The following is a 57,223-nucleotide window of genomic DNA, read 5'->3' on the forward strand; positions in this document are numbered from 1 at the left end:
TTGCGAAGAAGGCAGTTGCGAAGAAGGCAGTTGCGAAGAAGGCAGTTGCGAAGAAGGCAGTTGCGAAGAAAGCTTCGCATCGAACATTTTTGTCCCTGTCGAGTTCGACTGGCGCTCCAACAACAAAAAAGAAGAAGAGAACGTTGCTTCCGCCTCTGCGCAAAACTGTGAGGTCGCGATGACAAGTGAGCGCAAGAACTTCCTTTATCAGCTAGTGGCTGAAAGAGCAGCTCAGAGTGAGGCTGTAACTTCTCAGGTCCGATCAATATCACTTGGGGTCTTGGCGTTAGTTTGGCTCTTTTTGTCTGAAGCTCAACAGGCCTTGTCTTCAAAGTTCTCTGTTTATACAGAGGAGTTGTTGTTTATCGCGGCGCTTTGCGTCTGTGCACTCATTTTTGATTTTAGCCAGAGTTTGGCGGCTCTCGGAGAGATCGCCCTCACTGCCTCGGAGGCCGAAAAAGCGGCTGACGGCGACGATTATGGCTATGTGAAAGGTGGCTGGCTGCGTAGGGTGTCAACCTGTTTCTTCTTAGCGAAAGCGGTATTTGCTCTAGGTGCCGGCATCTGGATTGTTGTGTTGCTTGCGATGGGTTTGGTGTAGAGCGTCCCGTCAGTTGTGATCTTCATGGGGCTGGTTCGTGCGGCCGCAACTGCCTGCCCGAATTTGTGAGCAGGCTAACTTTAGAAGTTCCAACTCCCAAGAGTGTTGCAGGTGGTAGTTGGAGTCAGGTGAAATCGATGAAAAGACGCTCACCAAGTTCCCGCGAAGTTTTCATATGGAGTTGTGCGTGGCCCGTGTCCGTCTCCAGCAACAGCGTGGACGACCGCACCGGCGCGCCGCAGTAGTCAAAGATGCCGGTCTCGATCTGGGTCTTCATCGCACCGGTATAGCCGCGCTTCTGCCAGGTGCGGTCGTCAGCGCCGCCGAGCCCGACCAGGTGGACGGGCAGGTGGCCGAGCTTCTTGAGCACGCCCTGGCCGCTGCTGTCGTCATAGGCCCAGCCATTGGAGAAGACCCGATCGATCCAGCCCTTCAGCAGGGCAGGCATGCCCCACCAGTAGACCGGGAACACCAGCACTACGGCATCGGCGCGGTCCAGCCGGGCCTGTTCGGCCAGGACATCGGCAGGGAAGGGGGCGTTGCGGTGGTGGCCCTGCAGGTCCGCCCGGTTGAAACGGGGGTCGAAGCCCTCTGCGTCGAGGTCGGCGAGCTCGGCGGTACTGCCGTCATTGGCGCTAATGCCTGCTGCGATCTGGGTCGCGACGGCGTGGGTCAGGGAGTCGGGATCAGGGTGGGAGACGACGATGAGCGCGTGCATGGGATTCCTGGGGCGGGGAAGGGCTTGTATACTTTCGGTAAGTTACGGAACGTAAGTTACGATTGGTATATAACCATGTCAAGTCCGCCCGATGCGCCTGCCCCGGTGGCACCCCGCCGCCGCATGACCCGCGATGACCGCCTGCGCCAGCTCTTGGCAGAGGCGTGGCGGCTGATCCGCGAGGAAGGCACCGATGCGCTCACATTGGGGCGTCTGGCCGAGCAGGCCGGGGTGACCAAGCCGGTGGTGTATGACCATTTCGGTACGCGGGCCGGTCTGCTGTCCGCGCTGTACCGCGATTTCGATGCGCGCCAGGGCGTGGTGATGGAAGCGCGGTTCGCCAGCAGTGGCCCGACGCTTGCGGACAAGGCGCAGGTCATCGCCGAGGCCTACGTGGCGTGCGTGATGAAGCAGGGGCGCGAGATTCCGGGCGTGATCGCTGCGCTGGCCGGGTCACCGGAACTGGCGCGTATCAAGCGCGAGTACGACGTCGTGTTTCTTGAGCAGTGCCGCGCGCTGTTGTCGCCGTTCGCACCCGCAGGCGCGTTGGCGCAGGCGGGGCTGTGGGGCATGCTCGGTGCCGCGGAAGGTCTCTCTTCTGCAGCGACCACCGGCGACATCACGCCGGTGCAGGCGGAGCAGGAACTGGCGGCGACCATCATGGCGATGGTGGCGCGCGGCTGAGCGCTGCCTGCACGACAGGGCGATGACGCGCGAAGCGGTCGTCGAGTGGGCGCGTATGATGTCCCGCCCTTCTGGACTGGATGCCATGCGCGCTTTTTCCCCTGTGTTCGTACTCGCTGCCGCGATCGGCGCGGCCTTGCCCGCCACCGCGACGACCGTGTCGTTGAATGAGCGCCTGAAAAGCGCGTCCCGTGTCGAGGTGAACCAGGTGCCGACGAGCGGCGCGTCATTGATCGGGCGCGTACAGCAGTTCCACAACGGCGACAGTCTGATCAGTCTTGGCGAAGGCGAGGGTCAGCCGGTCGTGTTGACACTGTGCAGCGGCAAGGCGCATCTGAATCTCGAGGCGAGCTGGCCGGGTGCGCCCGCGGCGAAGACAGCCGAGGAGAAGCAGATGCGGGCGTACGGCATGTACATGGCGGTGATGGGTGGCATGGCGATGGTGCAGGGCCTTGCAGGCGATACGCTGGAACTGCCGGCCGATGGGCAGGCAGCCACTGTGCAGCGCGAGAACTCCTGGGCCTATGGCAAGGAGCAGTACGCGGTGACCGTTACCGGTGGTGCCGGCGGCGAACTGCGGATCAAGGCGGTCAAGACCGCGAACACCACGAAGACGCCGCGCTCGGGGCCGGACGACTTCGTCAGCACCGACGGTGACAAGGCGGCGCGCCTGGCCGAGCTGGAGCCGGTCGGCACGTCGCGCGAACTGGTGATCTCGTCCGCGCCGATGGCGGCGGGGATACCGGATGCTATGTCCCTGGCAGGCTGGCTGTCGGCCAGTGGGAAAGGGGGCGCGACCGTGGGGGAGGCGCGCACGGCCTCGGGTGACTGCGCGCGCTGAAGCACCTTGAGAAGGAAGGCGCCTGGGCGGGGTGGTCAGCGCAACGTCAGTGATACCCATTCTCATTTGAGTTACACTGGCGCGATAGCACCGTCCCTCGCTCCGGGTAGTCATGATTGTTTCGTCGTCGCTGATCTCTTCCGTATCGCCGTGGTTGCGCACGCTGGGCGTGGCGACCGCCATCGGCATGGCGGCGCTGTCGCCGGCCTCGGCTCAGCAGCGCAATCCCGAGCAGAAAGTCGGTGAGACGGTGCTGGACCAGCCGGCGCAGAGTTATCGCTTCGAACACTTCGTGCTCGACAGTCCCGATCACGCCCGCCGCTGGCGGGTGAATGTCGGTGTGCCGGCGAAGGCCTCGGCCACGCCGGCACCGGTGCTGTACATGCTCGACGGCAACGCCGCGGCGATGGTGCTCGACCAGGCGATGCTTGCCGATCTGGCCGCGCATGCCGCGCCGGTGCTCGTCTTCATCGGCTACGACAACGACCTGCGCATCGATTCCGCGGCGCGTACCCGCGATTACACCGCGTGGATCGATACCGCCGATGACGAAAACGGCACCTCGCAGTCCAGTGGTGGTGGTGCGTATGCGTTTCTCGATCTGATCGAGCGGCGGATCAAGCCGGAAGTGCAGCGCCGCGCCAGCATCGATCTGCAGCAGCAGTCGCTGTGGGGCCATTCGCTCGGCGGCCTGTTCGTGGTCAGCACGCTGTATACCCGCCCGGCCGCGTTCCAGCATTACGTGTCGGCCAGCCCATCGCTGTGGTGGAGCCAGGGCGCGCCGCTGGGCGACATGGAGCGCCAGTTCATTGCCAACACCCAGGGTCAGCCGGCACAGGTGACGGTGATGCTCGGTGGCGATGAGCGCACCGGTAACCGCGGGGTGCGCGACATGACCAATCCGCGCGTGGTCGCGCACCTGCGCCGCATCGGCGGTGCAACGCCCGATGCCGCCCAGCAGCTGGCCACCCGCCTGGCCAAGGTGCCGGGCCTGACCGTGCAATACCGCGAATTTCCCGGCCTTGGCCATGGGCCGATGCTGCCGGCGTCGCTCAAGGCCACGCTGAGCCAGTTGTATGGCATCGCCGATCGCAGCGGCACGCCCGCGCCGGCACCCTGATTTTTCGTTACCCAGGCAGTTCCGTGGCCCTGTGCCACCGCCGCAACGGACCGCGGCCACGCCAAGGCAAGCACTGTGACAACGCGCCAACCGGCGCGCCCCCAACAGAAGGAGTCTGCTGATGTACACCCTGAAAACCCTCCCGCGTGTCGCCGCCCTGGCCATTGCGCTGTCGCTGGCCAGCCCTGCCGTGTTCGCGCAGCCGGTGTTCGATGCGCCGGCCAACGGCTTCCGTGGTGAAGTGATCAGCCGTGGCCAGAACGTGGTGCCGGGCAGCGATGCCGAAGTGATCGGCCGCCAGTTCGTGCCGGGCCAGCAGGTCACCCTGCTGCGCGGCGAGACCGTGCTCAATGCCACCCCGTACGTGGTCGACGCCGAGGGCAACTTCAAGGGCAACGTCGCGATTCCCGCCGATGCCGTGCCCGGCCAGCAGCCGGTGATCGTGCGTGCCAGCCAGCCGTCCGCGGCAACGGTGCTGTCGCTGCGCGTCTCGCCGAACCTGCCGCTGAGCGGCCAGCAGAATTTCAACCAGACCTCGGCCAAGCTGGTCCAGGGCCTGTACCAGTCCGCCTACAGCGCGGCCAGCAATGCGGTGTTCGTCACCGCTGCCGTCGGTCGCCCGCCGGTGACCCAGTCGCAGCTGCTCAAGCTCGACCCGAAGACGCTCAAGGTCACCGCCAAGATCACCCCGGCCGCAGTTCCGGGCGGTAAGGGCGGTGCCGTGTTCGCGGTGTATGGCGTGGGCGTGGACGATGCCAACGGCAACGTCTGGGTCACCAACACCCGCCAGGACACCGTGGCCGTGTATCGCCAGAAAGACCTGTCGCTGGTGCGCCAGTTCGACGTCGGGGCGGTGCCGCATGCCCGCGACATCGTGGTCGATGGCCGCCGTGGCAAGGTGTTCGCCTCGGCCGCCGGTGAAGACCATCTGTCGGTGTTCGATGCCCGCACCCTGCAGCCGCTGGAGCCGATCACCCTGGCCTCGGGCGTGGACGACAAGAAGTTCGTCCCGATGAGCCTGGTGCTGGATGAAGCGGCCGGCAAGCTGTTCACCGTCAGCATCGGCACGCCCGAAGCGGCGGTGATCGACACCACCACCGGCAAGGTGGAGAAGGTCATCGACCTGGGCAACTCGATCAGCGCCTCCGGCGTGGCCTACGACGCTTCCGCAGGTCGGCTGTACGTGGCCTCGCAGGGCACGGACAACCTGCTGATCGTCGATGTCGCCAGCGGCAAGGTGCTGCACGACGTGCCGGTCGGCGCGGGTGCGCTGAACGTGGCGTTCGAGCCGGTGTCCAAGCTCGCGTACGTGACCAACCGCGGTGCCGGCACGGTGACCGTGGTCGACGGCAACGGCAAGGTGATCGGCAACCTGGATGGCGGCACCTTCCCGAACCATGTGCGTGAAGATGGCAAGGGCAACGTGTTTGCCGTCAACAAGTCGCGTGATGCCCAGGATCCCAAGGGCGACCGCATCACCCGCATCAGCACCCGCGCGAACTGAGCTGCGCGGAGAGCGTTGCACCGGCGGCGGGGCGTACAGCCCCGCCGTTCTGATTGAAGAGGAACTGCCATGAAGTCGATTGTTGTCCGCCGCAGCCTGTTGGCGCTGTCCCTGGTCGCCGTGATCGCCGGGTGCTCGAAAGAGCCCGCTGCACCTGCCACCGACACCGCTGCCGCATCGGCCGCGCAGACCCCCGAAGCACTGCCGGAAGGCTGGCAGCGTGTGGTGGGCGTGGACGTGCCCGACATCGAAGGCGCCACCCAGCAGTTGCCGGCACAGGTCACCTCCGATGATGGCGTGGCCACGACGGTGACCGACACCTCGAAGATCATTGCCGGCGGCGATGACATCATCGCCGTGCTCGAAGCGCTTGGCCTGGACGATCAGGTGTACGCCGCGCCGCTGCGCTCGGCCACCGAATCCGGGCGCAAGGCCCCCAAACAATTCCTGTTCAACCGCACCACGGGCGTGGAAGGCGTGTTGAGCCTGCAGGGCACCCTGTTCCTCGGCAACAGCCTGCGCCGTCATTCCGATCTGGCCGCCAAGCTGCGCGGCGCAGGCGAAGCGGCGGTGATCGTCGATGATCTGCAGCCGGCGGCCGACAAGGTGCGCAAGGTCGCCGCCGCGGTCGGCATGGCCGAGCAGGGTGAAGCACTCGCCACGAAGGTACAGTCGCAGCTGGATGCGGCCAAGGCCAGTGGCGCGGCGCTGGCGTGGCACCCGCGTGTGATCCATGTTTCCGCGACCGGTGCCGGCGGCGCGCCGACGGTGGCGGGCTCGGACAGCGCCTCGGGCAAGCTGATCACGCTGGCCGGTGGCATCAACATCGGTGACGAGGCTGGCGTGGCCAACTATTCCGCGCTGAGCAATGAGGGCGTGGTGGCTGCTGCGCCGGACGTGATCCTGGTGACCGAGAACGACCTGGCCCTGTTCGGTGGCCAGGCCGGCCTGTGGCGCGCCTATCCGACTCTGCGGCAGACGCCGGCCGGTGCGGCCAATCGCGTGTGGGTGATGCCGGACGTGGAGTTGAAGTCCGCCAGTGTCGCCTCGGGCAGTGGCGCGGTCGCCATGGCCGCGGCCTTCGCCACCGTGCCGCGTCCGTGAGGGCGTAAGGCATGGCGGTGTCGAGTCCTGCGCGCCGCCGTGGCGCGACCGTGTTGATCTGGGCCGCGGTGGGATTGCTGATCGCGGTGATCGCCTCCTTCGCGGTGGGCCCGTTGCGGCTGCCGCCGATGGAGGTACTGCAGGCGATCGGGGTGAAGCTGGGGCTGGCCGATCCGGCCAGCGTCAGCACCCGCGATCTGGCCGTGGTCTGGCAGCTGCGCATTCCGCGCGCCCTGCTGGGCGCGATGGTGGGCGCCGCACTGGCGATGGCCGGTGCGAGCCTGCAGGGATTGTTCGGTAATCCGCTGGCCGACCCCGGCATCGTCGGCGTGACCCAGGGCGCGGCCTTGGGCGCGGTGTCCGCGATCGTGCTCGGCGCCGGCGCCTTCGGTGCATGGACGCTGCCGCTGGCCGCGTTTGCCGGCGCCGGTGGCGCGATCACATTGACCTACCTGCTGGCACGGCCGGGACAAGGCAGTGGCACGGCGACATTGCTGCTGGTCGGCATCGCCATCGCTGCGTTCTGCTCGGCGATGATCGGATTCCTGACCTACATCGCCAGCGAGAGCGAGCTGCAGTCGCTGGTGTTCTGGCAGATGGGCTCGCTGGCCCAGGCCGACTGGCGGGATGTGATCGCAGTGGCGCCGGTGTTCGTGCTCGGCACGATCGCACTGCTGCGCTTGGCCACGCCGCTGGACATGCTCGCGCTCGGTGAGCGCCAGGCCCAGCACCTGGGGCTGGATGTAAAACGCACGCGGCTCAAACTGATCGCCTTCAGCGCGCTGCTGGTCGGTGCGGCCGTCGCGTTCGCCGGCTCGATCGGCTTCGTGGGTCTGGTCGTGCCGCATGTCGTGCGCCTGCTGGTCGGCCCCGGCCATCGCTGGCTGCTGCCGGTCTCGGCCGTGGCCGGTGCGCTGCTGATCGTGGTCGCCGACACCGCCGCACGCACGCTGGATCCACCGTCCGAGATCCCGCTGGGCCTGTTCTCGGCCGCGCTGGGCGCGCCGTTCTTCCTCTGGCTGGTGATGCGTCAGCGCCATCGGAGTGGTGCATGAGCGCGTTGCTGCAACTGCAGTCGGTGCAGCTCAGTCGCGGCGCACGGCGCATCCTGGATGACATCACGCTGGATTTCGTGCCCGGCACGGTGACGGCGCTGGTCGGCCCGAACGGTGCGGGCAAATCGACGCTGCTGGCGGTGGCCGCAGGCGATCTGGAGGCGGAGCAGGGCCACGTGCTGCTGCGTGGACAGGCGCTGGCGGAGTGGAAGGCCAAGCCGCTGGCGCGCGAGCGCGCGGTGATGCCGCAGGAGCACGCGGTACGGTTCGCCTTCCGTGTGCATGAAGTGGTCGCGATGGGGCGGCTGCCGCATCCGCCGGACCCGGTGAAAGACGCCACCTGCATCGCCGATGCGCTGGCGCGTGCCGACCTGCATGCGTTGATCGAGCGGGAAGTGGAGCATCTGTCCGGTGGTGAGGCGGCGCGGACGACCTTCGCCCGCGTGCTGACCCAGGACACGCCGCTGTTGCTGCTGGACGAGCCGACGGCGGCGTTGGATCTCCGCCATCAGGAACGCACATTGCGCGCGGTCCGCGAGCTGGCCGATGCCGGCGCCTGCGTGATCGTGGTGCTGCACGACCTGAATCTGGCCGCGGCCTACGCGGATCGGATCGTATTGCTGGAACAGGGCCGCGTGGCCGCCGACGGGACGCCTACCGAGGTTTTGACGCGCGAACATATCGAACGGGTCTACCAGCAGCCGGTGCTGGTGCTGCGGCATCCGCAGCGCGATGTTCCGTTGGTGGTGGTGACCGACGCGTAGCGCAGGGTTGGCCGGCGCGTTGACGGTGTGATGGGAGCCGGCCAGCGGCCGGCCCCGCCGTTTGTGGGTTACCAGCCGAATCTGGCGGTCGCCATCACCGTGCGGCCGCTGCCGTAGTAGCACGACGACACGCCGGTGCAGGTCGACACGAAACGCTTGTCGGCCAGGTTGCTGGCGTTGAGCGCGAGCTGCACCTGGGTGCCGCCGATCCGGCCCACGTCATAGCGGATCGCCGCATCGAACAGGGTGTAGGACGGAATCCGGTACAGGTTGGCGCTGTCGCCGTAGCTGACGCCGTTGTAGCGCGCGCCGGCCGCCAGGCTGAGACCCTGCAAGGCGCCGGCCTGGAACGTGTAGTCCGCCCAGAACGAGGCGCTGTAGTCCGGCACCATTGCCAGTTCCTTGCCCTTGTAGGGCGCCGAACGCGTCATCTCCGAGTCCATGCGTGACGCGGCGCCGATCAGGCTGAAGCCCTCGATCGGGGTGATACGCCCTTCCAGCTCGATGCCGCGCACGCGGCCTTCGTCGCCCTGGATCGAGCAGGTGGCGGTACCGGTCGCGCCGCAGTTGCGATGCGACGCGACCGGATCATCGACGATCATGTTCTGCTGGCGCAGGTCGTACACCGACAGGGTGACCAGCCCATCCACCGAGGCCGGCTGGTACTTCAGGCCGGCTTCCCACTGCGACCCGGTCACCGGCTCGAACGCGGTCTGGGTGAAACTGTCCAGCGGCGATTTGGTCGAAGGCTGGAAGGATTCGGCGTAGCTCACGTACGGGGTCAACCCGTTCTCGAACACGTACAGCACACCCGCGCGGCCGGTGAACGCCTCGCTCTTGATCACGTTGCGACCGCCCGGCGTGGAGATGCCGGTGGCGATGTTGCGGTTGGCGCTGCTGCTGTCGTCCTTGGTCCAGTCGTAGCGGCCGCCGAACGTCATCCGCCAGTTGCCGAGCGCCAGCTGGTCCTGCAGGTACACGCCGCTCTGGCGATTGATGCCAGCGGTCGGGGTTTCGGTGCTCACCGTCGGGCGGTAGGTCGAATACACCGGATTGAAGATGTCGATCGGGCGCGGGCTGCTCATGGCGCTGCGCACGCCTTCCCAGTCCGCACGCTGCCAGTCCCAGCCGAGCAGCACGGTATGGTCGACCGCGCCGGTACTGAAGCGCGCCTGCAGGCGTGTATCGAAGGTGTCGCCATCGGAGTCGCCGGTGCCCATCACGCCGCGACGGTTCTGGGTGCGGCCATCGGCATTCAGTGCGCCGAAGGTGACCACGCTGCGGAACAGCGAATCGACATGCGTGCGGCGCGCGCTCTGGGTCAGCGTGAGGTGGTCGTTGAACTGGTGCTCGAACATCCAGCCGGCGGTCCACAGCGTGCGGTCGAAGGTGTTCCAGTCCGGCTCGCCGATGAAGGTGCTGTTCTTCATGTAGCCCGACGCCGTTGGATTGAGCGTGCCGGCGTCCGGCAGGAACTGGTAGGTCGAGCCGCCATCGTCCTTCTGGTACAGGCCCAGCAGGGTCAAGCGGGTGCGTTCGGCGAGCTGCCAGGTGTAGCTGGGGGCGAGGAACCAGTGCTCCTGTTCGGTGCGCTTGATCTGGGTCTGGCCGTCGCGGTACAGGCCGACCAGGCGGAACAGGTGAGCATCCCCCGCAGTGCCGGCGCCCACGTCGAAAGCGGCGCTGTACTGGCCATTCGCATCCACGCCCAGGCGCAGCTGCTGCATCTGGTCCGGGGTGGGGGTCTTGCTGACCTGGTTGACCATGCCGCCCGGGGCCACCTGGCCATACATCACGGCGGACGGACCCTTGAGCACTTCCACCCGCTCCAGGTTCCAGCTGTCGAACATGCTGCGGTTCCACTGGCTGCCCTGCGGCGCGCGCATGCCATCCAGGGTGACGTTGTTGGACCAGCTGCCGGCATCGAAGCCACGGATGCGGAAATCGTCCACGCGGTTGTCGATGCCCGAGCTTTCCAGGCTGACGCCGGCGACATAGCGCATCGCATCGTTGAGCGACTGCACGCCACGGGCATCCAGTTCGGCGCGCTCGATCACGGAGACCGACTGCGAGGTTTCGGCCAGCGCAGTGCTGGTCTTGGTCGCGCCGCTGGTGCTGTTGGCAGCGCGGTAGGCATTGACCCGCACCGCATCCAGATCGGTCGCGGTCTGGGCATGGGCGGCAGGAACAAGCGCGGCGGCCAGGCAGGCCAGGGCCAGCAGGTTGGGGCGCAACCGGCGCGGGTTCGGGGAGGAAGAGCAGGTCATGGGCAACAACTCGGCAACGCGGAAGGAGGGGCGCGAGCGCGGCTCGTTGCTTTGATGGGCGGAGCCTGACGCGCGGGCGTCGCCGTTGGCGACGCATAGGCCGCCATTTTAAGGATTCCCGTCATATACGCAATTGCGACCCATTCGCATGTCGGGGGTGCTCAGGGGGTCGTCGTGCTAACTACGAACGTTATCGGTGTGCATGAGGCTCAGTGTTGCACTGGCGTTGGCAATCAGGACTTGTAGCCGGCCACGGGAGGTCTACAATGCCGGCTACACCCCAGGTGACCCTCATGACTTCGATGCCGCTTCTGACGTTTTTTACCCTGACCCGCGATTACGCGGCACGGGCGCGTCTGCCACTCGGAGTGCAAGGCTGCTGACCGGAACACCGGTCACCCTGGACCCCAAGCAGAGCGCCCACCGGGCGCTCTTTTCGTTTCCACGCACCAGAACTGTTTGAAGGAGAACGTGCCATGCACCAGATCGCCGAGCCCCAAACCTGGCCGCACGCCCGTTAGCCAACGGCGGCGTGCGGCTCCCCGATGTTGGCAGCGAGACCCATTCCATGAACACCCATACCCAGACCCTGTCCCTCCGGCGCAACCTCGGCATCATTGCCCACATCGACGCCGGCAAGACCACGCTCACTGAGCGCCTGCTGTGGAAAACCGGCGAGATCCATCGCGTCGGCGAGGTCCACGACGGCGCGGCGACCACCGATTTTTCGGCGATCGAGCGCGAGCGCGGCATCACCATCGGCGCGGCCGCCGTGCAGGCGCATTGGGCGCCGCGCGACCAGCCGATCCACCACCTGACCTTGATCGACACCCCCGGCCACATCGATTTCGCGATCGAAGTGGAGCGTTCCCTGCGCGTGCTTGATGGCGCGGTGGCGGTGTTCTCTGCCGTGGATGGCGTGCAGCCCCAGTCCGAATCGGTCTGGCGCCAGGCACGTCGCCACGGGGTGCCGCTGATCGCCTTCGTCAACAAGATGGACCGCACCGGTGCTGCCTTCGAACGCGTGCTCGCGCAACTGCGCGAGAAGCTGCGGGCCACGCCTTGGGCGCTCGGCGTGCCGATCGGGACCGAAAGCCAGTTCAACGGCTGGGTGGACCTGGTCGACCGCAGCACCGTGCACTGGGACGACAAGGGCACGGCGTTGCGTCATGCTTGGACGGCCGATGAGGCGGCCCAGTGGATGCCGCAGCGCGAGGCGCTGATCGAGGCCGTGGCCGATGCCGACGACGTGCTGGCACAGGCGTGGCTGGAAGGCGCGGCGATCGACAACGCGCAGCTGCGCGCGGCGATCCGTCGCGGCACCCTGGCCGGTGCCGGCGTCCCGGTGCTCGCGGGCTCGGCGTTCAAGAGCAAGGGCGTGGAAACGCTGCTCGATGCCGTGGTCCACTATCTGCCGTCGCCACTGGATCGGCCGGCGGTGGTCGCCACCGATAACGGCAACGATCTGCTGCTGCCCCCTGATCCGGATGGTCCGCTCGCGGCGCTGCTGTTCAAGATCACGCACCAGAACCACAGCGCGCTGAGCTTCGTGCGGGTGTATTCGGGCACGCTGAAGGTGGGCGACGCGCTGGCCAGCTCGCAGCATGCACATGGGCGACGCGTCAGCCGCCTGGTGCGGGTGCAGGCCGACCAGACCCACGACATCAAGCAGGCCGTGGCCGGTGACATCGTCGCGGTGCTGGGCTGGAAGGATGCCGTCAGCGGTGAAACGCTGAGTGCACCCTCGCGCCCGCTGCTGCTCGATACGATCCAGGCGCAGCATGCGGTGCTGGCATGGCGGTTGACGGCGGAGAAGGCCTCGGACCTGATCCGCATCAGCCAGGGATTGGCCAGCCTGGCGCAGGAGGATCCGTCGTTCCGTGTCGAGACCGATGCGGACAGCGGAGAGACCCTGATCTGGGGCATGGGCGAGCTGCATCTGGAGGTGATGGTCGAGCGCCTGCGCACGGAGTGGGGCGTCAACGTCCGCACCGGCCAGCCGCGCGTGGCCTACCAGGAGACGCCGAAGCGTGCCGTACAGCGGGTGGAAGGCAAGGTCGCCAAGCAGACCGGTGGCCAGGGCCAGTTCGCCCAGGTCCTGATCGACATCACCCCGCGCGAGGACGGCGAGGTGAGCTTCGTCGACCGCACCGTCGGCGGCGCGATCCCGCGCGGGTTCGTCAATGCGGTGGAGAAGGGCGTGCGCGCGGCATTGGGCGAAGGTCCGCTGGGCCATCCGGTGGTCGGTATCGAGGTGACGCTGGTCGACGGCCAGACCCACGTCAAGGACTCCTCGGACATGGCCTTCCATCGTGCCGGCAGTGAAGCGGTGAAAGCGGCGCTGGCCCAGGCGGGCACGCAGCTGCTGGAGCCGGTGATGGAGATCGCCATCCACGCACCGTCGGGCAACGTCGGCGATGTGGTCGGCGACCTCAACCGCCGCAGTGGGCGGGTGGCCTCGATCGAGGACCAGGATGGGCAGGCCGAAGTGCTCGGCTATGCACCGCTGGCCCGGCTGGGTGGCTATACCACCTCGCTGCGTTCGCTGACCCAGGGGCGCGCGTCCAGCGACATGCGCTTGAACGGGTACGAGGCTGCGCAGACGGCCTGACTGTTGATGTGGAAAAAGAAGGGGAGCCGGGCAACCGGCTCCTTTTTTCATAGAATATCCGTCGCACTGTCGCGCGCAGCCCAACCCGCGCCGCGACCGGATTTCACCTTGGAGTACCGCTATGAGCAACACGCATTTCTACCCGATCGGCACCCCCGGCCAGCCCTGGGGCGACGCGGAACGCGCGCAGTGGCGGGCAGGGCAGCAACGGCAGCGCAGCTACCACGATGATGTCGTGGCCGCGCTGGAGCGCCTGGGCGAGCGCTTTGATGTCGTGCAGTATGGTCAGCTCGACTACGCGCCGGATCATTACCCGCTGTTCGCGGTGGTCAGCCATGACTGGGATGCGGCCTTGCCGACGGCGCTGGTCACCGGTGGTGTGCATGGCTACGAGACCAGTGGCGTCCACGGCGCGCTGCAGTTCCTGGACCAGCACGCCGAGGCGTACGCGGGCCGCATCAACCTGATCGTCGCACCCTGCGTCAGCCCGTGGGGTTACGAGCGCATCCAGCGCTGGAATCCGGAGGCGATCGATCCGAACCGCAGCTTCCGCGGTGAGGGCATCATCGAGGAAGCCGCGTCCCTGATGCGCTGGATGGCGGCGCGCGGCGATACGCTGCTGGTGCACATGGACCTGCACGAAACCACCGACAGCGACCTGCACGAGTTCGATCCGGCGCGTTGCGCGCGCGACGGCATCGCCCTGGTGCCCGACATCATCCCGGACGGCTTCTATGTGATCGGCAACAGCGAAGATCCGCAGCCGGCCTTCCAGCAGGCGTTGATCGCCGCGGTCGAGAAGATCACGCACATCGCCCCGGCCGATGCGAACGGCGAGCTGATCGGCATGCCGCTGCAGTCACCGGGCGTGGTCTGGGGCGAGTCGCGTTCGATCGGTGCGTGCGCCGGCTTCACCGACGCGCGCTACGCCACCACGACCGAGGTGTATCCGGACAGCCCGCGCACGTCGCCGACCGAGTGCAATGACGCGCAGGTGGCGGCCATCTGCGCGGCACTGGATTACGCGCTCGCCCAGCGCTGACCGGGTCAGCTCTTCAGCCAGCGCTCGCAACCGGCCGTGCCCTCCGCGGACGACGCGGCCTTCGTGCAGGTTGCGGTCATCCGTGCCTGCAGGCGGGTCAGGCTCTCCGCACCGTGATGGGTGCGGCTCCAGGCCTGCAGCGTGGTGCCAAGCCGTTCGAAACGCTGGCGGGTGCGCTGGTGGTAGCCGGCCGGTTGCGCGGCCAGATCGGCGATCACCTCGCCGGTAGCCTGTTCGATGGCGGGGGCATCGTCCGGGCTCAGGCGAACCAGGCCTTCGACGTACAGCACGCCCCACTGCACGCGCGTGGCGGGTCCCTGCGCGCCCTGGTACGCCTTGTGCAGCCATGAGAGGGCGGAGGCCTTGTCGCCCCGGGCCTCGGCGAGGTCGGCCAGCTCGGGCATGTAGTAGTAGGGGGTCTGGCTGCGGTCGAGTTCGGCCAGCAGCAGCTTCTCGGCGGCATCGTCTTCCTTGATCTGGCGCAGCACATACACGGCGGTGCTGATCGTGGCCTGGCGCTCGTGCGGGGTGGTCGCGGCGGCATCGGCAGCAGCGACGCGCTGCTGCGCTTTCTCCTTCAGTGCGGCCGGAATCTCCTCATCGGGATGCTGCTGGCGCTGCAGCGCCAGTTCGGTGATGACGGTACCCAGTCGCGCATCCGCCTTGTCGCCCAGGGCGCGGTCCGCAGCATCCAGCGCGGTCAGCAGCTGCTTACCCAGTTGCTGCGCCTGCTCGGGGGTGGCGCTGGCCAGGCTCACCAGGGCCGGACCCTGGTAGCCCAGCAGGTCACGATTGGCACGGACCTCCGCCGGCGCGCTCAGCACGGCGTCGAGCAGGGTGCGTGTGGTGTCGCGTTGCGCTGGCGTCGGTGTCACGTCGGGCTTGCCCGCGCCCAGGGCCAGCAGCGCGAACCGACGCTGCAGCGCAGGCTCGGGCGCTGAGGTGGCCAACTGCTGTAGCAGCGAGGCGGCATCGCGCTCGCCGGCAAGGCGATTGGCATACACTTCCCAGCCGTAGTCGCCCAGTACGCGCCAGTCTTCGGCGCTGACCTCCTTCGGTGTATTCAGTGCGTGCTGCAGCACCTCGCTCACCGCAGTGCGGCGGCCGGCAGCCAGGGTGAGTGCGCGGGTCAGGGCTTCGCTGTCGTTGCCGCCGGCCAGGCGGGTAAGTTCATTGCGCTGGGGGTCGAGCACGATCAGGGTAGGGTAACCGCGCACCCCAAAGCGCTCGCCCCATGCCTGCGCGCCTTCCTCGTCGCCGTCCAGATAGACCGGAACATACTGGCGCGTGAGCGCGATGAAGGCGGGATCCTTGAACAAGGTAGCCTTGAGCTGGTTGCAGGGCGGACACCACACCGCGCCCCAGTACAGCAGCACCGGTTTGCCGCTGTCGCGGGCGTCGGCGAAGGCATCGTCGACGTCGCCATGGCGCCAGGCGATTTCCGTGGGCGCCGGTTCGGCCGCAGCGGGCGTCGCAGTGGCTGCGGGGGAGGGAGCGGGCGAGCAGGCCGGCAGCAGGGTGATCACACCCAGCAGGCCGAGGGACAGGGCAAGGCGCATCGAGGTATCCAGAGGGGAGAAGGCGGGAGGGAGGCCGTGCTCGATTGTAGGAAGCGCGGGAAGGTCCGGCCGCGTCTCCCTGATGCGGATTGCTCATGACGGCAGGCCCGGGCGTGATAAGGCGTGCGTCCGCCCCTCGACATGGCATGCCGTTCACGGACCGCGAGGCAGGCTGGGTCATTGCCAGTGGAGCCTTTCATGCAGATGCAGAGCCGGAACAATGCAGGGTTGATGGCCGCCGCTTTGACGGTGCTGTTGTGTGCCTGTTCGCCGCAGGGCGAGGGCGGTGCTGCGCCGCTGGTGCCGCCCAGCGGCGCGGACCCGGGGGCGGCGAAGGCAGCTGATCCGGGGGCCGCTGCGACCACGGCCGGGCGGCCGGCACCGGTCTATCAGGAAGGCGCGTCGGGGATTGCGGTCGGTCCGGTCGCGGGGACGCGGGTGGCGCACGATTTCCAGCGCGACTACCTTGCCTCGCCGACATGGAAGCTGTTCGCACCGCCGGACAGCGTGGGCACACCGCTGGTGGCGTTGGTACTGGACGGCTCGGATCGGTTGACCGCCGGTGAGCTCCGGATCGGGCGAAGCGATGATGCCGCGGCAATCAAGACCTGCCTGGAGATGCCTGCCGAAGCGACCGGTCCTGCGGTGGCGGCCACGGTCGATATCGGCGGCGTGCCGTTCACGCACTTCACCGCCGGCGATGCCGCGATGAGTCATTACGTCAACGCGGAGAGCTACCGCGCGGTCCATGACGGCGGCTGCTACGCGATCGATCTGGTCGTGGCGGGGACGCGTCCGGAGGTCTACGATCCGCCGCGCACGCCGCCGTTCACGCAGGAGGAGGCGGCATCGCGATTGGCTGAGGCGTTGAAGGCGGTGTACTGGCTCCCTTGATCCCCCTCATCTGCGTTGCTGATCCTGTTCGCGCTGCCGGCGCTGTACGGCTGGGCGCTTCGCCGGCGGGAACAGCGGCGGGGTAGGGGAGCGGTCTGCTCAGGGGGCATCTGGCGCTATGATCTGCCACAGGCATGGATGGCTGGGTATATCAGGAATGCACACGACGGAACCGGCGACAGAAGAACGGGGTGCTGAGCCCGAACTCAGCTTCTTTTGGTTGCACGACAACGTGGCGGCCTATCTGGCCCGTAGCCGCTACTCGAAGCCGTCTCGCGCAGAGCGCGCATCTCTCTGGATTGGGTTGGGTGCGGCAGGTCTGGGGTTGCTGGCCGCTGCGTTGAGCCCACGCCTTATAGCTCCGGAGCCAGCGGCAATCACGCTATCCATTTGCCTGGGTGTCGAACTTGCTGGATTTGCGGTCCACCTGATCCTGTTGGCACTACGCGAGCTACCTCAGCTTCTCAAGCTGCGATTGACGCATGCAGTGGATATGGACTTCAATTTTGAGTCTTGGCGGCAACTCGTCGGCAGACTTCGTCGGTTCCCGCGCGCGGAGTGTGAGGAAATGCTGCGCTTCTCGAGTGGATTGCGTCAGCGCATGAATGAGCGCCTGGGGCTTCTCTTTGGAGGCATTCAACGCTTGGGGGTTTTTCCGGTCTTGGTCGCGCTCTATCTGCAGTTTCGCAACTGGACGTGGGAAAATTGGGCCGCAGCGTTCGATGTGAATCCTGTTGCGGGGCTGATCATCTGGATGATGGTGTTGCTCTACGCGCTGGGATGGCTGCTCATCGGGCTGCGCACGCGCTTGGATAGCTACATCGAATTGCTCGAAGCTGCGCTTCAAAGGGAGTGAGATGGTCATCCAGAACGGAGTAGGCACGCCCGGGGGTGTCTTGATGGACTATTTGAAACGCTCTGCGCTTGCCGCATTCGGTGCTTTCCTGATCCTTGTGCTCTACACGTTGGCGGCGCAACCGCTATCGATGTTGGAATTGAGATCGCTTCTTCTACTTTTGCTTGTCGGCGCGGCCTGCGCCGTCGTGAGCGGGGCGATGGCGGCGGCACTCGTACGCAAGCGCCCGGTCGCAATGGTCCTGCTTGCCCAGGTGCTGATCATTCTTATCGTCGGATTCATCTGGCAGCAGTAGATCCCGCAGTCATGCAATGACGTTGCTGCTGGCCACCTGCGATAGCAATAGTCATCACGCGCCTGGCTTCCCCGGCGGCAGCCCGTCATCACGCTCGTGCCACGCCGGAATCTCCAAGGCATGCTCTTTGAGCATGGCTTGGATGCACGCGCACGCGTGGTCTCTCTCCGCCTGCGCGCATTGATCCAGAATCTCTCCAGCGAGCATTTCGAACTGGGGCCAGAACTGCGCTGGATGGCGCACCTGCGCCACCCAGTGGACCAGCATCTCGCCCAGCGCATCAAGCTGCACCTGTATTTCGGGGCGCACGTTCATCCCGGCGGCGCCCCCAGGTCAAGCGCGACACGGTAATAATGACCGTCGTCGCGGAGCTGGACGGTGAGGTCCGGCTGCAGCACGTCATCCACATGCAGCGTCGGCTGGCCCTGCGCAGTGCGGGTCACGACGAACTCGTACAGGCTGCGCCCGAAGCGGTAGCTCAGTTCGAAGGACGGCCAGTGATCGGGCAGGCACGGTTCAAGCGACAGACGATCACCGTCACGACGGATGCCGAGCAGGGATTCGACCAGCAGGCGATACATCCAGCCGGCCGAACCGGTGTACCAGGTCCAGCCACCGCGCCCGACGTGCGGCGATACGGCGTATACATCGGCTGCCAGCACATAGGGTTCGACGCGGTAGGTCTGCACTGCCTCCGGGTCGAGCGTGTGGTTGAGCGGGTTGATCATGTCGGCCAGCTCCCAGGCACGCACCGCATCGCCCTGCTGTGCGAATGCCATGGCCGCCCACACTGCCGCGTGGGTGTACTGGCCGCCATTCTCGCGGACGCCCGGTACGTAACCACGAATGTAACCGGGGTCTTCCGTCGTCTTGTCGAAGGGCGGATCGAGGAGCTGGATCAGCTTGGCGTCCTTTCGCACCAGATGCGTGTAGAGCGAATCCAGTGCTTCCTGGGCACGCTCCGGCGCGGCAACGCCTGACAGCACCGACCAGCTCTGGGAGATCGAATCGATGCGGCATTCCTGGCTTTGCGACGAGCCCAACGGGGTGCCGTTGTCGAACCAGGCGCGGCGGTACCATGCCCCGTCCCAGGCGTGCTGTTCCAGGTTCTGACGCAGGCGCTCGGCCTGCTCCTGGCACCACTGAGCGCGGGCTTCGTCGCCCCGCGCGTTGGCCAGCACGATGAAGCGGCGAAGCGTGTCGTGGAGGAAGAATCCGAGCCACACACTCTCACCGCGCTGCTGGTCGCCGACGCGGTTCATGCCGTCATTCCAATCGCCGGTCCCCATCAACGGGAGACCGCGCTCGCCGAGCAACCGGCAACCGCGCTCCAGCGCGAGGACGCAGTGCGCATACAGCGTGCCGCGCTGCGTCGAAGGCGTGGGCATGTCGTAATACCCTTCCTCTTCCGGTGTCACCGCGCGTCCCTCGATGAAGCCGACCACTTCGTCAAGCACGCTGGCGTCGCCGGTGACCTCCAGGTAACGGCACGCGCCCTGGGGCAGCCACAGATAATCATCCGAGCAACGGGTGCGCACGCCGCGACCCTGCGGAGGATGCCACCAGTGCATCACATCGCCTTCGGCGAACTGGTGGGCAGCGCAGAGCAGCAGGTGATCGCGGGTCAGGTCCGGGCGAGCGTGCACGAGGGCGAGCGCGTCCTGCAGCTGGTCGCGGAATCCGAACGCGCCGCCTGACTGGTAATAGCCACTGCGCGCCAGGTAGCGGCAGCCGAGGGTCTGGTAGACCAGCCAGCCATTGGCCAGCGCGTCCAACGCCGGGTCCGGCGTGCGTACCTGCACCGTGGCCAGCACATTGCGCCAGTGGATACGCACCGCGTCCAGCGCATCGATGGCCTCATGGGCACCCTGGCGGCTTCGTGCCAACGCGAGTGTTTCGTCGCGGTCGCGCCCCGCGCCAAGGCGGAACGTCGTTTCACTGCGGTCGCCCGGCGCCAGCACCAGCGGCACCTGGATCGCCGCGCAGGGATCCAGCCCCGTACCCAAGCGTCCATCCAGACGTTCGCGACGCAACGCCGCGGGTGCATGCAGGCCGCCGTTGCGACCGATGAACTCCAGGCGGTCACAGGTCCAGCCGCAGCCCTCGGCATCGGTGTCGAAGAAGGCCATCCGGCCGCCGAACTCGGTGCTGTAGCTGTTGCGCGCCAGCAGCGCCCCGGTCTGCGGGTCGCGTTCCGTGACGACGTGCATGCGCGACTTCGTGCGCAGGTCGCCCATGACCCATTCAACGTAGCCGATGGCCGACAGCCGCCGTGGGCGGCCCGAGAGGTTGTGCAAGCGCAGGACCGAGAACTTCAGCGGTGCGGTGACATCGACGAAGACCCACAACTCGCTGGCGATGCCGTCTTCGATATGCTCGTAGACCGTATAGCCGAAGCCATGGCGGGTACGGTACGCGCCGGTGCCCCTGCATGGCAGCGGCATCGGCGACCAGACACGGCCGGTATCCTCGTCGCGTACGTAGAAGGCCTCGCCGCCGGTGTCGGACACCGGATCATTGAGCCAGGGCGTCAAGCGGAATTCGTGTGCATTCTCGAACCAGGTATAACCCGGTGCACTCTCACTGACGACCGTACCCAGGCGGGCGTTCGCGATCACGTTGGCCCACGGCGCCGGGGTCGGGGCGCCTTCGCGCACCACCACGACGTACTCGCGGCCGTCCTCGCTGAAGCTGCCGGTCCCGTTGTCGAATCGGCCCGCGCCGCGGTACGGAAGGAACGGCCACGGGTCGTCCACCTCTTCGTCATGCTCGGCGCCCGGGGGCAGTCCGGGTTCGGGACCCGGGTCGGCGACGACGGGCAGCCCGGGCGTCTCTTCCATTGCCAGGGCCAGCTCCTGCTGCTCCGCCTGCGGCACCAGGGCCGGAATCCGGCGCACCGGCAGCGGCTGGCGTCCCACCTGCGCGGCCAGCGTGCCGTCCTCGTCGCTGATCACCACGCGTGCAACCGCCTGCAACAGAATGCGGTCCTCGTGGCTCATGTTCTGTACTGGCCGCACGAAAATGCCGCCCGGGCGATCAAGCAGGCCGGTCTCCGAACTGGCGGCCACCATCCCCAGGATCTGATCCTGGAGTTCCTGCCGATAGCCGGCCTTGCTGTCGTTCCAGATGACGAGGTCGGTGTTGAGGCCCTTCTGGCGCCAGTACGCATGCGCCTGCACCAGTTGCCGGACCAGTTCCACGTTCTCCGCGTCGGTGACCTTGAGCAGGACGATGGGCAGGTCGCCAGAGATGGCATGGCCCCACAGGCCGGATTGTCCTCGCTGGTTCTGCTGGAGGACGGCGGCACCCGCGCGCAGCAGCGGATTGGAATACAACACGTGGCTGGCCAGGCGCTCGTACAGCGACGCCTCTGCCTGGCTGGCGTTGATCTGCCGGCGCACCACCTGGCTGTGCGTCCAGGCCAGGTCGAAGACTCGGTCGGCCAGGCGGCGATCACGGTACTTGTCTACCAGGGCCTCGCAACCGGTGCGGTCGGCGCCGATGCCGTACACCATGTCCAGCTGCACGGTCTGCTCAGGCTCAAGCACCACGCGGACGCGGATCGCCACGATCGGGTCGAGCACCGAGCCGTCCGTGCCGGAGAGCTCGGTATCGGTGGTCAGGGCCTGCGGCGTCCGCGGCGTGTTGCCACGACCGAGGAAGCGTGCGCGGTCGGTTTCGTAGGAAATCGCCACCACCTCGGCGTCATGCACCGCCACCAGATGGAACATCCACGGTGGTACCTCGTCGTGCGAACGGGGCCGGCGCGTGCATAGCACGGCCTGCTTGGCCGACAGGATCTCGCTCTGCACGAACAGGTTGCTGAAGGCCGGATGCGCATCGTCGGATGCGGCGGGGGCGAGCACCACTTCGGCATAGGTGGTGATTTCCACCGTGCGCTGGCGACGGCTGCGGTTGGTCAGGCGCAGGCGCCTGAGCTCGATGTCGTCCTCGGCAGAGATGGCGACCTGCAGATGGCTTTCGCAGCCGCGGCGGGCACCGCGGAACTCCGCCTTGGCGTCGGAGAAGATCGCCTCGTAATTGTCCACTGCCACGCAGGTGGGCTGATAGGCGGCAGACCAGAACTCGCCGCTGTCCACGTCGCGCAGATAGCAGAACGAGCCCCAGGCATCGGTGGTGCCGTCTTCGCGCCAGCGGGTCAGCGACAGGTCGCCGTGGCGACTGTAGCCGCCGCCGGCATGGGTCAGCATGCCGTGGTAGCGGCCATTGGACAGCAGCTGTACTTCCGGGCGCGGGCCACCCGGGTCGCGCAGGACGCGCAGGGACGTCTCGTGCTCGGCCATGGCGGAGTGCTCGCCCAGGGATTCGACCTCATGGGGATGGAATACACCGATGCGCGGGATGCGTTCCTGCAGCAACAGCAGGGTGGCCTGGAACTCGACATCGGCAACGAAGCGGCGCTGCATCGGCTGGTCGCGCAACAGGTAATCCAGCGACAGCAGGCCCATGCCCTGGTGGTGGGCCATGAACGAACGCAACAGCACGTGATCCTGCCCCGGCGGTACGCGGGCGGGGGTGTAGTCGATCGCTTCGTACATGCCGAAGCGTCCGGAGAAGCCCAATCCTTCGAGCGCCTGCAGGTTCTGGCACGCCGCTTCCGGCGCGACCATCAACGCCATCATGCTGGCATAGGGCGCGATGACCCGATCCTGGCCCAGGCCGCGCTTGAGACCCAATCCCGGCACGCCGAACGCCCGGTACTGGTAGTTCAGGCGGGCATCGACGGCGTTGTAGCCGGACTCGGATACGCCCCACGGAAGGTTAAGGGTGCGGCCGTAGACTATCTGCGCCTCGACCGCATGGCGCGCGGTCTGGTCGAGCAGGGTGTCCGGATAGCTCGGCATCACCAGCTGCGGCATGAGGTACTCGAACATCGAGCCACTCCATGACAGCAGCGTCGGCGTGCCGTTGACCTCGGTGAGCATCCGCCCGAGCGCGAACCAGCTCTCCTGCGCCAACTGACCCTGGGCGATGGCGACGAAGGCACACAGCCGCGCTTCGGACGCCAGCAGGTCGTAGAAGCTGTTGTCGAGACGGTGGTCGTCGACGTTGTAGCCGATCGAGAGCAGGTTGCGGGTACGGTAGAACAGGAACCCGTATTCCATCAGCGAGAACTGCCCGGCACGGTGCGCCAGGGCGTGCAGCTGCTCGATACGCGCGCGAGCGTCCGCACCGGCCGTACCGGGCAGGGCGGCCAGCTGACGCAGGCTGGGCACCGGCGCTTCGCCGTCCACGGCGGCAGCGGCAGGGAGGTCGGCGAGTGCCGCCTGGGCGGCATGGCATTCGTCAGCGAACAGGGCGGGCCAGTGCAGGTCACCGTCCTCGGGTGACTCTGGTGCCGGCCACTGCGCCAGCACGGCGTCGGCCAGACCGGCCAGCTCCTGCAACCGGGCCAGCAGCTGCGCCGTCCCGCGGGGGAGGTCGGTACGCGTTGACGCCAGGCGCTGGCGAAGGTGGTTGAGCGCCTCGCCGAGGTGCCTGTCATCCGGACGATGGTGCTGCCGTTCCTCTTCCAGCACGCCGAGCGTGTCCGCCAGGCCGTCGAACGTGTGCGGCGCCAACACCGGCGCGTCCACCAGCGCGAGCAGGCCTTGGCGCAGCGTCAGCAGATGGCCCGCCAGGTTGCCGCTGTCCACGGTGGAGACGTAGCGTGGCGGCAGCGGCGCCAGGGTTTCGGTGTCGTACCAGTTCAGGAAGTGGCCGCGATGGCGCGGCAGCTGGTCCAGCGTATCGAACGTAAGGGCGGTACGTTTGGCGACCGCACCCTGCTGGAGATACCCGAAATCCCACGCGGACAGATTGGCCAGCAGGGACAGGCCGATGTTGGTCGGCGACGTGCGGCGCGCGACGACCAGCGTCGGATGCTCCTGGATGTTGTCCGGTGGGAGCCAGTGATCCTGCTCGCGTACCCAAGCCTGGAAGAACGACCAGGTGCGCCGCGCCAGCCGGCCGAGGAAGGCCCGCTGGGTCACGGACAGTTCCGCCACGCTCGCAGCCGGCGGCCGGCCCAGCCACGCCATCAGGGCGGGCGCGAAGGTCCACGCCAGCAGCAGGGGCAGGGCGACAGGCAGCGCCTGCGGATGCACGCTGGCCACGACCGCCGCCAGCGCGAGCGCCAGCAGTGACGCCGGTGCCATCACACGCCACTCCGCGCCGCGGTCACCGCCGAGGCGGCGCTCGACCTCGCTGGAGGGGTTCCATTGCAGCAGGTGACGGCGGGTGATGGTCATGCGCCAGAGCGTGCGCAGGATCGCGCCACCGGCCAGCAACGCTTCGTAGGGCAGGCAGGCGATCTGGGTGGACGCGCGCAGCAACGACTGCAACGTACCGCGCCCGACCATGATGTAGTGCGCTTCCAGCGGCGTGTCTTCCGGAACGCTCAGCGCATCGCGCAGCATGCCGATCAGCGGCGGCGCGAACCACAGCGCCAGCACCCACGCCGTCCATGCGGCCGGGTTTCCGGCATACAGCCAGCCCGCCATCAACAAAGCCAGCGCAGCGATCGGCACCAGGCTCCGGCGCAGATTGTCCAGCAACTTCCCGCGCGACAGCAGGCTGAGCCGGTTGCGTTCCCATCCGGATCCCGGGCGCGGTGTCCACGGCAGCAACCACGGCAGCAGCTGCCAGTCGCCACGGATCCAGCGCGCACGCCGCTTGGCGTCGGCGGCGTAGCGTTCGGGATAGTCCTCGTACAGGCGAACGTCGCTCACCAGCCCTGCGCGTGCATAGCAGCCTTCCAGCAGGTCATGGCTGAGGATGCGGTTCTCGGGCAGGCGGCCCTCGAGCGCATGCTCGAAGGCTTCGACGTCATAGATGCCCTTGCCCACGAACGAGCCTTCATCGAACAGGTCCTGGTAAACGTCCGAGACCATGCGCGTGTACGGATCGATACCCGGCTCGCTGCCGAACATCCGGGCAAAACGCGAGGTGCGGCGCCGGCCCAGGCTGGTGCCGACACTGGGCTGCAGGATGCCGTAGCCCTCGACCACGCGTTGCAGCGCCGGATCGAAGCGCGGACGGTTGAGCGGGTGCGCCAGGGTGGCGACGAACGCGCGTGCCGCATCCCGCGGAAGCTGTGTGTCCGAATCCAGGGTGATCACGTAGCGGACGCCGATCAGGGCCGCCGCGTCACCGACGACGCGCATGAACGCGGCTGCATTGCCTTGGCGGAGCAGGGCATTCAGCGCGGCCAGCTTGCCGCGCTTGCGCTCGTGTCCCATCCACACGCCTTCGCCCGGGTTCCATTGCCTGGGGCGGTGCAGCAGGTAGAAGCGATCGCCGCGCTCTGGCGCGTAACGACGGTTCAATTCCTCGATCCGCTCCACGGCATGCGCAAGCAGGGTGGCGTCCGTCGGCGTCTCGGCCGCCGTGGCATCCAGAAAGTCGGTCAGCAGCACGAATCGCAGCTGGGGATCGCGGTTGGCCAGGAAGCGGACCTCCAGCGCTTCGGTCAGGACGTCGATGCCGTCGATGCTGGAGAGCATCGACGGGACCGCGACCACGGTGGCGCAGGCGGCAGGGATACCTTCGCTGAAATCGAGCTTGGGCAGCGGCCTGGGCGTCACCAGCACCGTCGCGGTCCAGTTCACCAGGACGATGCCCAGCTCGCTGAAGACCAGCAGCCCCAGCAGCGCGGCCAGCCAGACGGGCGCCGCGCCACTGCCGCTGGCCAGCAGGCCACCGGTGGCCAGCACCGCGAGCAGGATGATCGGCAGCAGGTACAGCGCCAGCGGTACGCGATGCGCCAGTCGCGGTGCCTTGCGGTGGCGCGGTGCTGCCTCGGCCACCGCGTCAATGGTGGCGTTCACGCCTTCGCCGACGAGCCAGTAGCCCACGTGCGTGCGCGGCCCCTCGAGCGGCGCAGCCCGTGCCAGGTCCAGCGCGATGGTCGCCACGCGCTCCTCGGCGACTCGGCTGCCGCGGGCAATCTTCTCCACCACGTGGCGATAGGCATCGCGGGTGCCGAAATCCATCTGCGCATAGACGCCCATGGGGTCGTCCCGCAGTCGCTGCTCGACCACGCTCATATCTTCGACAAACGTCCGCCAATCCATGGTGGAGAGGAAGCGCAGGCTGCCGATGCTGTTGCCGATGGAGACCTGATCGGCCGCCTGCTGCTGTCCCTCGGCGGCGACCAGTTCGTCGATGCGCTGCCCAGCCGCGGCCGCCCATTGTTCCAGCCAGGCGACGGGCATGGCCCATGCGCCGCCGCGCCCCTGCAGCGAGCGGGTGAGCTCAGCGATGAAGGCGCCGGTCAGAGGTGGCTCGGAGCGTGCCATGTCGGCGACCACCAGCAGCACATCGGTAGGGGTGTCGGAGGCCGCGAGATTGAGGCTGTCCGCCCATTGGGCGGCCAGGCCACGGTCTGTCCCGTCGCGCATCACCCGCGCCGCCATGCGTCGCAGATTCTCCAGCAGGGCCAGGCGCAGCATGATGGGCACGGCCCACAGTTCGCCCAGGCTCAGCGGCGCGAGCGACTGATACGAGGCGATGAAGCGGCCCAGGGTATCGGCGTCAATGCGACCGTCGCCGTGCGCGATGGCCTGCATCGACAGTTCATACACGCGCGGCAACCCGGCCGAGGGGCCGCCGACAAGCGAAGGCAACTGCCGGCTGTAGCCGCGCGGCAGGTGGCGTCGCGCGGTCTGGATCTGTTCTTCGATCAGGTAGTAGTTGTCGAGCAGCCATTCCCCGGCCGGGGTCACCGGCCGCTGTTCGCGCACTACGTTGCTGAGCAGCGTGTTGGCGTCTTCGAGGACACGCTCGTTGGCCTGCAGGCGATCGAGCAGGCGCTCTGCGCCAGGTCGCATCCGCACCCGGTGCTGGCGCGCGAGTGCGCGGCCGTACACCTCCATCTGTTCGACGCTGTACAGCGCGGCACGCAGTGGGACCTCGGTGGCTTCGATGGCCGGGACCGAGGCCTGGCGCTCACGCCAACGCCAACGCACGAGCCGACGCAGGCGGAGCCAACGACCTAAAAGACGACGAAAGTGGGGCATGGGTTACCGAGGGGGGCAGGTCGCGGCCTTCATAGTTGCATTTGGGGTGCCGTGGTAGCTGTGAAGGTCGGGTGCGGTTGGCGGGGCCGGTGCCGCCGTCAAGCGTTGGCCGAAGTGCACTTGCTCTACACTGGGTCGAGCGGGTTCCACGCAGCGAGGGGAGCGGGAAACGCGATTCAACGCGTGGTTCTTCAGAGAAATCCGTAACGCCGATTCATCCCAGGGGATAAGCAAGATGCGTCTGAAGTCGATCGGGGCGGCACTGTCGCTCGCATGTCTGTGCGCCGCTTCCGCCAGTGCGGAGACCGTTGTACCTCTCACCTTCGCTGATCGCCTGGCGCAGGCAGGATCGCCGCTGACCGTCCGGTTGGAGGGCTTCTCGGGCCCGGGCGCCGCCATTCTGTCGGACGCTGTGAACGCCAGCCGGTACGTCCTCATCGGCGAGAGCCATTTTTCGCGTGAGATTCCCGCCTTCACCACGAACGTCTGTCGATTGATGGCACCCGGCGGTCTGACCGCCATGGCCGTCGAGACCGGGCCGGAAGCCGCCACTGCAGTCGACGCACGGATGAGAGCGCCGGACCGCGAACAGCAGATTGCCGACTTCATGACCACCTATCCCGACGCCATGGCGTTCCTCAACAGCCGCGCGGAAGGCCAGACGGTGGCCGATTGCGCCGCTGTTGCCGGGCCGGACTTCACGTTGTGGGGGCTGGATCAGGAGTTTCTGGGGGTAAGCGGCTATCTGTTCGACCAGATGCTGGCGTCTGCCCCAGGGCCGCTCGCCCGTGCCCAGATCGCGGCCTTGGCCAAACAGGAGCGGACGGCCACGCAGGCTGCGCTCGCCTCCGGCTCACCCATGGACCTGTTTCTGTTGAAGGTCACCGATGCGACGCTGGATCCGGCGGGGAAAGCCATCGACCAGGACGGCGGCGACCGGGCAAAGGCACTGTTCGCCGCCTTGCGCGAAACGCGCGCCATCTATCAGGCCTCGCAGTCGGGTCATGGCGATCCGAACGGGCGCAGGGCGCGGCTGATGAAGCAGACGCTCGCGGCCCATCTCGCCGATGTGCCGCAGGGGCGCGTGCTGATGAAGTTCGGTGCCTTTCATCTCTACAAAGGCTACAACCCACTTGGCCAGCGAGACGTGGGTAACTTCGTCGCCGAACATGCCGACGGACAGGGCGTGACGGCCCTGCACCTGATGGTGGGCGGCGCGAAAGGCGTCGGCGCCGGATACAACGGGGTCGGTCGCCCGATGAAGGTGTACGACTTCGATGCGACCACCGGCAACGACAGCGACTGGCGCAAGGATGTGATGTCGGCCCGCCCCTCGGGCATGGCACCGGGCGACTGGATCCTGGTGGATCTGCGCCGTTTGCGCAGCAAGGATATGGACGACCTGACGCCTGAGTGGCGCGAGCTCATCCGCGGCTACGACCTCGCCGTTGTGGCGCCGGAACTCTCTCCGTCGACCAAGCTCGGGCCGCCGGACGTCCGCTAGCGGAAGGCGGATGAGCGCCATGAAAAAATACCTTTCCTTCCTGGCAATACCTTTACTGGCAGCCTGTACAACGCTGCCGCTGCTCTCCGACGGCGTCACTCTTTCGATTCGCACCTACGACCCCGCTACAGGGGACTTCGTCATGGAGCTGCGCAACGAGACGGTGAGGCCGATCCTGTATCTCAATCCATACCTGACATTCCACACCATCCGCTCTCCAGATCCGGAGCCGTTCCCGGAGTCGCCGGAAGGACTGGTGCTTATGGTCCACAGCACAAAGCTGGCCCCGGGCGGATCTGCTGTCCTTTCGGGCAAGTGCACCGTGGGCGGCGCTTGTTCCAAGCCAGAAACCTATGTGGCCGTCCGGGCCTGTTGGCTCGCGAGGGGTTGGAACTGCAAGCAGTATTTTCCGATCTGGTCGGAGACGCCGTTGGGGGTGTCCAAGTTTCAGGCTTGCCAGCGTTCAAGTACTGAACTTCTGCCCTGGCCGAGCGCGGACATGCGGCCGCCGCAGCTCCCTGGATGCCGTGGCCCCATACACGTCATATGACCTGCGAGAGCGCGACCGGGTATGTGCCTTTTACGGCCGACCTCGGCGACAGCTGGGGCGAGGTCGGCCTGGGAGGTACGTGGCAGGTAACTGATACCGGCTACCTGTTCGCGGACGTCGATTACACCTGGAGCTTCAACGGCGATGAGACATCCTGGAACAGCAAGGTGGGCATGCGTTGGAACTGGTGACTTGCCACCACGATCGCGTGAGGATGGCTTAAAGAAGCCCTCCCACTAAGGCAGTTCCACCACCACTTTGCCCTTCGCCCGACCGCTCTCCACATGCGCCAGCGCAGCCTGGGTGTCCTGGAACAGAAATACCCGATCAATGACGGGGGCGATTGCGCCGGATTCGACGAGCGATGTGATGGTGCTCAGCTGCGCCCCCTCAGCCCGCATGAAGACGAAGGAGTACGTCACCCCTTTCAGTTTGGCCTTCCTGCGGATGCCAAGGCTGAGCAGGCGCATGATCTGCTTGAGCGGCCAGGCCAGCCCGCGCGCAGCGGCAAAGGTGGGCGTGGGCGGTCCCGAGATGGAAATAAGATGGCCACCCGGCTTGAGGATCTGCAGCGATCGCTGCAGTTCATCCTTGGCCAGGCTGTTGAGCACCACATCGTAGCCGTGCAGTTCCGTAGCGAAATCCTGCTGCCTGTAATCGATGACCACGTCGGCGCCCAAGTCCTTCACCCAAGCCACGTTGGGCGTACTGGTTGTCGTGGCAACGAACGCGCCGAGGTGCTTGGCCAACGGGATGGCCACGGTGCCGACGCCGCCGGAGCCCGCCTGGATGAACACTTTCTGCCCGGGTTTCAGCTGGGCGGTTTCGACCAGTGCCTGCCACGCGGTCAGCGCGACCAGCGGCAGCGAGGCCGCTTCCACCATGGTGAGGTTGTTGGGTTTGAGTGCCACCGACGTGGACTTGACGGCGATGAACTCCGCGAACGTCCCGATGCGGTCATCGTCGGGACGTGCGTACACCTCGTCGCCCGGCTTGAACTGGCGAACGCTGGCGCCGACGCGCTTCACCGTACCGGCCAGATCGTTGCCCAGAATCAGCGGCAGGCGATACGGCAGGATCACCTTGAACTCGCCCCGCCGGATCTTCGTGTCCAGCGCGTTGACGCTGGCAGCATGCACCCGGATGAGCACATCGTCATCACGTAGCGACGGCGTCGGCACGTCGTCGATGCGTCCCGTTTCCTTCTTGCCATAGCGGTCGATGAGGAAGGCTTTCATGCGCGATAGCGCTCCGCTGCCTGCGCCTGCCGGACGTCCGAGAGCAGGCCTTGGCGCGATGCCTCCAGTGTGTCCCAGCGTGCGGCGACGTGCAGCGGCGGAATGGTCACGGTCTCGCGACGATCAAAGCCGACCAGGGCGGCATCCACCAGCTCGCCGACATCCATCACCTCCGACAACGTATTGATGTCGATGCCGGCACGCTCCCAGATCTCGGTGCGCGTGGCGGCAGGCAGCACGGCCTGCACGTAGACGCCCTTGGGCGACAGTTCCAGGCTGAGCCCCTGCGACAGGAACAGGACGAAGGCCTTGGTCGCACCGTAGACGGACATGCCGAACTCGGGTGCCAGACCCACCACCGAGCCGATGTTCACGATAGCGCCTTCGCCGGCGTCGGCCAGTCGCGGTGCAACGGCCGCGGCGAGGCGCGTCAGGGCGAGGGTATTCAGTGTCACCAGCTGGTGGATGCTGTCGGCCGATTGCGCGGTGAAGCCGCCGGACTGGGCCATGCCCGCGTTGTTGATCAGGATGCCGATGCGGGCGTCGTCGCGCAGACGGGTTTCCACGTTGGCCAGATCGGTGTGCTGGGTGAGGTCGGCCGGCAGGACGTCGACGGCGACCCCGGTGTCCTGGCGCAGGCGGGCGGCCAGTGTGTCCAGGCGCGCCTTGTCGCGCGCGACCAGCACCAGATCGTGGCCGCGGCGTGCGAAGCGTTCGGCGTAAACGGTGCCGATGCCGCTGGAGGCGCCGGTGATGAGGACGGTGGGAAGCAGGCTCATGGTGTGTCTCGTGGAAATGGGTGGGCGAACGGCGACTGCGGCGTCGTATCTGTCAATGCGTTCAAGGTCGCGCGGTCTTCAGGAAGGCGGAAGCCCTCGAGCGCGGCTGCGAACCAATGATGATGAGCGTAATCTTAGATGTCAATGGTTTGATGATGCACGTAATCTAAGTGTGGTAAAGTGCCTTACTTCGCAGCACAGCGTTGCAGGGCATCGTTCATGAAGGTCACCAAGGCACAGGCGCAGGCCAACCGGGCGCACATTGTCGAAACCGCCTCCACGCTGTTCCGGGAGCGGGGATACGATGGCGTGGGCGTGGCAGACCTGATGGGGGCCGCAGGCTTTACCCATGGCGGCTTCTACAAGCACTTCGCCTCCAAGACCGACCTGATGGCTGAAGCTGCCACCTGTGGTTTTGAGGCATCCGCCGAGGCCTTGGCCGAGACCGATCTGCGTGCGTTCCTGACCTGTTACCTGTCCCGTGAACACCGGGATGCGCCGGGGCAGGGCTGCACGATGGCGGCACTGTGCACGGACGCCGCGCGTCAGCCGGCGTCGGTCAAGGCTGCGTTCGCAACCGGCATCGAAGCGCGGCTGGCAGCGGGAGCAGGTCCCGAGGGTCACGTGGATGCCGCTGCTGCTGAGCGCAGCCGTGCGCGGCGGATCGCCCTGATTGCGCAGGCGGTGGGCGCGGTGGTGTTGTCGCGGTCCTGCCCGGATGATGCGGCGCTGGCCGACGAGATTCTGGACGCCTGTCGGGACGACATACTGGCGCGGTTGCCGGATGCACCTGTGGCCTGAGGCTGTCCTTCGGCGCTGAGTACCGTTGCGGTCACCACGGCAACAGGCTGGGGTCAACCCATACCCGATCGGTCACCGTTTGCCCGGTTCACTCCGCGGCGCTACCCTTGGCCCATGTCCATTTCACCCTCCGCAGCGCTCGACGCCGGGCGCGGCCCCGCCGAGCACGATGTGCGCACGCAGATCATCGAGGCGGCCACCGCGCACTTCAGCCACTACGGCTACGACAAGACCACGGTGTCCGACCTGGCCAAGGCCATCGGTTTCTCCAAGGCCTACATCTACAAGTTCTTTGCCTCGAAACAAGCCATCGGGGAGGTCATCTGCGCCAATTGCCTCGGGCAGATAGAAAGCGAGGTCCATGCCGCCTTGAACGGCGTTCAAGCGCCGCCTGAAAGGCTTCGTGTTCTGTTCACCGTCATCGTGGAGGCCAGTCTTCGCCTGTTCCTCCAGGATCGCCGGCTCTATGAAATTGCGGTGGCGGCCGCGACCGATCACTGGCCCTCGACCCAGGCCTATCAAGGCCGCATCCGGCAGCTTGTCGAAGAGATCCTGGCAGCTGGTCGCGCCTCCGGCGCATTTGAGAACTCAACGCCGCTGGAAGAGACCAGCCGCGCGGTCTACCAGGTGCTGGTGCCGTATCTGAACCCGGTGACGCTTCCCCACCTGTCGGTCTGGCATGAGGAAGCGCCTACCGCGCTGCAGGACCTGGTGCTTAGAAGTCTGTCCCCGCTACGGTAGTGACTATTGACGTAAATGGTCACTAGGAACAGAATGCGTCCGGATACCCCACTCCGGAAGTCTGTATGCGGCGCCGTTTTGTGTTCACAGCCATCTCCTGTGTTGTTCCGTTGTTCCTTGCAGCCTGCGGAACGTCGGATGACATCGACCCCCGGACTGCGCCGCCCATCGTCCGGGTTGCCACCGTGCAACCGGGCGCGGGAAACGCGCGCACATTCACCGGCACGATCGCGGCAAGGGTGCAGAGCGATCTGGCATTCCGTGTGGGAGGCAAGCTTACTGAGCGCCTCGTCGAGACGGGTCAGACGGTCAAGCGCGGCGATGTGCTCTACCGGATGGACCCCAACGATCTGAACCTGGCCGCGGCCGCCCAGCAGCAGGCCGTCATCGCGGCGCGTGCGCAGAGCGTGCAGGCCACGGCCGACGAAGCGCGGTATCGCGATCTGGCGGCCCAGGGCGTCGTGTCACGATCGTCTTACGACCAGATCAAAGCGGCGGCCGACGCGGCGGCCGCACAGCTCGGAGCGGCCGAATCCCAGGCTCGGGTTGCGCGCAATGCCAGCCAGTACACAGCGCTTGTTGCCGATGCCGACGGGGTGGTCATGACCATCAATGCCGAGCCGGGTCAGGTCGTGGCGGCGGGGCAGGTGGTTGCCCGGCTTGCCCGTGCGGGGAGCCGAGAGGCGGTCGTCCAACTGCCGGAAACGCTTCGTCCCGTGATCGGCTCGGTCGCCTTGGCGTCTTCGTTCGGGGGAAACGGCAGGATTCCCGCGCGGTTGCGCGTGCTCTCTGAATCGGCAGACGCCGCAACCCGGACCTTCGAAGCCCGTTACACGTTGGAAGAGGGCAGTGCCCCACTGCCGCTGGGTTCGACTGTGGCGGTCGAGCTTGCAGGCTCGGCACCTGCCGGCGTCCCGGCTGGTTTTGAGGTTCCGCTGGGCGCGTTGTTCGATCCCGGCACCGGAACCGGCGTATGGGTGATCAGCGGTGAGCCGCTCAAAGCCAGCTGGACGCCGGTCGCCGTCAAGCAGCTGGGCGACGATCAGGCCTTGGTCGAGGGCAGGTTGAAGGCCTCGGATCGCGTGGCGGCGCTTGGCGCACACCTGCTGCGGGAAGGGCAGGTGGTTCGTCTGGCTGACACGGCCAAGAGCACCGCTGCAGATGGGGCCCATCAGTGAGTGGGTTCAACCTGTCCGCGCTTGCGGTGCGCGAGCGCGCCATCACGGTCTTTCTGATCTTTCTGATTTCCGTTGCCGGCATCGTGTCGTTCTTCCAGCTCGGCCGCGCGGAGGACCCCGCGTTCACCGTCAAGGTCATGACCATCGTGACGGCCTGGCCAGGTGCCACGCCGACGGAAATGCAGGACCAGGTCGCCGAGAAGCTTGAAAAGCGCCTGCAGGAGCTGCGCTGGTATGACCGCAGCGAAACCTACACGCGGCCTGGCTTGTCCTTCACCACGCTGACATTGCAGGACGGTACGCCGCCTTCAGCCGTGCGGGAGGAGTTCTACCAGGCGCGCAAGAAGATGGCCGACGAAGCGGCGAACCTGCCGGCAGGCGTGATCGGCCCGATGGTCAACGACGAATACGCGGATGTCACCTTCGCTCTGTTCGCACTGAAGGCGAAGGGTGAGCCGTTCCGGGTGCTTGCACGCGACGCCGAAACCCTGCGTCAGCGTTTGCTGCACGTTCCTGGCGTGAAGAAGGTCAATATCATCGGTGAGCAGCCCGAGCGCATCTATGTGGAGCTTTCGCACGAACGCCTGTCGAACCTTGGCATCACACCACAGCAGGTGTTTGGGGCGCTCAACGGACAGAATGCCCTGACGCCCGCAGGCTCGGTCGAGGCCATGGGACCGCAGATCTTCATCCGCCTGGATGGGGCGCTGGACCAGCTGGAGAAGATCCGCGATACGCCGGTCATTGCGCAGGGTAAGACGCTGAAACTGCGGGACATTGCGACCGTCAAGCGGGGTTATGAGGATCCGTCGACCTTCATGATCCGCAACGGCGGCGAGCCGGCGATGCTGCTCGGGATCGTCATGCGTGACGGCTGGAACGGCCTGGATCTCGGCGCCTCACTCGACGCGGAGGTCAAGAAGATCAATGCGGGCCTCCCCGTAGGGATGGCGCTGGACAAGGTCACCGATCAGGCGGTGAACATCAGTGCCTCGGTCGACGAGTTCATGATGAAGTTCTTCGCCGCGCTGCTGGTGGTGATGCTGGTGTGCTTTGTCAGCATGGGCTGGCGGGTGGGGGTCGTGGTCGCTGCGGCGGTGCCGCTGACGCTGGCTGCCGTGTTCATGGTCATGGCCGCAACCGGCAAGAATTTCGACCGCATCACGTTAGGCTCGCTGATCCTGGCGCTTGGCCTGCTGGTGGACGACGCGATCATCGCCATTGAAATGATGGTGGTGAAGATGGAGGAGGGCTACAGCCGGGTCAAGGCATCGGCCTACGCGTGGAGCCATACGGCAGCGCCGATGCTGGCCGGCACCCTGGTGACTGCGGTGGGCTTCATGCCCAATGGCTTTGCCCGGTCCACTGCGGGCGAATACACCAGCAACATGTTCTGGATCGTGGGCATCGCGCTGATCGTGTCGTGGGTGGTCGCGGTGTTCTTTACGCCTTACCTGGGTGTGAAGCTTCTCCCTGAACTCAAGACCGTCGAAGGCGGGCACAGCAGTCTCTACGACACGCCGCGCTACAACCGCTTCCGATCGGTCCTGGCGCGCGTGATTGCGCGCAAGTGGCTTGCCGCAGGCTCGGTGATCGCACTGTTCGTGCTCTCGGTAGTGGGCATGGGGCTGGTGAAAAAGCAGTTCTTCCCCATCTCTGACCGTCCGGAGGTGTTGGTCGAAGTGCAGATGCCCTACGGCACGGCCATCGAACAGACCAGCCTGGCGACCCAGAAGGTCGAGAAGTGGCTCTCGGCGCAGGAAGAAGCGAAGATCGTCACGGCTTACGTTGGTCAGGGCGCGCCCCGGTTCTATCTCGCCATCTCGCCGGAACTGCCGGACCCGGCGTTTGCCAAGATCGTGGTGCGCACCGACAGCCAGGAACAGCGTGATGCCTTGAAAGCCAAGCTTCGCCGAGCGGTGGCGGAGGGCTTGGCGCCCGAGGCGCGTGTGCGGGTGACACAACTGGTGTTCGGGCCTTACTCGCCTTACCCAGTGGCGTATCGGGTCAGTGGTCCGGATCCGGACGTCGTCCGTGGCATTGCGGCCAAGGTCGAGCAGACCCTGCACGCCAGCCCGATGATGCGCACGGTCAACACCGATTGGGGCGTGCGCACGCCGACGCTGCACTTCATGCTGGATCAAGACCGCCTGCAAGCGATGGGCATGACGTCGGCCTCTGTCTCGCAGCAGTTGCAGTTCTTCCTGAGCGGGGTGCCCGTCACGGCTGTTCGTGAGGACATCCGCAGCGTCGAGGTTGTCGCTCGATCCGGCGGGGACACACGCCTGGATCCTGCCCGGATTGCGGACTTCACCCTGGTCGGTGCGGCTGGCCAGCGCGTGCCGCTGTCCCAGATCGGCACAGTGGAGGTCCGGATGGAAGAGCCGGTGCTGCGCCGTCGTGATCGGGTGCCCACCATCACCGTGCGCGGTGACATTGACGATGCGTTGCAGCCGCCGGACGTATCCGCAGCGATCAGCAGGCAGCTTGAGCCACTCATTGCTTCGCTGCCCGAGGGCTACGCCATTGCCCAGGCAGGTTCCATTGAGGAATCGGGCAAGGCCATGAGCGCCATGCTGCCGTTATTCCCGATCATGCTGGCGGTGACCCTGCTGATCATCATCCTGCAGGTGCGGTCCATCTCGGCGATGATCATGGTGTTCATGACCAGCCCGTTGGGGCTGATTGGCGTGGTGCCAACGCTGCTGCTGTTCCAGCAGCCGTTCGGCATCAATGCACTGGTTGGATTGATCGCGTTGTCGGGGATCCTGATGCGCAACACGCTCATCCTCATCGGTCAGATCCATGAGAACGAACAAGCAGGGATGGAGACCTTCCACGCCATCATCGAGGCGACGGTTCACCGCGCGCGTCCAGTGATCCTGACCTCCCTGGCGGCGGTGCTTGCCTTCATCCCGCTGACCCATTCGGTGTTCTGGGGAACGCTTGCCTACACGTTGATCGGCGGCACCATCGCCGGCACCGTGATGACGCTGGTGTTCCTCCCGGCGATGTATGCCATCTGGTTCAAGGTCCGAGCGGAAAAGACCCCCGTTGCCTGACATTGGCCCGGACCTCTTTTATATGGAAAGTGATTCATGAGCATTGCTGACAAAGACCGCATCGTGGTGACCGGAATGGGCGTGGTCAGCCCACTCGGCTGCGGGGTTGAAACCGTCTGGTCGCGCCTCTTGGCCGGGCGCTCCGGGATCGGGGCGCTGGGTGCCGATCTTGCGGCGGGGACCGGCTGCGAAGTCGGCGGCCGCGTGCCCGACTGCGTTCAAGACCCGGAGGCGGGTTTTGATTCGACCGGCGTCATCGCGCCGAAAGATCTCAAGAAGATGGACCGGTTCGTTGAGTTTGCGCTGGTCGCCGCGCATGAAGCGCTTGCGCAGGCGGGTTGGCATGATGCCGATGAGCGCGGGCTGCTGCGAACGGCGACCGTGATTGCCACGGGCATCGGCGGGTTTGGATCGATCGTCAATGCGGTCCACACCACCGAAAGCCGTGGGCCTGGCCGGCTGTCGCCCTTCACTGCGCCGACTTTTTTGGCCAACATGGCGGCAGGGCAGGCATCGATACGTTACGGGTTCAAAGGCCCGCAAGGCGCACCCGTGACGGCGTGCGCAGCGGGTGTCCAGGCCATCGGTGATGCCGCACGGCTGATCAGGTCCGGTGAGGCGGACATCGCGCTGTGCGGTGGGGCGGAAGCGGCGATGCACCGGGTCAGCCTGGGTGGCTTCGCGGCGGCCAAGGCGCTGAGCACCTCCTTCAATGCCACACCCCAGGCAGCCTCTCGCCCGTTTGATGAGCAGCGGGACGGATTCGTCATGTCCGAAGGCGCAGGGTTGCTGGTGATCGAGCGCCTGAACCACGCCTTGGCGCGCGGCGCCAAGCCGCTTGCCGAGCTGGTTGGCTACGGCACGACCTCCGATGCCTACCATCTGACAGCCGGGCCCGACGACGGCAGCGGGGCGCGGCGGGCGATGGAGATCGCGCTGGCACAGGCAGGCATTACGCCGGCGCAGGTCGATCACATCAACGCGCATGCCACGTCGACCCAGGTGGGCGACCGTGCAGAACTCGCGGCGATGCGTGCGCTGTTCGGTACCCGACCCGATCTTCTGATTTCCGCCACCAAGTCCAGCACCGGGCATCTGCTGGGGGCGGCGGGGGGCATCGAGGCAATCTTCACCGTGCTCGCGTTGCGTGATCAGGTCGCGCCCGCGACGCTCAATCTGATTCGTCGGGATCCATTGGCGGAAGGACTGACGATCGTCGGCGGCGTGCCGCGGAAGGCGGACATCGCGTTCGCCCTGACCAATGGATTTGGCTTCGGCGGAGTGAATGCCAGCGCGCTGTTCGGGCGACTGTGAACACTGCGGCCTCAACCGGCGGCGCAAGCAAGACCACGCTGCGTTGGGAGCGGGCGAGGGCGCGTAGCCGAAGGAGCATCCTTGATGCCGCCGCCACCGTGTTTGCGGAGGAGGGCTTTGAGCGTGCGACGATGAAGCGCATCGCAGAGGCCTGTGGTATCACGAAGGTCACCCTCTACGCGCACTTCCGTGACAAGGAGCGTCTTTACAGGACGGTCATGGACGGCCACCTCGCATCGATGCCCTCAGGGACGCTGGATATGCATGGGGTTGCCGATCTTGGCGAGGCGTTGAAGCGTATCGCTGACGGCATCGGCAGATTGGCGGCGGACGCTTCGTGTCAGGCGTTCTGCCGGTCGTTGTCGCGCTCTGGCGCCGCAAGTGACGTCTACAGAGACCAGTGGAACGCGATGCTGGAACCGTATCTGACGCTTGCAGACGATGTCTTTTTGAAGGCTTCCGCACGCCCGACCAATGCCGCTGACAGCGAGAATTTTCTGAGGCTGTTGCTCACGGAGCACGGCTTGCCTCAGGGGCCCAGGCGTGTCTCCAGGAGCGATGCAACCGTCGCGCTGTTTCTTCGGGCCTATGCGGGGCCTCAGCGGCGCAGGTAGCTGGCCAGTTTGAGGACGGTGGCTGCCCTGGATGCTTGGAGCAATCGTAAAGCCGTGGTCTTTCGGGAGTCGATGCCGGCGACCGCTTCCTGTACCACGATCGTTTCATACTCCCTGGCGTTGCCATCGAAACACGTGGCCGTAATACAGGACTCGGCCGTCATTCCGACAGCGACGAGCTCCCTCACGCCAAGCTTGGCAAGCAGCACGGCGAGTGGGGTGGCGAGGAAGGCCGAGTGCTTGGGTTTGAGCACGAAGTAGTCGCCGTGCTCCGGTTGCAGGATTTTCGCGATCGCCGATGACGCGCCCTCCGTGGACAGGCAGAGCCTCACCAACTCTTTGAAATCCATCTGCCAGTTGGCGAAATTGTCATTGGCGTAGATGACCGGATGGCCGCGCTCGCGGAAATGCCTCGCGAGCCTTGCGATGTGCCGAGCTGCTTCCAGAGCACCGGGCTTCACTTGGGCGGCTTCCGGGAAGTCGAACAACGTGAACATATCGATGATCACGAGCGCGGGGTTGGGAATACTCATGGCTCTCCTCCCACCTCAATCGTCCGTCTGGTCGTAAGGCGTCGGCAGCGGCTCGATCATGCAGTGCAGGAGCGGCGGTGCATGCCGCTCCTGGATCAGCTGCCGAATCCGGGGCGACGGGCCTCAAGCGGCCTTTGCCGCCTGGGCATTCCCACCCGACTTGGCCAGGATCGTCAGCTTCTCATCGGTTGCCTTTTCTTCTTCGAGGGTTTCAAGGAGAAGCGGCAGCGCGTCCTTGTAGCCCAGCTGCTTGGCAAGCGCTGCGATCGTGCCGTAGGACGCTATCTCGTAGTGTTCGACCTTCTGGGCGCCGCCGATAAGAGCCGCATCGCGCACCGGCCCCTCTTCGATGCTGTCGATGGCTTCCTTCCCTTCCTCAACCAGCCCTTCCATGGCGGCACACTTGATGCGCTTGAGACGGATGCCGAGCAATTCGACCACCTGGTCGATGCGCTCGATCTGGCCCTGGGTCTCTTCCAGATGGGTTTCAAAGGCGGCGGCCAGGTCCGGGTTGGCGGCTGCGCGCGCAAGGCGGGGCAGCGCCTTGGTCAGCTGCTTCTCCGCGCTGTAAATGTCCGACAGTTCGTGGATGAACAGGTCTTCAGCGGTCTTGATCGCCATGATGGTCCTCCAGGTTGGTGGCGGGTGGAGCGCTGAAGCTAGGGGCTCTTCCGTTAGGTTCGTGCGCAGAGCTGTGAAGGCCTGCTACACGCCTGCCATGTCTTCTGCGCACGGCATGCAGACCTGTTCACAGCCGCCCTACGGTCGAAGGGCTAGAACCAGGCTGGGCGAGTGGGACGTTCAGGAGAAGCCGTAATGCATCGAACCGTAGTATGTATCGCTGTCATCTTCGATCTGTCTGCGTGCGGGGGCGGGAACACAGAGTCCAGCGTCCAAGCACCCGGGGCTGAAGAAACCGCGAAGACCAAAGCGCTTGAGACCGGGGCCGCCGTGTTGCAGGACCGTCCGCCGGTCGATGCCATCAACGCCTATCTGGACGGGTTCCATTTCTACTCAGGGTTAGAGTCAGCGGAGCGCAGCACCATGGGATAGCGTGCAGCCGCGTCCAATACCTTGCGCTGCAGGTTCGGCATGCCCGTGAGAATAGAGGCCTGCATGGCTGCTAGGACGAACATCCCATTGACGTTCATTAGTGCGTCCACGACTAGCTGCATCGGATAGCCATCCTGGTGCCGGCGCAAAGGATGGATGCCCGCATGGGTGTACGAGTTCAGGGCTTTCCAGTTGTAAGCCATGAATTCCCTCAGCGGCGTCACCGCATTGGGCGGAGCTTTCTTGCCCAGTTCCTCAACCATCACGGAGACGTTGGGCAGGTTCTTGGCCGCCCGTTCGGTATCTAGCGTCAGTTCCGTGACCAGCTTAGCCAGTTGACCATCGGTAGCGGCATAGAGCGTCCAGATGGCCCGCACCACGGCCTCAAATTGAGCCCGGTGGATCACTAGGGCGGAGGGCAACAAGCCGGTATGCAGGAGTGCACGGGCACTGTCGCCATGCTCCATGGACAGGGAACACAGAAGGTCACTTACATGGATGCGCTGGCTGTCATCGAAGAGCGGCCTATCGATCACCTTGATCAGGTCGTGGGCCAAGGCATTGGATTGCTCAAACAGGTTGTCGAAGTCCATGAATCCCCCAGTTGGCTGCATGATGCCGGGCTGGAAGCCAAGGGGTCAAACCGACTCACGGAAAGGTAATGGCGAGGGCGCCAGCGCCCAGAGTCAATCCAGGCTGGCGATGACAGCAAAGGCGATGGACCAGCGCGTATGCGCTTCTTGCTCGCCCACTAGCCGTACGATCGACCAGTGGCGTGTCCGGGACGCTGGCTTTGCAGTGGTGATGGCTGACCGTGATGGGGCAGGCGCGGACTCCGCCCTGGCCACCACCTTGATCACCGATAGCTTCACGATCCACCGGCTAGGTGATCTGGTGATTCTAGTGCCCAATGACATGGACTACATTCCCGCCATCAATGGGCTTCGTCAGCGGGTATTGGGGTCTGCGCGGCCTTCTGGTCCAAGGGCTTGAGCTACAAGTTGGCTAGAGCGGCCACCGAGGTAGTGATCTTGGATGGCCACTTGCAGACCCTGATTACGATGGGGTGCTAAAGCTATCCACGCCTCCGGCCGATTGATATAGCGATCCACTACCCAAGGAAAGGACGGTCATGACCGAAGAAGTGAGTACAACACCGCTTGAGAAGATGCGCTGGGAGAAAAAGCTTGAGGAGCTTTTTCGGAATGGGGTGCGATTGTCACGGCTCAGGTTGATGCTAATGCCGGAAGAAGTTCAGCATTATGGGAAGGTGTGGCTGGAGGCAACAGAGGCTGCGCTCGCCTCCGATAATTTCCTTCGGGCTTTGACATCTGCATTGGATGAGAGGGAGGATGCTCCGGCCCTGGCGAAGGCGCTCCGCACTGAGGTTGATGCGGTTATCGCGTTGCAGCGTGATGCTCTCAGAGTCATTGGCTCCTCTCGGCCTAACGCGCTTAATGGCAGGAAGGAATGGCTTCGCCGCTGGATTGGACCAGGGAAGCTAGCAGGCAACGCCACGCACTCAATTTCTGGAAGCTTCCGTGAGGCGTTGGGCGACCTGTTGCCAGGTTGGGCAAAAGGCACTCTGAAGGTGGGCGAGGAAGTCTGGGAAATCTACGGCAAGAAGTAGAAGAAAGTCGTCCAGCAGCCCTGATCGACTGATCGGTGCTGCAGGACTACGTCTTGGTTACCCATTCCAAAGGCTCTACATATTCTGCGTAGATTATCAGCCGCGCCAGGAAGCACTCCAAGCCCCCCCCCTTGAGCCAAGATGGATTGGTGATGATACGGTCAGTAGAGGCTTCAGATATGGTTCAAAGACTGTTCTTGGGCGGGAGCGGACATCGGACGGAGCAGGGGATTAGGAAGATTTATCGTGGGTAGGGAAGGTTCGCTTTCGATCCAAAGCGGAGGTCGCGCTCAGCATTGGTTTCCGCTTCTCGAAGTCGAATCGATCTAGCTTCGTTGGAGTTTTTGATGCAGCACGAAGAAATGCGCTGGAGCGTAGGGTGATAACAAGAAGTATTTTGCACTTGGCCAAAAGCCCTGGTCCATACTGTCGTGAGCGCTTAGTTTAGGCTGTTCACTGCTTAGGGCATTGCTGAGAGTGGTATGGAGGGCTACACAAATGCCCCAGGTGACTTTTTGCGGTATTTTGTGGTTTCATGGGGGATGCTTGTTTGTTAGCCGAACAGGTCCGGCAGGTCGCTGCAACTGTGGAACATAGCAACCCACGACGAAGGCAGCATGGTCGACACCAGGAAAGCTCGTGGTGGGTCGAATCGCTGCACTTTGCGAACGTTGAGGATGGTCCGAAGAGCAACTGGCGGTCGCACGTCACACAGCAAGGATTGAGCAAGAGCTTCAGGCGCTGAAGCTCCTTGGCTAATCGCCAGAAGTACGGTGCTGGGCAGAACTGATGAGCAGAACACGGTTGGCTTTCGACAACCCGTTGTAGGACGCAGTCTGGAGCAGGTATGCAAAAGCACGGCGACTCCCTCTTGCTCAGCGCCTCCGACCTGATGGGGCATCTCAATTGCGAGCACCTAACAGGATTGGACATTGCTGTTGCCAACGGCACATTGGCCAAGCCCGCGAGTTGGGATCCCCTGCTGGAACTGCTCTGGGAGCGCGGCGCCCAACACGAGCATGGCTTTGTGGAGCACTTGTCCGCCCAGGGTCTCGCCGTAACGGTCATCGAGGGATTCGGCGCCGAGGATGACTCCATCGCAGGAACGCTTGCGGCCATGCGGGCGGGCGATGCGGTCATCGTGCAAGGGGCGTTCCGGGTGAACGGCTGGGTTGGGCGCACGGACGTCCTGCGTCGTGTCGACACGCCGAGTGATCTGGGGCCGTGGTCGTATGAGGTAATCGACACCAAGCTGGCGAGAGAAACCAAAGCCGGCACCGTCCTGCAACTGTGCTTGTATACCGCACTGGTTGAAGCGACGCAGGGACATCGACCGGAACACTGCTACGTTGTAGCGCCGTGGACCGGCTATGAACCGCAGGTCTATCGCATGGATGATTACGCCGCCTACTACCGCCGTGTTCGTCACGCCCTGGAGTCGGCGATCGCACCCGGTGGATCGGGCGACGCCTATCCCGAACCGAAGGAACATTGTGACATTTGCCGTTGGCGCGTTCGCTGCGACGAGCGCCGCCGTGCCGATGACCACCTGTCCTTGGTCGCGGGCATCACGAAAGTCCAGATCGATGAACTAGCAGCGCACGGCATCGCCACGTTGGCCGATTTGGCCATCATGCCCATTCCCTTGGCGTGGAAGCCGACGCGAGGCTCGGTGCAGGCCTATGAGCGCGTTCGGGAGCAAGCGCGGATCCAGCTTGCCGGACGTCACGTCGGCGCCATCCAACATGAATTGCTGGCGGTTGCCGCCGGCTTCGGACTCGCGACCCTCCCGGAGCCCTCGTCAGGTGATGTCTTCCTAGACTTGGAAGGGGATCCGTTCGCCGGCGAGGATGGGTTGGAATACCTGTTCGGCTATGCCTATACGGACGCGGACGGTAATGCCGTCAATGTCGCGGACTGGGCGCTGACTCGCGAGGAAGAAAAGCAGGTCTTCGAACGGTTCGTAGATTTTGTGATTGAGCGATTGAAGGTTTACCCCGATCTGCACATCTACCACTTCGCGCCATATGAGCCGGCCGCATTGAAGCGACTGATGGGGCGGTACGCGACTCGAGAGACCGAAATCGACTCACTGCTGCGATCGCGGTGCATGGTCGACTTGTATGCCGTCGTTCGCCAATGCCTGCGTGCCAGCGTGGAGAGCTACTCGATCAAGAAGCTCGAGCCGCTCTACGAGTTCACACGGACCACGCCGCTGGCGGAGGCGAACAAAGCCTTGGCGAAAGTCCAAGCGGGCCTCGAACTGGGCGACCTCGCACTGATAGACGTCGACGCGCGCGAGACAGTCGCTCGCTACAACCGCGACGATTGCGAGTCCACCCGTGGGCTGCGCCATTGGCTGGAGGCCCAACGCGCCGGGCTTGTCGCGCAGGGCGTGGCAGTCCCTCGGCCGGCGCCAGTAGAGGCCGCGGCTAGCGAGGCCCTCAACGACTGGCAGCTCAAGATTTCGGACCTGATTGCGCGACTGACGGTGGACGTGCCGGTGGACCCGGCGGAACGAACGCCGGAAGAGCATGCGCGATGGCTCCTGGCGCATACGTTGGACTTCCATCGGCGAGAGCAGAAGGCCGTCTGGTGGGAATACTTCCGCCTCTCGGCTCTCGCCGCCGATGAGCTGGTCGATGAGCGTGCCGGTTTGTCGGGCCTGACTTTTGTCGGCCCGCAAGGTGGAACGGCCAAGGCACCAATCCATCGCTATGCCTTCCCACCGCAGGAAACCGAAATGCGCGGCTCGGAAGACTTGCACAATCTGGGCGGCGCGAAGCTTGGCGCCGTGCACGCAATCTCACTGGACGAGCGGTGGATTGACATCAAGAAGCGTATGGACAGCGCAGCCCTGCACCCGGAGGCAGTGTTCAGCCACAAGGTCATCAACGCCGATGTCCTGGCGGACGCGCTCGTGCGGATTGGCGAGTCGGTCGCGGCGAGCGGCTTGGAGGGCTCTGGCGACTACCTCGCCGCCCGCGACCTGCTGTTACGCATCGGTCCCCGCGTGTGCGGCGAGGCACTTCAGCGCGAAGGTGAAGCCTCTCTCGATGCGGCCTGCCGGGTTGCGCTGGCCTTGGAAGGCGGCGTGCTACCGATTCAAGGGCCGCCGGGTTCGGGTAAGACGTTCACCGGCGCCCGCATGATTTGCGCGCTCGTTCGAGCGGGAAAAAAGGTTGGTATCTGCGCCACCAGCCACAAGGTCATTCGCAACTTGCTAGACGAAGTCGTCAAGGCTTCCGCGGAGCAGGGGATCGACGTGGTCTGCATCCAGAAGCCATCGGAGCCCGAGCCCGATCAGCCCAAACTTCGTTTCGCCAAGAGCAACTCGGATTTGTTCGCCGCCCTAGCGGCGGGTGCGCAGGTTGCGGGCGGGACGGCTTGGCTGTGGGCTTCGCCGGAAGCGATGCGGGTGGTCGATGTCCTGTTCGTCGATGAAGCGGCGCAGATGTCACTGGCTAATGTTCTTGCGATTTCGCAAGCGGCGGCACAGCTGGTCTTGCTCGGTGATCCGCAGCAGCTTGACCAGCCCATGCAGGGCAGCCATCCCGAGGGTACCGACGTATCCGCGCTGCATCACGTGCTGGGCGAAGAACAGACGCTGCCCGCCGAGCGCGGTCTGTTCCTGGCCGAAACGTGGCGTCTGCATCCGGAGATTTGTCAGTTCACGTCGGAGATGTTCTACGCCAACCGGCTGCATCCTCGCGCCGGCTTAGAGCGGCAGGCCATCGTGTCCACGAGTCGGGTCAGCAGGTCTGGCCTTCGCTTTCTGGCAGTCCCGACCCGCGGCAACCAAAACGCCTCGCCCGAAGAAGCCGAGGCCGTGCGTCAGCTCGTGGTCGAGGTCTTGGCCAGCGGCGCGACCTGGACAAATGATCAAGGCGTGCCGGCAGTGGTGACGCTACAGGACATTCTGATCATCGCGCCTTATAACGCGCAGGTCTTTGAATTGGCCGAGCGGGTTCCGGGCGCGAGAATCGGCACCGTCGACAAATTTCAAGGTCAACAGGCGCCCATCGTCATCTACTCAATGACGACATCCAGCTATGCCGATGCGCCACGCGGCATGGAATTCCTCTACAGCCTCAATCGGCTGAACGTGGCGACCTCTCGTGCAAAGTGCGTGTGCGTCCTTGTTGCATCGCCTTCGGTCTTCGAAGTCCGCTGCCGTACGCCTCGTCAGATGCAACTGGCCAATGCCTTCTGCCGATACCTTGAATTGGCCGCTCCGGTAAAGGCCGTCCCATGAGCAGACACGTCGAGATTGCCTCTGACGCTCCAGCCCGCGAAGGGGCCGGTCAGGTACTGGCACATGCATCAATGCTCGCTTTGTCCTTGGGACGACGGAGAGGCAAGATCGATGCCGGCACCAGCTTCAGCAGCCGGCTGTCGGTTTTCCTAATTGTTGTCATCCAGACTAGGCCAAGAGAATCAGTAGGTTGGCGGAGCCTCCACTGATGAGCAGCCCTAGGTAGTCGCCGAGCTGCAGTGAAATGACACGATCTTGGCAAATATTGCCGGGAACTGACACGATCTAGGGTCGGCAACTATGTACAGATTTGGGCAAATCCGCAGTGACCTGGGTACCGCCGCATCTTGCCCTTGGGACAACGGACCGGCGAGGATTTAGTTGCAGTAGCCTCGACTCGCCATAGCACATCGGGCAGGGGCGCACGACCGCTCAAACAAGGGACGCAGAGGCGCAAAGCTCTAATCTAGGGTGACGCTGTGCGCTTCTCTGCGAAGAGAGAGCTTCGTTCTTCTACTCGTGTGCGTGCTTACTGGATCACGTGCTGCCTCTGCGCGAACACCCCTTGATCGCTCAGTAGGACTGGGAAGCTAGGCAGCCTCCGTGGTGCCAAATCATGTTTATTGGCGACCAAATATAGTTTAAAAGCTATATGTGTCAAAGGCTTGCGGTTGAAAGCTCCGGCATGCCCGTGATATGACTCTTTTAACTCTCAATGACGGGCTAAAAGAGCATGAGCTGAGGCAACAGGTCCCCTGCCAGAACGAAGAATGGCTCGGGTAGCAGCCCGAGCCATTCAGATAAATCGGTTGACGTCCGATTAAGTTCAGGCTCCCACTTTTCTACCCCGTCGTCAAGAGGGAAGGGCACCTATTGTCTCCGTTCGGGAGACGCGGCAATGGCAGTAGCGACTCGCGCTAAAAGACCGTCCCCTGATTTCATCATCAGAGCGGGCGAGTTGGCGTTGTTCGAAGGCAGAGTGGTGAAGATCGTAGGCGTGCACTCGCAAGAGAAGATCCAGTTGAGATTTGTGGACACGTCCGAGTATTTGTGGACGAGTGCAATGCTCCTTCGTCCAGTCCGATCGGAAATAAATGAAGGCGAACTTCGCGATGTGCTCAGCGTGGATCCTGAGCAGGAAAAGAGTGCTAGGAGGTGGACCGCGGTTTTTTCGGAAGCGGCGAAATGTTGCGGCGGCAGACTGACTCAAGATCGATGTAGGGAGATTGCCGCCCGTATGGATGTGTCCACGCGCACCGTGAATAGACGATGGTCGCGGTACCTAAACAACCCCATCCCAGGTGCTCTACTGCCCGGGTTGCCAGGGCCCAGTCCAGGCTCTCGCCGGCTGCGGCCGGTTGTCGAGAGCATCATCAACAAGGCGATCGATGAGCTCTACCTTGTACGTGAGCCGGCGACTGTCTCGTCTGTAATTGAGTACTGCAGCTCGCTGGCTCGGAGCTCAGGAGTGAAAGCCCCGAGCGGCAAGGCGGTGCGCGAACGCATACGTTGCAGAGACCCTCTGGCGTTGGCAAAAAAGAGACTTGGATACCATCAGGCGGTTGCTCAGCAATCCCCTTCGGTCCGCGGGCTGAGTCCAACCTCGGCCTTAGAAATGGTTCAGATCGACCACGCACTGATCGACCTCATTGTCGTCTCCCCGCTAACACGTCAGCCGATCGGCCGACCGTGGATAACAGTGGCAATTGATGTGTACACGCGCTGCGTGCTTGGCTATTACTTGAGCTTTGACACGCCAAATCAGACTTCAGTTGCCCTTGCATTGGAACGCGCGTGCTTCCCAAAGCACTCGTGGCTACGAAGCCTTGACTTGACTGTGAGCTATCCGATCTTCGGAAAGATGCGAAGCATCCACTGGGACAATGCGAAGACATTTCAGGCCAAGGAGATCAAGGCCCAGTGCGCTAGGTACGGGATCCATATCCAGGAGAGGCCGGTCCGCAGTCCTCATTACGGCGCATACGTTGAGCGTTATATCGGCACGATGATGGGTGCTGTGCATTTGTTGCCCGGAACCACCTTCTCAAACTCCAAAGCCAGGGGGGACTACCAGTCTGAGAAGCGGGCGGTGATGTCTCTCGTTGAGCTCGAAAGGTGGCTCGCCCTTGAGGTTGCCGGGGGGTATCACAACAGACCACATAAAGGCCTAGAGGGGCGGACGCCACTTCAGGTGTGGAAGGACGCTTGGACGGATGCTTCCGGAGCGGAGGTTATCCCGCCGATCATCGGCGACGCCCGCGACTTTGTTCTCGGATTCTTGCCATCCGTGCAACGCCGAGTGGGCCGGGAAGGGGTGAGTGTCCACGGGTTGCACTACTGGGATCCCGCACTTACACCGCTTATCAATGGACACATCGATCATCGTGTTCACTTTGATCAACGAGATCTGACGAAGGTCTATCTTCATTTCGGTAGCGACTACATCGATGTTCCACTGAAGGACAGGTCGCGCCCCCCTTTCTCTTTGTGGGAGCTGCGCGAGATTCGCGCTCATCTTAAAGCCGCAGGCCGGAGGGCCTCAGCCGAGAGCGAGCTGTTCGAGGCGATGGAACAACAGAGAGAGATCCATAAAGCGGCTGCGGCGAAGTCAAAAGCAGCAAGAAGAAAGATCGCCAGGATTCCTGACGCGCCCGCGGTTCCGGCTCAGACAGTGGACTACACCGAAGCTGTCGAGCCTCTGAGCGTTAGCGAAGGAGTGGTGAAATGAAGCTACGTTCAGTTGTCGCGCAGGCCGAAGCCAGTGCAGACGGTGAGATCAGTGCCGGAACCCTGCTCGCACAGCATAGTCTGGTTCCCTTTGTTCCTCACCCGGCGGCGGTTCGAGTTCTTAGGGCGCTGAGCTGGCTTCGGCGCAATGCGGCGGGGTTGGATCGGCCCAAGTGCCTCCACTTGGCGGCCGAGTCGGGGATGGGAAAATCGAGGCTCCTTAGGTACTACATGTCACAAATGGCCGCGGAGAGCGCTGCGTCAGGATTGCGTCGGCGTGAGGTCATTCTTGTCGAAGCTCCGTTCGATGGTCACCATCGAAAGCTCGCCCGCGCGATCATTGACGCGTGTTTGCCTGGGTATCCCGTCAATCGTACAAGTAGCGCGTACGACGTCGCACTGATGTTGATGGATTCGTCTGGGGTCAAGCAGATACTCATTGATGAAGCTGGCAATTTTCTCAACGCTGGTAGAGGGACTCAGCAGCAGACATTGGCGTTCCTCAAGGCAGTGTCGAATCGTGGCATGACCGTCTGCATTGCTACGACTCGCAACATGGTAAATGTGCTAGCTGCGGATGAGCAGCTTCAATCTCGGTTTAATAGGGCAAATCTTCCTGCGTGGAAGGAGTCAAGGGAATTCCGGCAGTTCCTGGCCGGCCTCGAACAAGCGATAGCGCTTCCCTCGCCGTCTCATCTCGATAGCATGGCGGTTGTAAAGTGGCTCCTCGTCAACGATTGCAGCACCACGGCCAGGCTGGTCGAGTTGATTGTCTCTGCAGCGGCTATCGCTAAGCGGGAGGGACTTCCGTGTCTTACGTTGCAGGCTCTGGAGCGCGCGCAAAGCCTGGCTATTGAGGGGGGAGGGGTCGGCCATGAAGCTCAGTGACCTCCCCATTCACTTGCCGGCGTTTCCTGGTGAGAGCGTCCATTCTTGGCTCGACGCCACGCGGCGAGAGCTTTCTCTGAGTGAAGCGGAGTGGTGGAGATGGTGCAATTGCCAGAACGTAGAGCATGAGCGCCCGGGCAGTGGCCGCATGTGGCAGGGTTTGCCCCCGGCGATCGGGGACATCACATCTATTCCCCCAAGTTGGCGGATCGGGGTCGAATGGCGCCGCCGCTTCTGCCCGTCCTGTTTCACTGAAGCTAAGGGCGGGACCAGACACCCGACCTTGGTGGATTGGCTGGATGCCAGGGCCATTGCATGCTCAGAGCACCGCTTACTGCTATGCGAGAACGTGCCCTCTCCTGTAATAGGTCTGGAGGTACACAATGAGGTGAAACTTCTTTACGACTGGCTTCAGGCGTGGCGCACGGGGGGTCTTGATCGATCCAGAGACTTGCTGGCCAGGGATCTCGTCATTGCTTCCACAAGGAACTGGGGGTGTCAGCACGACGGGATTGCCAGTTGCGAGCTTATTTGGGTTGTGGCGGAGATGGGATGGCCAGCGCCCCGCCAATACCACTCCTATCGGCCAGGCTGTCCTTCTCGAGTTGGGCAGCTAGCGTCCATTGAGCGTGCCGCTGCGCTTCTGGGGGCCTTCCGTGCTTGGAGTTCGCTGTGGGGCGAGCAGATGGACAAGCTACCGAGGTGGCCACTACCCGCCTGGATGTGGCTACAGCGTCGGTGTGGGGAGAGGGGGCAGTCGTCACACTACCGCCAGCTGCGCAGTATTGTCTCCTCGTACGGGAAGGTCGTAAGGCGCAAAGATAGGTTCTGAGTACGGCAGCATTGGGAGGCGGGGGCGTCATGCCCGCCTCCTCACTTTGGAATGGGCTTGCGGCTCGTGTGGGTCTTCAATTGCACCCCGTGAGCGTCCAAGAAATCTCCCATTGCACTCCTGCGCTGTAAGACCAGAGAGGGGATCTCCAACTGCAGCCGTCTAGCAACGGATACCGCGTAGTTCACCTGGGCATCCGTCGGGGGTCTCAGGTCCCAGTCCAGGCAATCGGCGATAGTTGGCGCCACTCGCCTGCTTAGACGCGCAGCAAAGGCGTCGCGCTCTGCCCCCTGCGCTAGTCTTCTCCATTGCTCTTCCAGTGCTGCCAGGACCCCTGAAGGGGCATCAAGGACAAGCAACATGTCGCTCTCTGGATTGATGAGGAGCAGTGCCATGGCGCAGCCGGGGTGTGATACATATAAGTAGTCTACCTTTGAGGTGGTAGCTATAGAAGTAGCCCGTGGCCAATCCTGCATTCCATGCAGGACGAGACTTTCGCTACCCAAATTGGCTCCGCCATACGTTCACGCCGTACTGAGCTCGGCCTCAGTCAGGAGCGATTCGCCGACGGCATTGCTATGCATCGCGCGTACTACAGCTCTATTGAAAGGGGGGAGAAGAACATCACCCTCGCAACGTTGGTGAGGCTTGCCGAAGGGTTAGGCGTCAAGCCGTCCTTCCTCTTGGGTAGCGCAGGGTACTGACCGCACGGGGACTGCTCCCGGGCGCGCCTGAATACACTTTCCTGACCCGGAAGAGGGCAGGTCTCCGCCACAGGGCGTGCTCTGGGTCAACGGTCCAGCCCTGGGCAGCCTGGGTGCGTTAGAGATTGCACGCGGACTTGAGCTGGTCACCATGCCATCGGGTGTACCGCGACAGGTAATCCTCGGGTCGTGGGCGCATTCCGGCGCGAATGCGCAGCAACGTGGGCTATACCAATGCGTCCAGACAGGCAGGTGTCAGATGTAGAAGAGGGCAACATCAGCGCGTGCTGCTATCCCTTGGGCTCTCAGTAAAAGTGTCGTAGCGACACGTCGGCAGTCTTCTGAGGCTGCAGCCGCGTAGTGCTCGCCGGTCGCATCCGCAGAAAGGAAAGGTCGTTCTACGGCGCTGAGCCGGCACTTGAGGAGAAGGTGATTAGGGATCGTTATCAGGGGTAGGGCGGAGGTCCGCTTCTGGCCGGAAGCAGACATGCGGTCGCCGCAGGTGACTAGGGTTCTTTATCAGCGGTAGGGCGGTCGCGTTTAGTCTCTGAATGGCGTGTAGCAGCCGGTTGGCACCGTGGAAATCAGTAAACATACTGGCGAGTAACCGGCAGTTGTGCGGATGCGCGTGGCAGAAGGCAAAAATAGACTCGATGCTCCCAAGTGGAGCTCGACATGTCGTCTACGCCGATGTGTATGGCAAAGGGGACGGGGGATGTCCGGGGCGCTCTCGAGAGGTGTTGCGGCTGACCGCGTTGGCATCCGCCTGCTTCATGAGCTACGCAACCTTTGCGGCCCCGCCTCCAGACCATGGGTTGGAACCCTTGCCCACGCTGCCCGACACCTTCACCAACGGCGATGGCACGGTTCTTTCGCTGGAGGGCGGGTGGCCCTTCGCCCTGGGTTCGGGTGACACCGCGGAAGATCTGACCGGTTGGAGAATCGAACCCCAGGCGCAGGTGATCTGGCAGCGCGTGGACGTCGACGACCTGGTCGATGACATCGCGCGCGTACGCTACAGCGACGGCGTTTCCACGGTCGGCCGGTTGGGCATCCGGCTCAATCGCATCGGCAGTGGCCAGGGCCGCAACGGCGGGCCCAGGGCCAGCGACGCGTGGCTTCGCCTGAACGCGTGGCACGAGTTCAACGGATCACCCAGGACAGAGTTCTCCAGCGCAACGGGGTATGTGCCTTTTACGGCCGAGCAAGGTGGGCATGCGTTGGAACTGGTGACGATGATGGGCAAGGCAGGACAGGAAAGGCGGGGCCAAGCCCCAAGGCGCAGCACCTGGTCGTCTGCGCGAATGGCGCAAGGGGTGATCGACGCCCAGCCAAGCCAGGATACCGATGGACCGTTGCAGATCAACGCGCACAGTGCTTAGCAGCGTCGGCCGAATCGGCGTAAGTGCGTCAATGGCTGCAATGCTGACTATGCTGCATCCAAGGACTTCAACTGCGCGGTCAACAGGCGAGTCAGGCTGCGGCGTGCAAAGTACCCCTGCAACTGTCGGGCCTTGATGGTTCTTGCTCTCAGGCGAGCCTGGCCACCCTCGCGATGCTCAATGCGATAGCAACGTGACGCCCCGCACAGCTCTGCCTGGCTCGCGGTGACCGTCACCACGGTCACTTCCAGGCTGGTGAAGGCAACCTCCGCGGCGATGTCGGGGTTCTCAGTGCTGGCGCGTTCGATCAAGGTCCGGAATCGCCCCAAGTCTCGTTCGCCGCCGCTGCTGAGCGCTCCGACATTGGTTGCACGGCGGACATCATCTTCGTCCCCGGGAACAGCTTGACTCCACCGCTCGGTGCGTTCGGGAATGACTGCTCGTACGACCTTGCCACTTGGCTCAATCAGGTCGATGACCACATCGAGCAAGTACACCGGTTCCAATCCCAAATTGGTCACGAAGCAGTGCGCATCCAGGTCCTTGCCCGCGCCCGAGGTGATCAGGATGGACGGTCGCTGCTGGCGTCGGTAACTGCGAAGGAAAAAACCCAGATAAACGACCCATATCAACGCTGTCACGCATGTCATGGCTGCGGTTATAAGGGGCGCGAAATGAAGCAGGTTCTGTAGCACGTTGAGGTTGATCCCATCGCTTCGATGCGTGTAAGCAGGCGGATGCCAATACTCGCGTTTGAGCCGCTTTCATCTTGTGAAGCGTTCAGCACCTGCGGTTAGGGCCTGCGGGCACGCGCAGCTGAATTAGCTCCGTTTCCTGCTCAGGGGCATCCTGCAGCGCATGACACTTCAGCTTCACCCGCGCTGTGCAGAAGGACGCGCACCTTCAGGTAGGTGTCATCCATCTGGCCTCGAATTTTGACGTAGCCTTGGCACGGGCTGCGCATACTTTCCGTCCATTGCTCTGGAGGAGAACGGCAGTGGGCAACTCATCACAAATTTTGTCGACTCCGAAGGTCCTGAGGCTCGAGGTGATGCCGCTGGACTTCGGCGAAGCTGCGGTGGTGGTGGAGCTGAAGTCTGAGCCGCCTAAGCGTTGGCTTAAGGCGCTCAAGCGCGAAATGTCCGACACGGAAGGGCTTGAGTCTGCCTCTGCCAAGTTCGACGGTTGCTTTGTCTACGTTCTGGGACTGGAACCGAGCATCGGAGACGCTGCCCGCCGAGTCAGCCGACTGCTTGCCGCAGTTCAGGAAAGGCTGGTGCCGGGCAATGGCAATTCTCCGGAGACGGAGATGGCTACAGCACGCCTTCCGACCCCATCAAATGCTGGCCTGGCTGCCCGCGTGATCAGCGGTGCCTGAAGGAATAGATGCAACGCTGGGCCCGCGGCCTACTCGCGCGGACGGACTGCTGAGCAAATGAACTGTTTAACTACGTGGCGATTTCGTTCGAGGACTTGGATAGGTTTCAACGGACGCATAACCCAAGCTCCGATAGCCTCATCGTCAGCATCAATGCCGATGCTGTCAATGGAGAACTGACATGGGCAACCAGAATCAGCAGGGTCAGCAGAACCAGCAGGACCAGAAGGGTCAGCAGGAGCGGGACAACCAGGGTCAGCAGCAACAGGATCAGGATCAGAAGCGGGAGCGCTCCGGCCAGCAGGGCAGCCAGGACGAAGAGGAATAAGCAGCTGCCAATCGCCCGGACCTGAATACCAGGATGGCCCGGCTCGATGTCGGGCCATCGTCATTGTTGGGGCCGTAACGCAAAAGAGCAGCCGCGCCTGCCTTCAGTGGAGGGCGCGCACGCCCGCGATCGCTCTTCAGTCTTTCGATGCCCTTCGTTCAAACCGCATGCATTCGGCGGGAATGAGTCATCCTAAGTCCCAAGGCGGCGCAGGTAGCTCGCAAGCTTGAGAACGGTCGCTGCCTTGGACTCTTCAAGCAATCGGAGTGCCGTGGTCTTTCGAGAGCCGATGCCGGCAACCGCTTCCTGCACCACGATCGTGTCGTATTCCCTGGCGTTGCCATCGAAACATGTGGCCGTGATACACGACTCCGCCGTCATTCCTGCAACGAGGAGCTCCCTTACGCCAAGCTTGGCAAGCAGCACGGCCAGTGGGGTGGCGAGAAATGCGGAGTGCTTGGGTTTGAGCACGAAATAGTCACCGTGTTCCGGTTCCAGAATCTTCGCGATCGCCGATGACTCACCCTCGGTGGCCAAGCACAGCCTCACCAACTCCTTGAAATCCATCTGCCAGTTGGCGAAGTTGTCGTTGGCGTAGATGACCGGATAGCCGAGCGCCCGGAAGCGCTGGGCGAGCGTCGCGATGTGCCGAGCGGCTTCCAGCGCCTTCGGCTTCACCTGGCCGGCTTCTGGGAAGTCGAACAACGTAAACATGTCGATGATCAGGAGCGCTGGGCTGGGTGTATTCATAGCTGCTCTTGCCCCTCAATCGCCCGTTTGGCTGTGAGGCGCCGCCAGCGGTTTGGACTGCGGTGAGTCCTTCTGACGAAGGAATATGGTCAGGATAACCAAGGCAAGCACGGCCAAGAACTCACTCTGCCAGTTCTGGAAGGATTCGAACCAGAAGCTGCTGCTCCACAGGTGTTCCCAGCAGGTGGGAGCGGGCAATCCCTTCGCGAGCTGCTCATCGACCTCCGCACGCCAGCTGCCAGCAAGATGCAGCGAGAAGCTCAGCAGGAACAACGCCGTGAATGCGATCGCCAAGGAGTGACCGTAAAGCATTTTCCAAATCCCGCCTCTCCGAACGGCCCAAGGCATGGGACCCGGCTCAACTCGCTCTTGCTCCTGCGCATCATCCAGTGGGCGCGATTCGGCCGAACCCTTCTGGCGGAGGCTGACGGTCAGCAGGACATACATGCCCATCTGAAGGAACTCGCTTTCCCAGTTCTCGAAGGTTGCGCTGACGAAATGGCCGCTATGCAGGTAGTCAAATAGGCTCAGTGCAGCGCGGTGCGCTTCAGCGAGTTCCTCGTTGTGGGTCAAAAAGCCAGTCCATATCTGGCCTCCCAAGAACACCAGGAGAAAAGCCAGAAGCACGATCGATAAACCGTTTCTCTTCCACATGCCCACACGGCCTACAGTTGAACGAACGTCTCGACAGTAGTCTTGCGACCAGCGAATTGCAGTGAAGGAGCGGCGATCTACGCCGCTCCCCGGTTCAGCCACTAAGTCCTGGCTTTTTGCCTAACGTGTTTCCTTGCCCAAAGTTGGGCTGAGTTTTTCCATCGCGCTCGCCCGCGCCTTCGGGCTCTCCCTCTCCCGATTTACCGCCCTTTCCATGTCCATGCTGGTTGTAGCCAGCGTTCTCGGTGGCACGGTTGGCGGCGCCTTCATCCGCATCAGGCGGCTTGGCAGGAACGAACGGCGAAATCGGGTCACTCGCGGGGAACGTCTCCTCCAAGGCCTCTTCGTGGTTCCTGTCCGTCCGGGTCTTCCGGTGATGCTCCTCAGCCGGTGTTTCGCTGCGGGCCTTCTGCCCGGGCACAGGGAGATCTTTCTCGTCTCTGCTCATAACCATGCGCCTCAAGCGGCCTTCGCGGCCTTGGCGTTGCCACCCGACTTGGCCAGGATCGTCAGCTTCTCGTCGGTTGCCTTTTCTTCTTCCAATGTTTCCAGCAGGAGCGGGAGCGCGTCCTTGTAACCCAGCTGCTTGGCGAGGGCCGCAATGGTGCCGTAGGAAGCGATTTCGTAGTGCTCAACCTTCTGTGCGCCGCCAATAAGAGCGGCATCACGCACAGGGCCTTCCTCGATGCTGTCGATGGCTTCCTTACCCTCCTCAACCAACCCCTCCATGGCGGCGCACTTGATGCGCTTGAGGCGGATGCCCAGCAGCTCGACAACCTGGTCGATGCGTTCGATCTGACCCTGGGTCTCTTCCAGGTGGGTTTCGAAGGCGGCGGCCAGGTCCGGATTGGAGGCGGCGCGCGCGAGGCGCGGCAGCGCCTTAGTCAGCTGCTTCTCCGCGCTGTAAATGTCCGACAGTTCGTGGATGAACAGGTCTTCAGCGGTCTTGATCGCCATGATGGTTCTCCGGGTTGGTGGTGGGTGGAGCGCTGAAGCTAAACGCCCTCTCGTTAGGTTGGTGCGCAAATCTGTGAAGGCCTGCTACACGCCCGCAACGTCTTCTTCCGCGCCCGGCATGCACAGGTCTTTCTTCGCCTTGAGATGGGCCGCAGTCTTGGCCAACTGCTCATATCGAAGGCGGATTTCCTCCAGACGCTCCTGGTCCATCTCCTCCAGATTCAGCAACTCGTTGTTGGCGTTGCTGGTCACTCGGATCAGCTCATCCAGCTTGATGTGGATGGCGGCGGTGTCGGCATTCTGGGTGTGCTGAATCAGAAACACCATCAAGAAGGTCACGATCGTCGTTCCGGTATTGATGACCAACTGCCACGTGTCGTTGAACCTGAAGAACGGTCCGCTGCTCGCCCAGACAATAACCACACCCAAGGCCGCT

General features: G+C 64.1%; 46 protein-coding genes (1 of these 46 cut by a window edge). 30 read left to right on the forward strand and 16 right to left on the reverse strand.

Translation table 11 applies throughout. The features are described from left to right. Nucleotides 1-601: hypothetical protein (locus tag AB9O74_RS02240; RefSeq protein WP_369348247.1), on the forward strand; the 601-nt coding region annotated here is incomplete at its 5' end. Between the two features lie 124 nt (nucleotides 602-725). On the opposite strand, the gene AB9O74_RS02245 is transcribed toward AB9O74_RS02240, so the two are convergent. After that, nucleotides 726-1,319 carry an NAD(P)H-dependent oxidoreductase gene (locus AB9O74_RS02245; protein ID WP_369348248.1) on the reverse strand — a complete coding sequence of 198 codons (594 nt, stop codon included), beginning with the start codon at nucleotides 1,317-1,319 and terminating at the stop codon, nucleotides 726-728. 75 nt (nucleotides 1,320-1,394) lie between these two features. Here AB9O74_RS02245 and AB9O74_RS02250 point away from each other — a divergent pair, with 75 nt between their 5' ends. From AB9O74_RS02250 to AB9O74_RS02280, 7 genes are all read left to right on the forward strand, one after another. Beyond that, nucleotides 1,395-2,003: a TetR/AcrR family transcriptional regulator gene (locus AB9O74_RS02250; protein WP_176988979.1), complete on the forward strand. Its 609-nt coding sequence runs from the start codon at nucleotides 1,395-1,397 to the stop codon at nucleotides 2,001-2,003. Nucleotides 2,004-2,025: 22 nt separating this feature from the next. Beyond that, nucleotides 2,026-2,844, forward strand: a complete 819-nt coding sequence (locus AB9O74_RS02255) for a hypothetical protein (RefSeq protein WP_369348249.1) — start codon at nucleotides 2,026-2,028, stop codon at nucleotides 2,842-2,844. A 112-nt stretch (nucleotides 2,845-2,956) separates the two neighbouring features. After that, nucleotides 2,957-3,964 carry an alpha/beta hydrolase gene (locus AB9O74_RS02260; protein ID WP_176988977.1) on the forward strand — a complete coding sequence of 336 codons (1,008 nt, stop codon included), beginning with the start codon at nucleotides 2,957-2,959 and terminating at the stop codon, nucleotides 3,962-3,964. A 121-nt stretch (nucleotides 3,965-4,085) separates the two neighbouring features. Then, nucleotides 4,086-5,468 (forward strand): YncE family protein, encoded by a 1,383-nt coding sequence (locus AB9O74_RS02265; protein ID WP_369348250.1) that lies wholly within the window; start codon nucleotides 4,086-4,088, stop codon nucleotides 5,466-5,468. A gap of 69 nt (nucleotides 5,469-5,537) precedes the next feature. Continuing rightward, a complete protein-coding gene (locus tag AB9O74_RS02270) occupies nucleotides 5,538-6,572 on the forward strand; it encodes a hemin ABC transporter substrate-binding protein (RefSeq protein ID WP_369348251.1) in 1,035 nt (344 codons plus the stop codon). An 11-nt stretch (nucleotides 6,573-6,583) separates the two neighbouring features. Further along, on the forward strand, nucleotides 6,584-7,627 hold the full coding sequence (locus tag AB9O74_RS02275; protein ID WP_346479126.1) for an iron ABC transporter permease: 1,044 nt from the start codon (nucleotides 6,584-6,586) through the stop codon (nucleotides 7,625-7,627). Then, nucleotides 7,624-8,391 (forward strand): heme ABC transporter ATP-binding protein, encoded by a 768-nt coding sequence (locus tag AB9O74_RS02280; RefSeq protein WP_369348252.1) that lies wholly within the window; start codon nucleotides 7,624-7,626, stop codon nucleotides 8,389-8,391. The genes AB9O74_RS02275 and AB9O74_RS02280 overlap by 4 nt, the downstream gene beginning before the upstream one ends. A 68-nt stretch (nucleotides 8,392-8,459) precedes the next feature. Here AB9O74_RS02280 and AB9O74_RS02285 read toward each other — a convergent pair whose 3' ends face one another. Continuing rightward, a complete protein-coding gene (locus tag AB9O74_RS02285; protein WP_369348253.1) occupies nucleotides 8,460-10,658 on the reverse strand; it encodes a TonB-dependent siderophore receptor in 2,199 nt (732 codons plus the stop codon). Between the two features lie 568 nt (nucleotides 10,659-11,226). On the opposite strand from AB9O74_RS02285, the gene fusA reads away from it, so the two are divergent. After that, on the forward strand, nucleotides 11,227-13,269 hold the full coding sequence (gene fusA, locus AB9O74_RS02290) for an elongation factor G (RefSeq protein WP_369348254.1): 2,043 nt from the start codon (nucleotides 11,227-11,229) through the stop codon (nucleotides 13,267-13,269). 121 nt (nucleotides 13,270-13,390) lie between these two features. Next, the gene (locus AB9O74_RS02295; RefSeq protein WP_369348255.1) at nucleotides 13,391-14,311 is read left to right on the forward strand and encodes a M14 family metallocarboxypeptidase; all 921 of its coding nucleotides are present in this window, start codon (nucleotides 13,391-13,393) and stop codon (nucleotides 14,309-14,311) included. Between the two features lie 5 nt (nucleotides 14,312-14,316). On the opposite strand, the gene AB9O74_RS02300 is transcribed toward AB9O74_RS02295, so the two are convergent. Continuing rightward, nucleotides 14,317-15,870 carry a thioredoxin family protein gene (locus tag AB9O74_RS02300; protein ID WP_369348256.1) on the reverse strand — a complete coding sequence of 518 codons (1,554 nt, stop codon included), beginning with the start codon at nucleotides 15,868-15,870 and terminating at the stop codon, nucleotides 14,317-14,319. A gap of 198 nt (nucleotides 15,871-16,068) precedes the next feature. Here AB9O74_RS02300 and AB9O74_RS02305 point away from each other — a divergent pair, with 198 nt between their 5' ends. The 3 genes from AB9O74_RS02305 (at nucleotide 16,069) to AB9O74_RS02315 (ending at nucleotide 17,915) form a co-directional block, all read left to right on the forward strand. After that, nucleotides 16,069-16,764, forward strand: coding sequence for a hypothetical protein (locus tag AB9O74_RS02305; protein ID WP_369348257.1), 696 nt, complete (start codon nucleotides 16,069-16,071; stop codon nucleotides 16,762-16,764). Nucleotides 16,765-16,921: 157 nt separating this feature from the next. Next, nucleotides 16,922-17,620 (forward strand): hypothetical protein, encoded by a 699-nt coding sequence (locus AB9O74_RS02310; RefSeq protein ID WP_369348258.1) that lies wholly within the window; start codon nucleotides 16,922-16,924, stop codon nucleotides 17,618-17,620. 43 nt (nucleotides 17,621-17,663) lie between these two features. After that, on the forward strand, nucleotides 17,664-17,915 hold the full coding sequence (locus AB9O74_RS02315) for a hypothetical protein (RefSeq protein WP_369348259.1): 252 nt from the start codon (nucleotides 17,664-17,666) through the stop codon (nucleotides 17,913-17,915). Nucleotides 17,916-17,969: 54 nt separating this feature from the next. Here AB9O74_RS02315 and AB9O74_RS02320 read toward each other — a convergent pair whose 3' ends face one another. After that, nucleotides 17,970-18,230 carry a hypothetical protein gene (locus AB9O74_RS02320; protein ID WP_369348260.1) on the reverse strand — a complete coding sequence of 87 codons (261 nt, stop codon included), beginning with the start codon at nucleotides 18,228-18,230 and terminating at the stop codon, nucleotides 17,970-17,972. Continuing rightward, complete coding sequence (locus AB9O74_RS02325; RefSeq protein ID WP_369348261.1) at nucleotides 18,227-26,935, reverse strand: glucoamylase family protein; 8,709 nt, start codon at nucleotides 26,933-26,935, stop codon at nucleotides 18,227-18,229. Before AB9O74_RS02325 ends, AB9O74_RS02320 begins: the two co-directional genes overlap by 4 nt. Nucleotides 26,936-27,170: 235 nt before the next feature. On the opposite strand from AB9O74_RS02325, the gene AB9O74_RS02330 reads away from it, so the two are divergent. Genes AB9O74_RS02330 through AB9O74_RS02340 form a run of 3 tightly spaced genes read left to right on the forward strand, consistent with a single transcriptional unit; the run spans nucleotide 27,171 to nucleotide 29,180 of the window. Further along, nucleotides 27,171-28,439 (forward strand): hypothetical protein, encoded by a 1,269-nt coding sequence (locus AB9O74_RS02330; protein ID WP_369348262.1) that lies wholly within the window; start codon nucleotides 27,171-27,173, stop codon nucleotides 28,437-28,439. A gap of 10 nt (nucleotides 28,440-28,449) precedes the next feature. After that, nucleotides 28,450-28,989, forward strand: coding sequence for a hypothetical protein (locus AB9O74_RS02335; RefSeq protein WP_369348263.1), 540 nt, complete (start codon nucleotides 28,450-28,452; stop codon nucleotides 28,987-28,989). Further along, nucleotides 28,986-29,180, forward strand: a complete 195-nt coding sequence (locus AB9O74_RS02340; RefSeq protein WP_369348264.1) for an autotransporter outer membrane beta-barrel domain-containing protein — start codon at nucleotides 28,986-28,988, stop codon at nucleotides 29,178-29,180. The genes AB9O74_RS02335 and AB9O74_RS02340 overlap by 4 nt, the downstream gene beginning before the upstream one ends. A gap of 45 nt (nucleotides 29,181-29,225) precedes the next feature. Here AB9O74_RS02340 and AB9O74_RS02345 read toward each other — a convergent pair whose 3' ends face one another. Further along, nucleotides 29,226-30,227: an NADP-dependent oxidoreductase gene (locus AB9O74_RS02345; protein WP_369348265.1), complete on the reverse strand. Its 1,002-nt coding sequence runs from the start codon at nucleotides 30,225-30,227 to the stop codon at nucleotides 29,226-29,228. Further along, on the reverse strand, nucleotides 30,224-31,006 hold the full coding sequence (locus AB9O74_RS02350) for an SDR family NAD(P)-dependent oxidoreductase (RefSeq protein WP_369348266.1): 783 nt from the start codon (nucleotides 31,004-31,006) through the stop codon (nucleotides 30,224-30,226). Before AB9O74_RS02350 ends, AB9O74_RS02345 begins: the two co-directional genes overlap by 4 nt. Nucleotides 31,007-31,225: 219 nt before the next feature. Here AB9O74_RS02350 and AB9O74_RS02355 point away from each other — a divergent pair, with 219 nt between their 5' ends. The 6 genes from AB9O74_RS02355 to AB9O74_RS02380 all read left to right on the forward strand — a co-directional run bounded on the left by AB9O74_RS02355 (nucleotide 31,226) and on the right by AB9O74_RS02380 (nucleotide 38,716). Continuing rightward, the gene (locus AB9O74_RS02355) at nucleotides 31,226-31,807 is read left to right on the forward strand and encodes a TetR/AcrR family transcriptional regulator (protein ID WP_179458932.1); all 582 of its coding nucleotides are present in this window, start codon (nucleotides 31,226-31,228) and stop codon (nucleotides 31,805-31,807) included. 114 nt (nucleotides 31,808-31,921) lie between these two features. Continuing rightward, nucleotides 31,922-32,548: a TetR/AcrR family transcriptional regulator gene (locus AB9O74_RS02360; RefSeq protein ID WP_369348267.1), complete on the forward strand. Its 627-nt coding sequence runs from the start codon at nucleotides 31,922-31,924 to the stop codon at nucleotides 32,546-32,548. Nucleotides 32,549-32,613: 65 nt separating this feature from the next. Next, nucleotides 32,614-33,726 carry an efflux RND transporter periplasmic adaptor subunit gene (locus tag AB9O74_RS02365; protein WP_369348268.1) on the forward strand — a complete coding sequence of 371 codons (1,113 nt, stop codon included), beginning with the start codon at nucleotides 32,614-32,616 and terminating at the stop codon, nucleotides 33,724-33,726. Continuing rightward, the gene (locus tag AB9O74_RS02370; protein WP_369348269.1) at nucleotides 33,723-36,788 is read left to right on the forward strand and encodes an efflux RND transporter permease subunit; all 3,066 of its coding nucleotides are present in this window, start codon (nucleotides 33,723-33,725) and stop codon (nucleotides 36,786-36,788) included. The genes AB9O74_RS02365 and AB9O74_RS02370 overlap by 4 nt, the downstream gene beginning before the upstream one ends. Before the next feature lie 36 nt (nucleotides 36,789-36,824). Continuing rightward, nucleotides 36,825-38,102: a beta-ketoacyl-ACP synthase II gene (gene fabF, locus AB9O74_RS02375; protein WP_369348270.1), complete on the forward strand. Its 1,278-nt coding sequence runs from the start codon at nucleotides 36,825-36,827 to the stop codon at nucleotides 38,100-38,102. Then, nucleotides 38,099-38,716: a TetR/AcrR family transcriptional regulator gene (locus AB9O74_RS02380; RefSeq protein WP_369348271.1), complete on the forward strand. Its 618-nt coding sequence runs from the start codon at nucleotides 38,099-38,101 to the stop codon at nucleotides 38,714-38,716. Before fabF ends, AB9O74_RS02380 begins: the two co-directional genes overlap by 4 nt. On the opposite strand, the gene AB9O74_RS02385 is transcribed toward AB9O74_RS02380, so the two are convergent. The 3 genes from AB9O74_RS02385 to AB9O74_RS02395 form a co-directional block, all read right to left on the reverse strand. After that, on the reverse strand, nucleotides 38,701-39,249 hold the full coding sequence (locus tag AB9O74_RS02385) for a cysteine hydrolase family protein (protein WP_369348272.1): 549 nt from the start codon (nucleotides 39,247-39,249) through the stop codon (nucleotides 38,701-38,703). The two genes, AB9O74_RS02380 and AB9O74_RS02385, sit on opposite strands and share 16 nt — an antisense overlap. 123 nt (nucleotides 39,250-39,372) lie before the next feature. Then, nucleotides 39,373-39,870: a ferritin-like domain-containing protein gene (locus AB9O74_RS02390; protein WP_176988952.1), complete on the reverse strand. Its 498-nt coding sequence runs from the start codon at nucleotides 39,868-39,870 to the stop codon at nucleotides 39,373-39,375. Nucleotides 39,871-40,259: 389 nt separating this feature from the next. Beyond that, nucleotides 40,260-40,895 carry a hypothetical protein gene (locus AB9O74_RS02395; RefSeq protein WP_369348273.1) on the reverse strand — a complete coding sequence of 212 codons (636 nt, stop codon included), beginning with the start codon at nucleotides 40,893-40,895 and terminating at the stop codon, nucleotides 40,260-40,262. A gap of 539 nt (nucleotides 40,896-41,434) precedes the next feature. On the opposite strand from AB9O74_RS02395, the gene AB9O74_RS02400 reads away from it, so the two are divergent. The 6 genes from AB9O74_RS02400 to AB9O74_RS02425 all read left to right on the forward strand — a co-directional run bounded on the left by AB9O74_RS02400 (nucleotide 41,435) and on the right by AB9O74_RS02425 (nucleotide 52,720). Then, on the forward strand, nucleotides 41,435-41,932 hold the full coding sequence (locus tag AB9O74_RS02400) for a hypothetical protein (protein ID WP_369348274.1): 498 nt from the start codon (nucleotides 41,435-41,437) through the stop codon (nucleotides 41,930-41,932). A gap of 847 nt (nucleotides 41,933-42,779) precedes the next feature. After that, nucleotides 42,780-46,187, forward strand: coding sequence for a TM0106 family RecB-like putative nuclease (locus AB9O74_RS02405; RefSeq protein ID WP_369348275.1), 3,408 nt, complete (start codon nucleotides 42,780-42,782; stop codon nucleotides 46,185-46,187). Between the two features lie 1,468 nt (nucleotides 46,188-47,655). Continuing rightward, entirely contained in the window at nucleotides 47,656-48,915 is a 1,260-nt protein-coding gene (locus AB9O74_RS02410) for a Mu transposase C-terminal domain-containing protein (RefSeq protein ID WP_369348276.1), read from the forward strand. Beyond that, nucleotides 48,912-49,802, forward strand: a complete 891-nt coding sequence (locus AB9O74_RS02415; protein ID WP_369348277.1) for a TniB family NTP-binding protein — start codon at nucleotides 48,912-48,914, stop codon at nucleotides 49,800-49,802. The genes AB9O74_RS02410 and AB9O74_RS02415 overlap by 4 nt, the downstream gene beginning before the upstream one ends. Nucleotides 49,803-51,113: 1,311 nt before the next feature. Next, nucleotides 51,114-51,338: a helix-turn-helix domain-containing protein gene (locus AB9O74_RS02420; RefSeq protein ID WP_282261726.1), complete on the forward strand. Its 225-nt coding sequence runs from the start codon at nucleotides 51,114-51,116 to the stop codon at nucleotides 51,336-51,338. Nucleotides 51,339-52,111: 773 nt separating this feature from the next. Beyond that, nucleotides 52,112-52,720 (forward strand): autotransporter outer membrane beta-barrel domain-containing protein, encoded by a 609-nt coding sequence (locus tag AB9O74_RS02425; RefSeq protein ID WP_313210995.1) that lies wholly within the window; start codon nucleotides 52,112-52,114, stop codon nucleotides 52,718-52,720. A gap of 47 nt (nucleotides 52,721-52,767) precedes the next feature. Here AB9O74_RS02425 and AB9O74_RS02430 read toward each other — a convergent pair whose 3' ends face one another. Beyond that, nucleotides 52,768-53,415 (reverse strand): hypothetical protein, encoded by a 648-nt coding sequence (locus AB9O74_RS02430; protein WP_282261722.1) that lies wholly within the window; start codon nucleotides 53,413-53,415, stop codon nucleotides 52,768-52,770. 302 nt (nucleotides 53,416-53,717) lie between these two features. On the opposite strand from AB9O74_RS02430, the gene AB9O74_RS02435 reads away from it, so the two are divergent. Both AB9O74_RS02435 and AB9O74_RS02440 read left to right on the forward strand, forming a co-directional pair. Further along, complete coding sequence (locus AB9O74_RS02435) at nucleotides 53,718-54,098, forward strand: hypothetical protein (RefSeq protein ID WP_282261720.1); 381 nt, start codon at nucleotides 53,718-53,720, stop codon at nucleotides 54,096-54,098. A gap of 181 nt (nucleotides 54,099-54,279) precedes the next feature. Further along, nucleotides 54,280-54,426, forward strand: coding sequence for a hypothetical protein (locus AB9O74_RS02440; RefSeq protein ID WP_282261718.1), 147 nt, complete (start codon nucleotides 54,280-54,282; stop codon nucleotides 54,424-54,426). A 192-nt stretch (nucleotides 54,427-54,618) separates the two neighbouring features. Here AB9O74_RS02440 and AB9O74_RS02445 read toward each other — a convergent pair whose 3' ends face one another. The 5 genes from AB9O74_RS02445 to AB9O74_RS02465 all read right to left on the reverse strand — a co-directional run. After that, the gene (locus AB9O74_RS02445) at nucleotides 54,619-55,176 is read right to left on the reverse strand and encodes a cysteine hydrolase family protein (RefSeq protein ID WP_369348278.1); all 558 of its coding nucleotides are present in this window, start codon (nucleotides 55,174-55,176) and stop codon (nucleotides 54,619-54,621) included. 15 nt (nucleotides 55,177-55,191) lie between these two features. Continuing rightward, complete coding sequence (locus AB9O74_RS02450) at nucleotides 55,192-55,830, reverse strand: DUF6766 family protein (RefSeq protein ID WP_369348279.1); 639 nt, start codon at nucleotides 55,828-55,830, stop codon at nucleotides 55,192-55,194. Nucleotides 55,831-55,924: 94 nt separating this feature from the next. Continuing rightward, nucleotides 55,925-56,278 carry a hypothetical protein gene (locus AB9O74_RS02455; protein WP_369348280.1) on the reverse strand — a complete coding sequence of 118 codons (354 nt, stop codon included), beginning with the start codon at nucleotides 56,276-56,278 and terminating at the stop codon, nucleotides 55,925-55,927. Between the two features lie 11 nt (nucleotides 56,279-56,289). Then, a complete protein-coding gene (locus AB9O74_RS02460; protein WP_346462326.1) occupies nucleotides 56,290-56,787 on the reverse strand; it encodes a ferritin-like domain-containing protein in 498 nt (165 codons plus the stop codon). Between the two features lie 84 nt (nucleotides 56,788-56,871). Then, nucleotides 56,872-57,223 carry the 3' portion of a low affinity iron permease family protein gene (locus AB9O74_RS02465; protein ID WP_369348281.1) on the reverse strand. Its footprint extends 71 nt past the window's final position, so 352 of the gene's 423 nt are visible here — the last part of the coding sequence; its start codon lies beyond the right edge, outside the window; the stop codon is at nucleotides 56,872-56,874.

The organism is Stenotrophomonas sp. JAG2 (assembly GCF_041080745.1).
Taxonomy (GTDB): Bacteria; Pseudomonadota; Gammaproteobacteria; order Xanthomonadales; family Xanthomonadaceae; genus Stenotrophomonas; species Stenotrophomonas maltophilia_AA.

What these genes read in the sequence shown, in the direction of transcription:
- AB9O74_RS02285 (WP_369348253.1), bottom strand. Translation starts at nt 10,658, where the DNA reads ATGACCTGCTCTTCCTCCCCGAACCCGCGCCGGTTGCGCCCCAACCTG.
- AB9O74_RS02360 (WP_369348267.1), top strand. Translation starts at nt 31,922, where the DNA reads ATGTCCATTTCACCCTCCGCAGCGCTCGACGCCGGGCGCGGCCCCGCC.
- AB9O74_RS02400 (WP_369348274.1), top strand. Translation starts at nt 41,435, where the DNA reads ATGACCGAAGAAGTGAGTACAACACCGCTTGAGAAGATGCGCTGGGAG.
- AB9O74_RS02330 (WP_369348262.1), top strand. Translation starts at nt 27,171, where the DNA reads ATGCGTCTGAAGTCGATCGGGGCGGCACTGTCGCTCGCATGTCTGTGC.
- AB9O74_RS02335 (WP_369348263.1), top strand. Translation starts at nt 28,450, where the DNA reads ATGAGCGCCATGAAAAAATACCTTTCCTTCCTGGCAATACCTTTACTG.
- AB9O74_RS02295 (WP_369348255.1), top strand. Translation starts at nt 13,391, where the DNA reads ATGAGCAACACGCATTTCTACCCGATCGGCACCCCCGGCCAGCCCTGG.
- fabF (WP_369348270.1), top strand. Translation starts at nt 36,825, where the DNA reads ATGAGCATTGCTGACAAAGACCGCATCGTGGTGACCGGAATGGGCGTG.
- AB9O74_RS02350 (WP_369348266.1), bottom strand. Translation starts at nt 31,006, where the DNA reads ATGAGCCTGCTTCCCACCGTCCTCATCACCGGCGCCTCCAGCGGCATC.
- AB9O74_RS02420 (WP_282261726.1), top strand. Translation starts at nt 51,114, where the DNA reads ATGCAGGACGAGACTTTCGCTACCCAAATTGGCTCCGCCATACGTTCA.
- AB9O74_RS02270 (WP_369348251.1), top strand. Translation starts at nt 5,538, where the DNA reads ATGAAGTCGATTGTTGTCCGCCGCAGCCTGTTGGCGCTGTCCCTGGTC.
- AB9O74_RS02245 (WP_369348248.1), bottom strand. Translation starts at nt 1,319, where the DNA reads ATGCACGCGCTCATCGTCGTCTCCCACCCTGATCCCGACTCCCTGACC.
- AB9O74_RS02315 (WP_369348259.1), top strand. Translation starts at nt 17,664, where the DNA reads ATGGACTATTTGAAACGCTCTGCGCTTGCCGCATTCGGTGCTTTCCTG.
- AB9O74_RS02275 (WP_346479126.1), top strand. Translation starts at nt 6,584, where the DNA reads ATGGCGGTGTCGAGTCCTGCGCGCCGCCGTGGCGCGACCGTGTTGATC.
- AB9O74_RS02395 (WP_369348273.1), bottom strand. Translation starts at nt 40,895, where the DNA reads ATGGACTTCGACAACCTGTTTGAGCAATCCAATGCCTTGGCCCACGAC.
- AB9O74_RS02310 (WP_369348258.1), top strand. Translation starts at nt 16,922, where the DNA reads ATGCACACGACGGAACCGGCGACAGAAGAACGGGGTGCTGAGCCCGAA.
- AB9O74_RS02440 (WP_282261718.1), top strand. Translation starts at nt 54,280, where the DNA reads ATGGGCAACCAGAATCAGCAGGGTCAGCAGAACCAGCAGGACCAGAAG.
- AB9O74_RS02300 (WP_369348256.1), bottom strand. Translation starts at nt 15,870, where the DNA reads ATGCGCCTTGCCCTGTCCCTCGGCCTGCTGGGTGTGATCACCCTGCTG.
- AB9O74_RS02450 (WP_369348279.1), bottom strand. Translation starts at nt 55,830, where the DNA reads ATGTGGAAGAGAAACGGTTTATCGATCGTGCTTCTGGCTTTTCTCCTG.
- AB9O74_RS02385 (WP_369348272.1), bottom strand. Translation starts at nt 39,249, where the DNA reads ATGAGTATTCCCAACCCCGCGCTCGTGATCATCGATATGTTCACGTTG.
- AB9O74_RS02305 (WP_369348257.1), top strand. Translation starts at nt 16,069, where the DNA reads ATGCAGATGCAGAGCCGGAACAATGCAGGGTTGATGGCCGCCGCTTTG.
- AB9O74_RS02255 (WP_369348249.1), top strand. Translation starts at nt 2,026, where the DNA reads ATGACGCGCGAAGCGGTCGTCGAGTGGGCGCGTATGATGTCCCGCCCT.
- AB9O74_RS02260 (WP_176988977.1), top strand. Translation starts at nt 2,957, where the DNA reads ATGATTGTTTCGTCGTCGCTGATCTCTTCCGTATCGCCGTGGTTGCGC.
- fusA (WP_369348254.1), top strand. Translation starts at nt 11,227, where the DNA reads ATGAACACCCATACCCAGACCCTGTCCCTCCGGCGCAACCTCGGCATC.
- AB9O74_RS02340 (WP_369348264.1), top strand. Translation starts at nt 28,986, where the DNA reads ATGACCTGCGAGAGCGCGACCGGGTATGTGCCTTTTACGGCCGACCTC.
- AB9O74_RS02405 (WP_369348275.1), top strand. Translation starts at nt 42,780, where the DNA reads ATGCAAAAGCACGGCGACTCCCTCTTGCTCAGCGCCTCCGACCTGATG.
- AB9O74_RS02250 (WP_176988979.1), top strand. Translation starts at nt 1,395, where the DNA reads ATGTCAAGTCCGCCCGATGCGCCTGCCCCGGTGGCACCCCGCCGCCGC.
- AB9O74_RS02425 (WP_313210995.1), top strand. Translation starts at nt 52,112, where the DNA reads ATGAGCTACGCAACCTTTGCGGCCCCGCCTCCAGACCATGGGTTGGAA.
- AB9O74_RS02415 (WP_369348277.1), top strand. Translation starts at nt 48,912, where the DNA reads ATGAAGCTACGTTCAGTTGTCGCGCAGGCCGAAGCCAGTGCAGACGGT.
- AB9O74_RS02345 (WP_369348265.1), bottom strand. Translation starts at nt 30,227, where the DNA reads ATGAAAGCCTTCCTCATCGACCGCTATGGCAAGAAGGAAACGGGACGC.
- AB9O74_RS02455 (WP_369348280.1), bottom strand. Translation starts at nt 56,278, where the DNA reads ATGAGCAGAGACGAGAAAGATCTCCCTGTGCCCGGGCAGAAGGCCCGC.
- AB9O74_RS02280 (WP_369348252.1), top strand. Translation starts at nt 7,624, where the DNA reads ATGAGCGCGTTGCTGCAACTGCAGTCGGTGCAGCTCAGTCGCGGCGCA.
- AB9O74_RS02460 (WP_346462326.1), bottom strand. Translation starts at nt 56,787, where the DNA reads ATGGCGATCAAGACCGCTGAAGACCTGTTCATCCACGAACTGTCGGAC.
- AB9O74_RS02320 (WP_369348260.1), bottom strand. Translation starts at nt 18,230, where the DNA reads ATGAACGTGCGCCCCGAAATACAGGTGCAGCTTGATGCGCTGGGCGAG.
- AB9O74_RS02265 (WP_369348250.1), top strand. Translation starts at nt 4,086, where the DNA reads ATGTACACCCTGAAAACCCTCCCGCGTGTCGCCGCCCTGGCCATTGCG.
- AB9O74_RS02390 (WP_176988952.1), bottom strand. Translation starts at nt 39,870, where the DNA reads ATGGCGATCAAGACCGCTGAAGACCTGTTCATCCACGAACTGTCGGAC.
- AB9O74_RS02325 (WP_369348261.1), bottom strand. Translation starts at nt 26,935, where the DNA reads ATGCCCCACTTTCGTCGTCTTTTAGGTCGTTGGCTCCGCCTGCGTCGG.
- AB9O74_RS02445 (WP_369348278.1), bottom strand. Translation starts at nt 55,176, where the DNA reads ATGAATACACCCAGCCCAGCGCTCCTGATCATCGACATGTTTACGTTG.
- AB9O74_RS02365 (WP_369348268.1), top strand. Translation starts at nt 32,614, where the DNA reads ATGCGGCGCCGTTTTGTGTTCACAGCCATCTCCTGTGTTGTTCCGTTG.
- AB9O74_RS02355 (WP_179458932.1), top strand. Translation starts at nt 31,226, where the DNA reads ATGAAGGTCACCAAGGCACAGGCGCAGGCCAACCGGGCGCACATTGTC.